Below are 55,587 nucleotides of genomic sequence, written 5' to 3' on the forward strand. Positions count from 1 at the left end.
CTGCAGCCGGGTATTCATTTCCATGAAATAGAACCGGTCGGACCTGAGGCCTTCGGAAACGTCGGCGATGAACTCGATAGTGCCGGCGCCGGAATAGTCGATGGCCTTGGCCGCGGTCACGGCGGCTTCCCCCATGGCGCGGCGCATTTCCTCCGGCATGCCGGGGGCAGGGGCTTCCTCGATCACCTTCTGGTGGCGGCGTTGCAGCGAGCAGTCGCGCTCGAACAGATGCACGGCATTGCCGTGGCTGTCGCCGAAAACCTGAATCTCGATATGGCGCGGCTTGGTCAGGTATTTCTCGATCAGCACGCGGCCGTCGCCAAAACTGGCTTCGCCTTCGCGCTGCGCACCTTTCAGGGCGTCTGCGAAATCCTTCGGGTCATCGACCCGGCGCATGCCTTTGCCACCACCGCCGGCACGCGCCTTGATCAGCACCGGATAGCCGATGCGGTCGGCCTGCTCCTTCAGGAAGTCCGCGTCCTGGTTCTCGCCGTGATATCCGGGCACCACCGGCACGCCGGCCTTTTCCATCAGCGCCTTGGCGGCATCCTTCAGGCCCATTGCGCGGATGGAAGAGGCGCTCGGGCCGATGAAGGCTATGCCGGCCCTGTCGAGGGCGTCGACGAAATCCGGATTTTCCGACAGGAAGCCGTAGCCCGGATGCACGGCTTCGGCGCCACTCAGCTTGCAGGCTTCGATGATCTTGTCAGCCTTCAGATAGCTTTCCGAGACCGGTGCCGGTCCAATACGGAAAGCCTCGTCGGCCATGGCAACGTGCTTGGCCCTGGCGTCCGCATCGGAATAGACCGCAACGGTCTTGATGCCGAGCTTCTTGGCCGTTGCCATCACCCGGCAGGCAATCTCGCCGCGGTTGGCAATGAGGATCTTCTTGAACATTTCTCAGTTCTCCTCCCAGGGAGTGACTAGTGCGCCGGGGGTATCGGCAGTTCGGTCCGGAGCAAGATCCGGCATATGTTGTATGGGCAGCTCGCTGAACACCGTGATGGAGTTCCGGCTCCCGTCGGCAAGGAGCGCGCTTCGTCCGGTTGCCAGCACGCTCACCTTCAGGCCGCCGACGGAGAGGGTGTCGCCCTTGTCGATATTGCCTTCGTCGAGCGCAACCAGAATGGCGGTCAGGGGCTGCGTCAGCTGTATGTCGGGATGCTGGTCACGGAACGCTGCTTCGATATCCGGGCCGCATTCCACCATCGAGCGGACTTCACCCTTCATGAGGTTTCCTCCCGAGTGCGGCCAGAAGATGGGCATGGCTTGCCTCGTCGAAGGCAACCAGTGTGACGGTTTCGATTTCCGGCAGGTCCTCCAGAACCCGTTTGACAGTTTCCACCGCGATCGACGCGGCGCTGCCGGCCGGATAGCCGTAAATGCCGGTGGAAATGGCCGGGAAGGCTATGCTTCTGCAGCCGGTTTCTGCCGCAAGACGCAGGCTGGTTTCATAACAGGAGGCAAGAAGGTCCGCTTCGCCCGACGTGCCGCCTTTCCAGACGGGGCCGACCGTGTGGATGACGTGACGGGCGGGCAGGCGGTAGCCACTGGTGATCTTTGCGTTGCCTGTTTCACAGCCGTTAAGCGTCCTGCATTCGGCCAGGAGCTCCGGACCTGCCGCACGGTGGATCGCCCCGTCGACACCACCGCCGCCGAGCAGCGACGAGTTGGCCGCGTTGAGGATGGCATCCACGTCGAGCCGGGTGATGTCGCCTATGTGTGTCTCGATCCTGCTCACGGCTTGAGCTCCGGCTGCAGATCTTCAACAACCTTGAAGCGCTCGCAGACAAGGTCCATTTCCGGGTCAAATCCGCCGTTGCGTTCAAAGAAGACCTGATGGTCCCTGCGCCAGCCGGCGAGGTCATCATTCTCGCCTTCCGCCAGGGCGAAGTCTTCCCCGACATCGCAGAAGCGCACGACGGACACTTCCAGTGTTTCGATCACCAGCGCGGGGGTGTCGTCCCAGTTCAGTGCAATGTCCCGCCGTCCATGAACGGGCAGGACCTCACCACCGTCCTCATAGCTCTGCAAGGCACCGCATGTGGCGGTTTTCCTGCCGGCGCGCACAAGGGCGATGAGCTGGGCACACAGGTCCGCATTGTCGCCGAACTTGAAGGTTTCGGCGCCGGGGTATCTTGCTTTCAGCTCGTCGATGGACATCGGATCACATCCTGAAGAGACCGAAGCGCGTGTCTTCGATCGGGGCGTTGAGGGCTGCCGACAGGGAAAGGCCCAGAATGTCCCGGGTCTTGCGCGGGTCGACAATGCCATCGTCCCAGAGCCGGGCAGTCGCGTAAAGCGGGTGACCCTGCTGTTCGAACTGATCGATGATCGGTTGCTTGAAGGTTTTTTCCTCATCCGCCGACCAGCTGCCACCCTTGCGCTCGATACCGTCCCGGCGGACGGTGGCAAGCACGCCGGCGGCCTGTTCGCCGCCCATGACCGAAATGCGGGAATTGGGCCAGGTCCACAGGAAGCGCGGCGAATAGGCCCGGCCGCACATGCCGTAGTTGCCGGCACCGAAGGAGCCGCCAACCAGCATGGTGATCTTCGGGACCGAGGTGGTGGCGACCGCCGTCACCAGCTTGGCACCGTCCTTGGCAATGCCGCCGCTTTCATATTTGCGGCCGACCATGAAGCCGGTGATGTTCTGCAGGAACACCAGCGGAACCTTGCGCTGGGAGCAGAGCTCGACGAAGTGGGCCCCTTTCACCGCACTTTCGGAAAACAGAACGCCGTTGTTGGCGATAATGCCGACCGGCATGCCATGGATATGGGCGAAGCCGCAGACCAGTGTGGTGCCGTACCGGGCCTTGAATTCATCGAAGCGCGATCCGTCGACGGTGCGGGCGATCACTTCGCGGATGTCGTAGGGCGTTTTCAGATCGGCCGGAACGACACCGAGGATTTCGTCCGGATCGTAGAGCGGGTCTTCCGGGGTCTGCAGCGCGACGGATGGTGTCTTTGTGCGGTTGAGGCTGGCGATGGCGCGGCGGGCGAGCGCCAGTGCGTGGGCATCGTCGCGGGCAAGATGATCGGCAACACCGGACAGGCGCGTGTGAACATCGCCGCCGCCGAGATCTTCCGCAGATACTTCCTCGCCGGTGGCGGCCTTCACCAAAGGCGGACCGGCCAGGAAGATGGTGCCCTGGTTCTTGACGATGATGGTCTCGTCCGACATGGCCGGCACATAAGCGCCGCCCGCGGTGCAGGAGCCCATGACGACCGCGATCTGGGCGATGCCTTTTGCCGACATGTTGGCCTGGTTGAAGAAGATGCGGCCAAAGTGGTCGCGGTCCGGGAAGACCTCGTCCTGGTTGGGCAGGTTGGCGCCGCCGCTGTCGACCAGATAGATACAGGGTAGATTGTTTTCCGAGGCAATTTCCTGAGCGCGCAGGTGTTTCTTGACCGACATCGGATAATAGGTGCCGCCTTTGACGGTGGCGTCATTGGCAAGGATCATCACCTCGCGGCCTTCAACCCGGCCGATGCCCGCGATCATGCCGGCGGCGGGAGCCGCGCCCTCGTACATCTCGTGGGCGGCCAGCATGCCGACTTCCAGGAAGGGTGAGCCGGGATCGAGCAGGCGGGAGACGCGTTCGCGCGGCAGGATCTTGCCACGGGACACATGACGCTGGCGGGCGGTCTCGCCACCACCGTCCAGGGCTGTCTGGGCTGCTGCCTTGACGGTGTCCATGGCCGCTTCGTGGGCGGCGCGGTTTGCTGCAAACTGTTCGCTTCTCGGCGATAGGCTCGATTTCAGGATGCTCATGTCACCCGGTCTCCCTTGGATCAACCTTGTGGACGGTCGATTGAGTTCAGTTGCTTGCTCCCCACGCGTCCGGTTTCACGCCTGAGGGGCCGGAATGTCCCGGTTCTCCGGCGCAACGGCCTTGCGCGCCAGGTCCAGGTAAATCTCTTCGATATCCAGTTTCGACAGGCGACCGCCTTGGCGGTACCAGCTCGGAATGCCAGTAAGCATGGCAATGATCGCGCGGGTGGCGACCCTCGGTTCGCGGACGCTGTAGCGGCCTTCAGCGGAGCCGGTTTCCAGAATACCCGTCAGGATGCCCTCGTAGCGACGGCGCTCCGCTTCGACGATGTCGAAGTTGTCCGGTTCGAGATTGCGCAGTTCCATGTAGGAAATGAACACCTCGTCCGCCCGTTCCAGGTGATAGCGGATGTGAAAGCGGACAAAACGCTCCAGCGGGTCCATGTCAGCCGGAAAAGCCGCTTCGTCCCAGGCAGCAAGGAGTTCGCCCATGTGGGCGAGCATCAGGTCCTTCAGGATGTCCTGCTTGGTCGGAAAATGGTTGTAGAGCGCGCCTGGCTGAACGCCGACATCGGCGGCGATTTCGCGCATGGAGACAGCGGCATAACCGTTGGCGGCAAAGCGTTTCAGGGCTGCCTTGCGCACACGTGCGGCAGTCTCCTGGCCTTTCGCTCCCGTTCTGGATCGGCTTTGCGGTCTTGCGGCTGCACTTGCCATCTTGTTTCTCCCTATTGCAAAAAATAAATGAACGTTCGTTCATTTGCAAGGGTAATTTGAGTGCGAAAGCGTTGCTGCTAGAAAGAATGACAGGGGAACAGGCGCGACTGTCAAAAAACTTTCATGGATAACCTGTTCACAGTCCTTGGGCATTCTGCGTCCGGTTGAATGCGCTGACGAACCTGGGCGTACCTCCGGGATGTATTTCAAAGGAACCGATTGATGACCGAAGAAAGTGCAAAAACCTGGGTTGAAGCGGAATGGGCAGACAGCCTGGATGAAGAGCTGGAGATGGAGATCGACGATTTTCTCGTCGCCAAGGATCTCGCCTTCATCTCCGCGAAGAAGCACAAGTCGACCATCGACCGGAACACCTATTTCCATGAGCTGCTGCGTCTTCAGGCCGAACTGGTGAAGCTGCAGGACTGGGTGCAGCATACCGGTGAGAAGATCGTGATCATCTTCGAGGGGCGCGACGCCGCCGGCAAGGGCGGGGTCATCAAGCGCATCGCGCAAAGGCTCAATCCGCGTGTCGCCCGTGTCGTGGCGCTGCCGGCACCAACCGACCGTGAAAAGACCCAGTGGTACTTCCAGCGCTACGTGCCGCATCTGCCGGCCGCCGGCGAAATGGTGCTGTTCGATCGCTCCTGGTACAACCGCTCCGGTGTTGAGCGCGTCATGGGCTTTGCCAGCGATAGCCAGGTGGAGGAGTTCTTCCACGATGTGCCGGAATTCGAACGCATGATCGTGCGCTCCGGCGTGCGGCTGATCAAATACTGGTTCTCCATTACGGATGAAGAACAGCAGCTGCGCTTCCTGATGCGCATCCACGATCCGCTGAAGCAGTGGAAATTGTCGCCGATGGACCTGGAATCCCGCGTGCGCTGGGAGGATTACACCAAGGCCAAGGAAGAAACCTTCGAGCGGACCAATATTCCCGAAGCACCCTGGTTCATCGTGGAAGGCAACGACAAGAAGCAGGCGCGCCTCAACTGCATCAGCCACCTCCTGTCGATGATCCCTTACGAAGATATCCCGCACGACCCGATCAAGCTGCCGGAACGGGTCTACAATTCCGATTATGAGCGCAAGGTCCTGCCGGAACATCTCTACGTGCCGGAGAAATTCTGAGCCGGGACAGTGCTCCCTTCACGGGCGCGGCGCTGCTGTGTGAAATCGCGGTGAAAGACCTTCGATGTCTCCCCGGATCTCCGCTACGCTTGTCCAGGGGGGGCGAGATTGATGTGACTGCCGCCCGCGTCCAGCCGATGAGGCCGGTTTCAAATCAGCTTTTCACCAGCGAGCAGGCCTTTCTCCGGCCTTTCTGCCCTTGCGGAGTTAAATCGTTTTATGTCATCTGGCGTGCGTACCTCAAAATCATGGGAAGGATGCCGGCATGACGGAAAAGACTATCAGGTGGGGGATCGTTTCGACCGCGAAAATCGGTCTTGATAAGGTCATTCCGGGCATCCAGCGGTCGAAGACCGGCACCGCCTATGCGATTGCTTCGCGAGATCTCGACCGGGCAAAGGAAGCAGCGAAGGGTCTCGGCATCGAGAAGGCCTACGGATCATACGAGGAGCTGCTCGCAGATCCGGAGATCGACGCGATCTACAATCCGCTGCCCAACCACATGCATGTGCCCGTGACGATCCAGGCGGTGAACGCGGGCAAGCACGTGCTTTGCGAAAAACCGGTCGCGCTGAATGCCGAAGAGGCAAAGCAGCTTCTGGACCTGCCGAAGGACAAGCTGGTTGCCGAAGGCTTCATGGTTCGGGCGCACCCGCAATGGATCAAGGCGCGCGAGATCGTGCGGTCCGGTGATCTGGGAGAGCTGAAAGCGATCCAGACCTTCTTCAGCTACTACAACGATGACCCGGGCAACATCCGCAACAAGGCGGATATCGGCGGGGGTGCGCTGCTCGACATCGGTTGCTACACGATGCTGGCCGGCCGGTATTTCTTCGATGCCGAACCGCAGCGGGTCGTTTCACTGATCGACCGGGATCCCGCCTTCGGCACCGACCGCATGACCAGTGCCCTGCTCGACTTCGGCAACAACCGGCATCTCAACTTCACCGTCTCGACCCAGCTGACGCCTTATCAGCGCATTCATCTGGTCGGTACGAAGAAGCGGCTGGAAATCGTCATCCCGTTCAACGCGCCGCAGGGCGAAGCTGTTCAGATCCGGCTTGACGACGGTTCGCTGCTCGGCGATGCGGCGATGCAGTCGGATATCATCGCGCCTTGCGATCAATATGCCGAACTGGCGGATGTGTTTGGCCGGGCGATCACCGGTGAAGCGCCACTTCCTTATGGCGCGGAAGATGCCGTCCAGAACATGAAGATCCTCGACGCTATCTTCGCGTCGGCCGAAAAGGATGGCTGGGTCAGCATCGGTTAAGCCGTTCGCACACCCTGCCTCCCGCAAAGCCAGGTCCCGGCCTCGAGCCGGGACCTGTTTTTTGAGGAGACCGCGGCGCAAAGGCCTGCGCAGCCACGAAAGGACTTGGCGTGGTTGAAAAGTCGCCTTGTGTTCAAATCTCCACAAAAGCGAACCCGTTGTCGCGTGTTTCCAGGCATCCGAACCTGTCGGTAGACAGGTGCGTCGCGGCGAAAGGGATCCTGTCTGCCGACAGCCTGTCGAACAGAGCCCTTCTTGTTTTCACGGCCAGATCCGGGTCGCTGTCGAGCGCATAACGGACATCCGGATTGGCAAATTGCAGCACATCGGACACCACGACATCCGCGAGCAGAATGGCTTCCTTGCTGCCTGAAGAAAGGTGCAAGGCCTGATGGCCAGGGGTGTGGCCGGGCGCTGAAAGCAGGGTGATGCCATCGCCGAGGTCGGTATCGCCGCGATGAAGCCGGAGCTGATTGCCGACCGGTTTCGCAAGCGCCTGAATGAGACCCACCAGTGGCCGTTTGTCTTCCGGTACAGAGGTCAGCAAGGCCTCGTCGGTCCAGAAGTCCCACTCGGCGGCCTGAACGTGGATCTCTGCATTCGGGAAGAGGCAGCTGCCGTTCAGTGACAGTCCGCCGATATGATCGGCATGCATGTGGGTAATGACGATATCGGTCACCGCTGCGCGCTCTTCGGTCTTTTCCGGAGCCTGCCAGGTCAGCGTGCCGCTGGCCGGAAATCGTTCCTTCAGATATTCGCCCGAACCGGCGTCGACCAGGATCTTGCGGGTGCCGGCCTCAATCAACCAGGTATTGGCGCCAAAGCGTGTGCTTGGGCTGACAGCGTCCTGTTCGGTCTGTGTCACGTTGGAAAAATAGGCTGCGGGAATATCGAGATAGCCGTCCGACAGGGCCGTGACGGTCAGGTCGCCGAGTGCAATACGCGAAGCGGATTTTTCGAGAGTGCCGAGCATAGGGGTCTCCATGTGTTTGTGCTTTGGAGAAACCTAGCTTCGAGCATCTTTCGGGGCGATTGGCGCAAATGACAAAGAATGTGCTAAATCAGCCAAATGGACCAATCGCTTTCGATCGCCATTCTCGCTTATCCGGGATCCTTGAAATCCGCTGTCTACGGGCTCCAGGATATACTGGGCCATGCTGCACAGATCAGCGATACCGAGTTGAAACTGGATCTGTTGGAGGATTTTTCTGCGGCAATGGACCGATATGACGCGGTAGTCCTGCCGCCCTCGGCAGGAACTGTCCGTCTGGAAGATGTTCCGGCTCTTCCTGCTTTTCTGCAGCATTTGCACGGTCGCGGCGCTGTTGTTTGTTCGGCTTGTACCGGGCTGACGTTCGTGGCGGCGGCCGGTCTGGCGGAGGGGCGCAAGGTTACGACCCATTGGGGACTGGAACAGCGTTTGTCAGCAGCCTATCCGGACCTCAGGCTCGATACGGACAGGCTGCTGATCGAATATTCCGACCTGATCACGGCCGGAGGCCTCATGGCCTGGGTCGATCTTGCGCTGGCGCTCATCGAGCGGTTTCTGGGGTACCCGGTGGCCGTTGCCACGGCGCGGCATTTCATTGTCGACTTTCGCCGCCGCGACCAGCGCCGGTTCAGGCGCTTCCTGCCTGAACTTCGGCACGGCGATGCTTCCATCTTGAAAGTGCAGCATTTCCTGGAAACCCGGTCGGGTGACGACGTGAGCGTTGCCGATATGGTGCGCACCAGCGGGCTGCCGGCGCGGACCTTTCAAAGGCGCTTCAAGCTGGCAACGGGACTTGCCCCGAAACAGTATCTCCAGGAGCTTCGCATTGAACGTGCCAGGGATCTCCTGATCGAAACGGATCGTCCCGTCTCGGATATCTGCTTTGCCATCGGCTACAATGACCCGCCATCCTTCGTTCGCCTGTTTTCACGTCTTTCCGGCCTGACGCCGGGCGCGTTCCGCGAGCAGTATCGACGGCAGTCAGATATGGCAGGGTAACCGGCTTGATCGACCCTCTTGTTGGTGCGACCTTTCCCGCTGCCGGCGAGCGCATATGAATATGAGAGAGGGACACGCGATAGGTATCTTCGCAAGAACTTTGGGACTTCTGGCCGTGGTGGGCCCCTGCCTTCTCGCGGGAGGCGCCGCTGCGGACACGTTGCCTTCCCCCATCACGGGTGCGGTCGAGTTCGGCGGTCTTCAGATGAAGCTGTCAGAGGGCGACGGTCAAAGACGTTTGATCTTGGCAAACGGTGACCGTCTGCCTTTTCCGAAAGGTGGCAACATCGTTCTGGCTGTCGATCGGGTCCTGGTCTTTGATGCAGAGGGAAACACCGCCGGGAGTTTTCTTCATGACGGTCGGATTTCTTCTGAATTGCTGCAGCGGATGGCCGTTCTGGAGAGCTTTTCCGCAATAGGTGCAAACCAGACACGTGAAGACGCTGCGCAGCATCTTGCTGCCTTTGGTCTGCCTCGGACGTCTGCAGAACTGCTGGCGGCAATAAACCGGGATGTGCCGGAGTTTGCCCGCGCCAGTGGAGAAGAGTGTGGCGGCAATTGCGATTGGGTCGCGCTCAACGCCATCGAGCGTATTGCAGAAGACCTGGAACGCAAGGATGTCCGTATCTTCGAAAACGCCACTCGCTATCTTGTCGGCTTCGGGCCGCCGGAAGTAGAGACGAACCCTGATTACATGATAGCGGCAAACTCCGCTGCGCCGCTTTACCTGTCTGCGGACAAGACGGCTGCGGCGACGGATGCACTCGGCCTGAAGTTCTTGCTGCTGAATGCGGACGAGCAAACGGACAGCCCTGGGCGCCGGGCCGTCTGCGTTCCACTTTCAGGCTGTGGTTGGGCGGAAATCGATGTTCTGACAGAGGTTCGCCCGGAATGGCTCGAGTTTGAAAAATCGACCGGAAAATTGCTGCGCGTGATGTTTTGAGGTCGTTCAAAAGGTCCTGAATGAAAAGAAGGCGTACCTCTTCCGAGACACGCCTTTGGAGATGTTTGCAGGATTTCCCTGAAACGTCAGCTTTTCAGGAAACGCTCGCACTCCGTTGCCAGAGCTGACAGATCCTCAAACGTTCCCGGACCGGCCGCGAGAACCGGACCACCGTCCAGGATGGCATCCCCCGCCACCGGGAAGGGGCGGTAGCTGCCGCCGGCTTCGGCGACCAGGCAATAGCCGGCAAGGCAATCCCAGGCATGCATGGACGGTTCGTAGAACCCGGCGAGCCTGCCCGCGGCCACGGAGGCCAGCATCTGCGCGCCCGATCCGGTGCGGATGTAGTTGCCGCCACGCGCCATCAGACCGGCGATAAGCGCGCCGATCATTTCCGCTGGCACGGCGTGGTTGGCGCCGATCCCGGTCAGGCTGTTTTGCAGGGTTCTGGATGAATCAAGCCGGAGGGGTTCGCCGTTAAGTGTTGCGCCGCCGCCCTTGACGGCTGCGAAGCTCTCCTCGTCGCAAGGCACGCGGATAACACCCATGACCAGATCCGTGCCGTTGAGAAGGGCGATCGAAACACACCAGCTCGGCAGACCGTGAACGAAGGCGGAGGTGCCGTCGATCGGATCAACCACCCAGGTGAACCCGCTGCTGCCCTGTTCGACGCCGTGTTCCTCACCCAGGATGCCGTCTTCGGGAAAAGACGTGTGCAGCCTGTCGCGGATGAGGGTTTCAACGTTCTTGTCGGCGATCGAAACGACATCCTGCAGGCCGCCCTTGATCTCTATGGTGAGGTCCTTGCGCCGCCGAAAATAGTCCAGTGCCAGGGAACCGGCTTCTTCGGCGATTTCCCGAGCTGCGGCGAACCTTGCTTTCAGCGCATCGGTCGATGGGGACATGTCTTCAGTAACCAGTGTCATCTCATGCCTCGATCAGGGCGAGGCCGCGGTTGCGGAAGCCGAGGGAAACGGCTGTGTGGGGGGCAAACGACCTTTCCACCGAATGATCAATGACGAAGAAGTTTCCGACCTGGGTCTCGATCTCGTATTCGACATGATCGCCGAGATAGGCTGCGGTCAGGATCTCTCCGCCAAGTCCGGAAGCACCTTCCGGGTTCAGCACGACCGAGCCGGGCCGTACCGCCAGCTTGGCCTTGCCGTTGGCGGTCTGGCGGGCGCGCAGCCGGTGCTGCAGGCCACCGACATCGATCAGTGTTTCGTCGCCTTCACGCCCGACGACTTCACAGCTGACGACATTCGCCTCGCCCATGAAGTCTGCGATGAACTCTGAAACGGGTTCTTCGTAGAGTTCACGCGGAGCGCCCTCCTGGGCGATCTTGCCGTCTTTCATGACCACGATACGGTCGGACACCGCAAGTGCTTCGTCCTGGTCGTGGGTGACGTAGACGGCGGTGAAACCGAGCCGCTGCTGCAGCTCGCGGATTTCCGTCCTGACGCGCCGGCGCAGCCGGGCATCAAGGTTGGACAGGGGTTCGTCCAGCAGAAGCACCTGTGGGTTCAGCACCAGAGCACGAGCGACCGCGACGCGCTGCTGCTGACCACCGGAAAGCTCTGCCGGCAGGCGGTGACCCATGCCGCCAAGACCGACCTGGGCAAGGCCTTCTTCCGCCCGCTCGCGCGCTTCGCGTTTTTTGTACCCGGAGGATTCCAGGCCGTAGGCAACATTGTCGAGCGCGTTCATGTGCGGGAAAAGGGCATAGGACTGGAACACCATGGAGACGTCGCGTTCATGTGCCGGAACCATGGTCACGTCCCGTCCGCCGATCAGGATCCTGCCCGCGCTCGGGTGTTCGAGACCTGCCAGCATGCGCAAGGTGGTCGTCTTGCCGCAGCCGGAAGGGCCGAGCAGGGTCACCAGAGTGCCGGGTTCGATGGTGATCGACAGGTCCGGAATGGCGGTGAAGGTGCCGAAGTCCTTGCGGACGTTTTCAAAAACGACGGAGCCGGGTTTGAGGTCAGTCATGCAGTTTTCTCCTGCGCGATACGGATTTTATTGGATTTGGCCATGCCGGAGACGCGGTTTTCCCGGCGCAGGCGGCGTTCGCCGACCAGCAGCTGGAAGCCCGCAATGACCGTGATCATCACGAAGATCAGCATGGAGGAATAGGCGATGGCGATGCCGTATTCGCCGTTTTCGACGAGGCCGACGATGTAGGAGGTCGCCATGTTGTATTCCGCGCTGACCAGGAAGATGACCGCACTGATGGATGTGATTGCCCGGACGAAGGAATAGACCAGCGCAGCGGTGATGGCCGGCCGCAACAGCGGCAGGATCACCTTGCGCAGGGTCCGGGCGCTGTTGGCCCGAAGCGTCAGCGAAGCTTCGTCCAGGCTCTTGTCGAGCTGGCTCATGGCGGCAATGCCGCCGCGCACGCCAACGGGCATGTTCCGGAAGACGAAGCAGGCAACCAGGATCAGGGCAGAGCCGGTCATCTCGATGGGCGGCAGGTTGAAGGCCATGATGTAGCTGATGCCGATGACGGTGCCGGGAATGGCGAAGCTCATCATGAGGGCAAATTCGAAGGCGTTCTTGCCGGCGAATTTCTGCCGCACGATGATATAGGCCGTCAGCAAGCCGACTGCCGCCGTCAGGGGCGCGGAGATCAGGGCGATTTCCATGGTCGTCCAGAAGGAGTTCCAGGCAACACCGGTCCACACGAGAGCACCGTCCTGGAAGGTGACCGAGAACGCCCTGGCGTAGTGTTCCAGCGTCAGGGAATTGTCGAGGCCCCAGGTCTTCACGAAGCCGCCGAACAGGATCATGCCATAGACGACGATGGTGAAGCCCATCCAGGGAAGAACGATGCCATAGACGGTGACGGAGAGGCTCTTCGGCAGGCCTGCGTGGGCACCGCTGTCGCCCTTGCCGGTGACGGTTGCGAAGTTCTTGCCCGACACCCACAGACGCTGCGCAAGGAAGGCGGTCAGTGTGAAGCTGAGCAGGATGATCGCGAGCACGGCGGCGCGGGACGGGTCGACCTGCGAGCCGACGACGGCAAAGAAGATTTCGGTCGAGAGCACGCCATGGCTGCCACCAAGCACCAGCGGATTGCCGAAATCGGCCATGCTTTCGATGAAGCCGATGAGGAACGCGTTGGCAAGGCCGGGTTTCATCAACGGCAGAGAGACGCGCCAGAACGTGCGCCAGCGGTCGGCCCTCAACGTTTGCGATGCTTCTTCCATCGATGGGCTGACACCTTCGACAACACCGATCAGAACGAGGAAGGAGATTGGCGTGAAGGACAGGACCTGCGCAATCCAGATGCCCGTCAGCCCGTAGAGCCAACGGCTTGGTTCAATGCCGAACAGCGTGTCGAGCGCTTCGGTAACAACGCCGGAGCGGCCGAACAACAAGGTGAGTGCCAGGCCGATTACGAAGGGCGGGGTGATGATCGGCAGGACGGTCAGAAGCCGCAGGCCCTTCTTGAAGGGAAAGCGCGTGCGTGTGGCGACCAGTGCGAAGGCGAGGCCGAGAATGGTCGAGCCGAGGCCGGTCATCACCGCAAGGAACAGCGTACGCCATGCGACGCCGCAGCGATTGCCACCAATGACACAATCAAGGCTCCAGATCGCGGGATCCTGCATGTTGCGGATGAAGCCGTCCGGCTTGAACGATCCGTCGAAATCCTGCACCGAGCCGGCGAACATCGAGCCAATGGGATAGAAGATGAATACCGTCACCAGGAAGATCAGGATGGAGATCGATCCGACGACAAAGGCATCGCCCTTCATGAAGCCCCGCTCGGCAAGACCGAAGGCGATGAAGAGAACGAAGATCAGCGAGGTGAGGATGGCACCTGCCCCCATGGCGGGCTGGCCAAGCGGCAAGGCTCCGAAGGCGGTTTCGGGAAAGGTCCAGGCCCAGCCGGTGAAGCTGATCGCAAGGCCCTGAAGTGCCATATACAGAATGCCGATGGTACCGGTGACGACGAGCAATCGGCCGCGCTTGTTGGCATCGGCCATGAAGCGCGCGCTGCCGCCGATCAGGAAGAGGGCCAGTGCCAGCACAAGCCACACGCGACCTTCCGCGAAGATCTGCAGAAGACCGGGCGCGAGATCGGATGAGAACGGAAAGTCCGATGGCCACTCAAAGGAAAAGAAGCCGCGTTCGACCCTGTACCAGGGTACGATCAGAAAGGCGCCGATCCCCAGCCCGAGTAGAGCGTTCAGCCGTTTGTTGCCACTCAGCATGGCCACCCCTGTATTTATGGTTTTTCAATAACGGACGTGCCCCGCCGCATGCCTATTGCGATGCGCTGGCGAAGCCGGCCGGAAGTGCGGACGTGCCGCGGCACTGCCATCGATGTGCAGATGCTTGTGGCGGCAGCTTTCAGCGAACATACGTCCGCCTTGCTGCGCAGTCTGTCCGGGCGAAGCCCGCACCCGGCTTTTAGGCAGCCGTGTGCGGACTTCTTCGGGTGTTGGGGTCAGTTGGCGATAGCGCCAATCTCACGGTCCCAACGCTCCAGGAGGCTCTTGCGGGTATCCGGGTTGCCGTAGGTGGTGAAGTCGTAGTCGATCAGCTTGATGTCTTCGAACTTCGGTGCTTCCGGCGGAACTTCGGCAGCCTTGTTGGACGGCAGCTGGAAGGACTTTGCCTCTTTCATACGGGACTGAACTTCCGGAGACAGGGCCCAGTCGTACCAGACCTTCGCATTGTCGAGGTTGCGGGCACCCTTGACGATGGACATGGAGCCGATTTCATAACCGGTACCTTCGCACGGTGCGATTGCCTTGACCGGGAAGCCGGAAGCAGCCTGTGCAATGGCGTCATGCATGAAGACGATACCGAGGCCGGTTTCGCCGCGGGCAGCGGCCTTCACCGGTGCAGAACCCGACTTGGTGTACTGGGACACGTTGTTGTTGAGTTCCTTCAGATAGTCGAAGGCCTCGTCTTCGCCCATGATCTGAACCAGGGAAGCAAGTGCTGTATAGGCAGTGCCGGAAGAATTCGGGTTGGCGACCTGGATTTCAGCTTTCAGCTCAGGTTTCAGGAGGTCTGCCCAGCAGGCGGGTTCGGCAAGGCCCTTGTCCTTGAAAATTTCGGTGTTGTAACCCCAGCCGAGAGCGCCGGCATAAACGCCAACGGTCTTGAAGCCGGAGCTTTCCGCCTGCTTCTGAGCCCACTCATGAAGGTCTGTGAGCTTTTCCGACTTGTATTCCTGGGTCAGGTTTTCAGAAGCTGCCTGAAGATGCGGGTCGCCGGTGCCGCCCCACCAGATATCGGTCTTCGGATTGCGGGATTCGGCGCGGATCTTTGCGTAGCTTTCGCCTGACGACAGGCGCACCATGTTGACCTTGATGTCATGCTTGGCTTCGAAGTCGCCCTGCAGCTGTTCGCAGATCACGACATCCGCCGAACAAATGACATTGAGGTCGCCCGCTGCCATGGCCGGAGCAACCGAGTAGGTTGCTGCCGTTGCAAGCAGTGCGACGGAAAGTGATTTCAAAGACATGGTTTCCTCCACTTTTGGCTTTCAGCCTGTTACCTGCCCGGACGGGCAGGCGTTTGTTTCAGCCCGGGGGCTGATGTGTTGACCGGCATGAGGCAAAGCTTGCCCGTTCGGATCCGCCTCCACGGGTCCGTTGCCGGTCGAATTTCAAATGACGAACTCCGGATTTTTCCTTCGCTGGCGAAGGGGCAATCTCGTCCTTTACTGGGTGGCTACAGGGGTTGCCGTCTGCAGCACCTCCTTGTCGAAACGGTCGAGCAGTCTTCGCCTCTGGTCAGGTGAACCGAAGGTGGCGAAGTCGTAGTCGACCATGCGAATGAGTGAAATATCGGGGGCTGCCGGTGGCAGCGACGCTTTCGCGTTTGCGGGTATCTGGTTCTGTCCTGACGCCGCGCAGGTTTCCTGTCCTTCCGGGCTCAGCGCAAAATCGACGAACAGGCGGGCAGCCTCGGGGTTCCTGGCGCCCTTGACGATGCTGACGGCGCCGATCTCGTAGCCGGTGCCTTCGCAAGGTGCGACGATGACCATGGGCGCGCCGGCAAGTTTCTGCGTCACCGCGTCGTGGATGAAGGAGATGCCGATGCCTGTCTCACCACGGGCGGCTGCCTGAACCGGTGCTGCGCCCGAAGTGGTGAACCGGTCGATGTTTTTCGCAAGCGCCGCCAGATATTCGAAAGCCTCGTCTTCCCCCAGCAGCTGAACGAGCGTTGCCAGCATCGTATAGGCGGTTCCCGAGGAATTCGGATTGGGCATCTGAACAAGGCCCTTGTACCGCGGTGCGGTCAGGTCTTTCCAGCAGGACGGAGCGGCAACGCCATGCGCAGCCAGAAAGTCGGAATTGTAGCCAAATCCAAGTGCGCCCGCGTAAATGCCGGCGGCCTTGCCGCCTGACATCAGAAAGAAATTCTGCGCCCAGGGCAGCGTGTCCTCGAAGTTTTTCGGCTGGTAGGGTTCAAGCAGGTCTTCGCCTGCTGCTTGCAAGTGGGTGTCACCGGTGCCGCCCCACCAAACGTCGATCTTTGGTGCGGCGCGCTCGGCCCGGACCCTGTCGAGGATCTCGCCGGTGCTTCTGCGTTCCATGGAAACATCAAGGCCGGTCTTTTCCTCGAAGACAGCCTCCATCATCTGGCACCACTCGACCTGCACGGCACACAGGACATTCAGGTCCTGCGCCGAAGCAGCGTTGAGCGACAGCGACAGCCATACGGCCGCACCCGCTCCGAGTGACGCGATGAATTTCATGTTTCCTCCCAGTCCGGAACCAGGCCCCGGACAGCTATTACCATGGCAGAAGAGGCAGTGTTCGCAACAGGAGATTGGTTACTGTTGTTTCGCTGGCAAAAGAAAAGAGTTACAAATATTACAAGCCTTACAAATGTGACAAGCAATTGAAAAACCAAGGCTTTGCATAATACGGCTCTATGCATATGATGTCACTCGGGAGGACATAGGTTTGCTGAACGAAGGCATCAAGATCCTGATCGTGGAGGACGATCAGGATATGGCGGAATTGATATCGGATCTTCTGGAAGCCGAAGGCTGGTCGCCGGTTGCCGCGCGTTCGGCGGAAGAGGCTGCGCGGATCCTGCCGGAGCATGCCTTTCATCTGGTTCTGGTCGATCATAACCTGCCGGGCATGTCCGGCCGGGTGTTTGCGCAGAAGCTGCGGTCGCAGACCGATATCGGCATTGTCATGGTGACGGCCGCCGGTAGCGCTGCAGAGCGTGTGCTTGGCCTTGAAACCGCCGCCGACGATTATGTGGTCAAGCCGTTCGAGCCGATTGAACTCACCGCCCGGATCAAGGCGGTGCTCCGGCGGATGCATCCGTCCCTGCGCGGCAGCGACAAGGACACCATCAGCGTTCAGCACGAGCCGACCGCGCTGCTTCTGGGCGACTGGGTGATCGATCTCGTCAATCGCAAGGCCGTCTGCACGTCTCACCCGACCCGGACGCTGACGTCGTCGGAATTTTCCCTGCTGGAGATCCTGGCATCGACGCCGAACGAACCGGTGAGCCGGACCAAGATCCTGGAACAGCTGGGTGCGGAAACAGACCGGCTGATCGATCGCAACGTCGATGTTCTGGTCCTGCGGCTTCGCCGCAAGATCGAGCGAAACCCGGACCTGCCGCAACATATCAAGACCCGCCGGGGGAAGGGCTACATCCTGCATCAGGATCCCGCCCATGCACCTTAGATGATCAGCCGGCCGGTTCTTTCTTCCATTGCCTTCAGGCTGCCTGCCGCCATCGCGCTGATCTGCGCCGTCGCCTTCACGCTGTCGGCCATCGCGATCTACGGGCTTTTGAAGGCGCGTGAGGAAACCGCCGCTTACGGGCTGCAGGCCTTCACCAGTCTGGCTGATGCCGCGCTGGTCTCCAGGCAGGTGTCTGACCTCGTCTCCAGTGCGCCTTTCCTGATGAATGCGACCTCGCCCTACACCGTCTCTGGCAAGAGCCGGCTGCTGGTGGAGCAGGTCGACCAGTTGTTGAGTTCACTTCCTGACTATCCGCCAGGCAAGGAGACCTACCGGGCTGCCAACACACGGATCTTCGAACTGCTCGGGCAGATCCGTGCGCAGACGCTCGCTCTGTCTGCCAAGGCCGAAACCGCCCAGCACTACAAGGAAGAAGTCTCCTCCGCGCTCGGCATGATCGCCGTTGCCGACACCGCCAGCCAGAAGGAACCTCGTCAGCGCCTCAATGCCATCGTGCATTCCGTGTCGAGTGCGGGCAGCCTGTTTCAGCTGGGTGAATTGAAGCGGCGTTACGTGGCGGAGCCTGCCGCGGCCTCATTGCCGCCGTCGGACCTCAGGCCCTATGAGCGGGTTTTCGAGGCGCAGACCAGCTATCTCCTGGAAATGTTCGCCGTGCGCAGCGCAATTGCCAGGCTGCACACGGTGGCGCGGGAGCTGTCCCTTGCGACGGAAACCCAGTCGGGCATCGTGACGGAAACCCTCAACCGGGATTTCCAGTCGACTTCGGCCACCCTGCAGCAGCTTCTGGTGATCGTTGCCGTGGCTTCACTGCTGGTGCTGACCATGGCGGTGATGTCGATCCGTTCGGTCATCCGGGTCTCGAAAGGCATCGTTTCGCTGTCCAGCGGCATGAACGCCCTTGCCAAGGGGCAGAAGGATGTCGGTCCACCGGTCTATCAGGGCGATGAAACCGAGCTCCTGAACCTGCAACAGGCCTTTCTCGCCTTCAAGGAAAGCGTTGACCGGGTCACACGTCTGCGGCGCACGGCGGAGGCCGCTGCCAGGACAATCCGTTCCACCTTCCGCAGCATGAATGAGGGTATTGCCATCTTCGATGCTGCCGGCAAACCGGTCACCATGAACCGGCGGGTCATCGAATTGCTGGGTCACAAGGGTGCTGCCCGCAAGCTGCCTCTTGTCCAGTTTCTGGAACCGGTCCCGGAAATCCGGACCGAACTGCTTCCGGGTGCGCCCGACGGCAGACCCCTGAGCGCCCCCTTTTCCGTACGTCATCGTTCCGAGAACGGGTCGGTGACGGAAATCTCGCTGTCGCGGCAAAGCGATGATGGTGTCGTGCTGCTCGCCCGGGATGTGACCTTGCTGGACCGGCAGGAAGCGGAGGCAGCCAAGGCCCAGCGGCTTGACGGCATCATGCGCCTGACGCACCAGCTCAGCCACGAGGTCGGCAACACCATCGGCATCATTACCGGAAGCCTCGGACTGCTGGAGCGGGACGGCGGCTTCAGCGATCGTCAGGCCCGCAACATTGCCCGCATTCGCAAGGCGGCGGATCGGGGCCGATCGCTTGCCAGCAGCATGTTGACCATCGGCCGTCAGCAGCCTGCCAATCTCAGTCGCATCGGTATGTCCTCGTTGCTGCGCGGCATGGCGGACATTCTGGAAATCGCCATCGGCGAGAAATGCAGTCTGAAACTGGATCTGGACGACAGCTTGCCACCGCTGGTGCTGGATCCGGAACTGTTCGAGCAATCGGTACTCAATCTCTGCCTGAATTCGGCAGCGGCGATGCCCGACGGCGGCGAAGTGCAGGTTGCCACATTTTCAAACGGGGACGCGGTTGTGGTTGCCGTCCGGGACACAGGCATCGGCATGAGCCGGGAAGAGGTCGACAAGGCCTTCGAACCCTATTTCACCACCAAGACCAGCGAGGGCGGCGCGGGGCTGGGCCTCGCTGTCGTCTATGGCTTCGTTCGCCAAAGCGGCGGCACGGCAAATATCTTCTCCGAGCCGGGCAAGGGCACGACCGTCGAATTGCGGTTTCCGCAAGACGTGGAAGAAGCCGGGGAAGTCACTCCGCGCATCGAGGTCGTTTCCTGAGGTGCTGACCATCCACCTGCGGAACGTTTCCAAGTTCATCGTATTCGGAACCACCTCACCACCTGAGTCACCCCGGACAAGCGAAGCGCAGATCCGGGGCCTACTCGCGAAGCCGCTTGCTGAAGCCGATGTCATCGTCTTGATGGTTGCTGCACCTTGCAAACGCTCTGGAAATGAGTGGGCCCCGGGTCTCGCGATGCTCGCCCGGGGTGACGCAGGGGGGGTGAAGTGGGGGCAATTTCTGATGCAGTGCTGAGCCGGCGAGAGCCTAGCTGCCTTAAGCCGTTGATAATGCGGAGATGTCTGGAGACTTTGAGCAATGCGAACGTGTTGCTGATTGTTGTCTAACCCGATCATCGATCTCGTCTGTCTCTCCAATTTCACGTCCTTGCAAAATTCCACTCTTGACTCATTTGGAACGTTCCAGTAATGGTTCCGATCAAGAAATTGGAACGTTCCAAAATTAAGAGTTATTCGGGAGGAATGGATGCGTTGGGCCCTTATCGGTGCAAGCCGAATTGCGTCGAGTTACATGATCGATGCCATCCGCTCGCAGAATGCCGACATCCAGTCCGTCCTGAGTTCGGATGCGGCCCGCGGCGTGGCGTATGCCCGTGAGCATGGTGTTGCCGACAGCTTCACGGATCTGGATGCGCTCCTTGCGGATGACAGTGTCGACGCGGTCTATATTTCCACCACCAACGAAAAGCACCATGCGCAGGCGCTGGCCGCGATCGCTGCCGGAAAGCATGTGCTTTGCGAAAAACCGCTGGCCATGACCCTGGATGAGGCCGGTGAAATGGTTCGCACTGCCGCCGGCAAGGGTGTGGTCTTTGCGACCAATCATCATTTGCGCAATGCCGGGTCTCATCTGGCCATCCGCGAGCTGATCGCTTCAGGCCGCATCGGCAAGGTGTTGAGCGCACGCGTCTTCCACGCGGTCAACCTGCCGGACGCGTTGCGCGGCTGGCGCATCAACGATGCGGCTGCCGGTGGCGGCGTCATTCCCGATATCACCGTGCATGACGCGGACACCATCCGCTTCCACCTGGGTGAAGATCCGCAGGAAGTCGTTGCCAAGGCTGCAGCTTCAGGCCTCGGAGAAGGGGTCGAGGACAGCGTGATGTCCGTCTGGTCGATGCCGTCGGGTGCCATGGTGCAGTCGCATGAAAGCTTCACGCATAAATTCGCGGGAACCGGCATCGAGTTTCACGGCACGGATGGGTCGATCTTCGCCCGCAACGTCATGACCCAGGAACCTGTCGGAGCGGTTCGTCTGGTCGATGCGGATGGCGAACACGAGATCTCCTACGACAAGCATAACCTCTACCACCGCGCGCTCGGCCTCTTTGCCGATGCGGTCAACGGCAAGGGGCGTCCTTCTGCCGATGGTGTCGACGGGGTCAAGTCGCTGGCGGTCGCCCTTGCCGTGCGTGAGGCCGCGCAGTCCGGCAAGGCTGTTGCCGTCAACTATGGAGGCTTCTGAACATGACCTCCAAGATCGTTTCCATGGCGGATGCCGCCGCCCGCATTCAGGACGGCGCGGTCATCACCGTTTCCTCTTCCTCCGGTCTCGGGTGCCCGGACAAGATACTTGAGGCCATTGGCACAAGGTTCGATAGTGAAGGGCACCCGAGAAACCTCACGACGCTCCATCCCATTGCCGCCGGCGACATGTACGGCATCAAGGGGATCGACCACCTTGCCAAGGATGGTCTGCTGTCGACCATCATTGCAGGGTCCTACCCATCCGGTCCGTCCAACCTGCCGATGCCGGCGATCTGGCAGATGCTGGTGGAGAACCGGGTAGCTGCCTACAACGTGCCTTCCGGCATCCTGTTCGACATGCACAGGGATGTTGCGGCCCGCCGCCCGGGCGTCATGACCAAGGTCGGGCTGGACACCTTCGTCGACCCGATCCGTCAGGGCTGTGCCATGAACGATGTCGCAGCAGACCGGCCCATCGTGTCCCGGCTGGAGCTTGGCGGCGAAACCTGGCTGCATTTTCCGAACATCGTACCGGATGTCGCGATCATTCGGGCAACGACTGCGGATGAACGCGGCAACCTCACCTACGAACACGAAGGCGCCTATCTCGGCGGCCTGGAGCAGGCGATTGCCGTGCGCAATCACGGCGGCCTTGTGATTGCGCAGGTGAAGCGTGTGACGGCCTCGGGCTCGCTGCGTCCGCACGATGTCCGTGTGCCCGGTCATCTGGTCGATCTCATCGTTGTCGATCCGGACCAGCGCCAGACCACTGAAACCGGTTACGACCCGGCGATCTCCGGCGAGATCATGCGGCCGTGGTCCAGCTTCTCGCTTGCCGAGCACGGCATCGAGAAGGTTGTCGCCCGCCGGGCAGCAATGGAACTCAAGTCCGGCCAGACGGCAAACCTCGGCTTCGGCATTTCGGCGATGGTGCCACGCGTGCTGCTGGAAGCCGGTCAGGAACAGGCCGTCACCTGGGCGATCGAGCAAGGTGCGACCGGCGGCATGCCGCTGACGGGTTTTGCCTTCGGCTGCGCTTCCAACGCCGATGCTTACATGCCATCGCCGCAGCAGTTTACCTACTTCCAGGGCGGCGGTTTCGATGTCTCCTTCCTGTCCTTCCTGGAGATCGATCTGGATGGCAACGTCAATGTCTCCAAGCTCGGCAAGAAGCCCTATCTGACCGCAGGTTGCGGCGGGTTTGTCGACATCACTGCGAATGCGCGCAAGATCGTGTTCTCGGGTCTTTTCGAGGCGGGTGCCGATCTGGAGTTGACGGAAGACGCGCTGAAGGTGCGGACGCCGGGCAAGTTCACCAAGATGGTGGACGAGGTCGAGCATGTCACTTTCTCCGGCCGCAGGGCAAAGGAACTTGGCCAGGACGTCATCTATGTGACCGAGCGCTGCGTTATCCACCTGACCGATGCAGGTCTGGTGGCGACTGAGATCATGCCGGGCATCGATCCGGCACGTGACATCGTCGATGCTTCCAAGGGCCGGGTCCGGCTCGCAAACGATCTGGTCGAGATGCCGAAAGCGCTTCTGTCCAGGGGTGCGATGGAGCTGAGCCTGTGAGCGCGCTGCATCTCATCCGTCATGGGGCAATTGCCGAGCTGAAGCTGGACAATCCGGCCAAGCTGAATGCGTTCACGCTCGACATGCTGAAGGCGGTTGAGCCCTTTTGCGATGAGCTGGAGCGCGATGCGTCGATCCTTGCGGTGGTGATTACAGCGGAGGAGAGCAAGGCCTTTTGTGCCGGCGCGGACATTCTCGAATGGTCCGAGCTGTCGCCTTACGACTTTGCCCGTCACTGGGTGCGCGAAGGCCACCGGGTTTTTGACCGGCTGGCGCGGCTTTCCAAGCCGACGGTGGCTGCGCTTGGCGCGCACGCCTTTGGTGGTGGACTGGAGTTTGCAGCGACCGCCGATATCCGCGTGATGGCGCCAAGGGCGACGCTGGCGCTGCCGGAAGCATCCGTCGGCATCGTACCGGGCTGGTCCGGCACGCAGCGGCTGATCCGTTTGCTGGGTGAGCCGATGGTGAAGGAAATGGCCCTGTTCGGCCGGCGCATCTCCGCAGAACGTGCCTATGCGGCGGGCTTTGCAGCCGAGATATCCGACGATCCGGCTTCAGCTGCGTTCGAGATGGCCGAGAAGCTGGCCGACAAATCGTCCCGGGCCGTGGAAGTGGCCAAATACATGATCCATGCCGCCGTGGGTGAAGATCGCAGTGCCATGATCGAGGCGCTCGGCTCCGGCATGATCAGTCCGACAGAAGATCGCAACGAGGGCGTTACCGCCTTCCGTGAAAAGCGCAAACCGAATTTCCTGGAAGTTAAGTCATGAGTGACCTGAACGTCGTTTCCATCAGCGAAGCAAAACTCCCGGCCGAACCCTTCGTCGCCCGTCACCTGATCGATGGCGACTGGCGTCAGGGCGCTGACGGCTCAACCTTCGATCGTGTGTCTCCGTCCCATGGCAGCGTTGTCACGAAGGCGGCGAAGGGCGGTGCCCGTGATGTTGATGCGGCGGTTTCCGCCGCGCGGCTTGCTTTCGACAAGGGACGCTGGTCGCGCACCAGCGGCAAGGAGCGGGCAACGCTTCTCTTGAAGATCGCCGATCTGATCGACCGGGAACGGGAGCGGATCGCCTATTGGGAAACGCTGGAATCCGGCAAGCCGATCAGCCAGGCCATGGCGGAAATCGAAGGCGCGTCCGATATCTGGCGCTTTGCGGCTTCGCTGGCGCGCACCATGCACGGCGAAAGCTACAACTCCCTTGGCAGCGACATGCTCGGCCTGGTTCTCAAGGAGCCGGTCGGTGTCGTCTCGATCATCACGCCGTGGAACTTTCCGTTCCTGATCGTGTCGCAGAAACTGCCCTTCGCGCTGGCCGCCGGCTGCACCGCGGTTATCAAACCTTCCGAAATGACCCCGGCAACGACGGTCATTCTGGGTGAACTGTGCATCGAAGCCGGTATTCCGGCCGGGGTCGTCAACATCGTCCTTGGCTATGGCGATCCGGTTGGAACGGCGATGACCGCCGACAAGCGTGTCGACATGGTCACCTTCACCGGCTCGACCGGCGTCGGCAAGGCCATCGTCAAGGCGGCGGCCGGAACCTTGAAGAAGGTCTCGCTGGAACTTGGTGGCAAGAACCCGCAGGTCATCTTCCCCGATGCCGACCTCGAAAGCGCCGTCGATGCGGTTGTCTTCGGCGTCTATTTCAATGCAGGCGAATGCTGCAACTCCGGATCCCGGATCATTGTGCACGAAGACATCGCCGAGGCGTTCCTGAAGGCGACAGTGGACCTGTCGCGGAAGGTGCCCTTCGGCGATCCTCTGGACCCATCGACCAAGGTCGGCGCGATCATCACGCCCGACCACCAGAGCAAGATCGACAAATATGTGCGCGATGCCGCGGACGCCGGAGCGACTGTCCACCTGGGTGGGGAAGCCCTGACGGTTCCCGGCCTTGCCGGACAGTTCTATCAGCCGACGATCGTTGCGGATGTAAAAAGCGACATGCCGATCGCCCGCGAAGAAGTGTTCGGGCCGGTGCTTTCGGTGCTGACTTTCAAGACGCTGGATGAGGCGATCGAACTCGTCAACGATGCCGACTACGGTCTGTCCGCCGGTGTGTGGAGCGAGAATGTTCACACCTGTCTGGAATTCGCCCGCCGGGCGCATGCAGGCACGGTGTGGACCAACACCTGGATGGATGGTTTTGCGGAACTGCCCTTCGGCGGCGTGAAGGAAAGCGGCCAGGGCAGGGAACTTGGCAAATACGGACTGGACGAGTTCCTGGAAGCCAAGACCGTGACCATGCGCATCGGCAAGACCCGGGCACCCTGGGTGGCGTGATGAGCAGGCTAGTCCGAAATCGAGAAGGCGCCTTCGGGCTTCAGGAGGATCTGCATATCCTCCATGGGGGCGCCGTCGATCCTCGCGAGAAGAACCTTGGCCATGGCTCTGCCGGTGGCGCGCAGGTCCTCGTCGATGGTCTCGATTCTCGGGCGGAAATGATTGGAAATGGGCGAGGCGCGCTTGGCGACGACGTCGATTTCCATACCGGGTGTCAGACCGATGTCGTTGAGATAGGCCAGGGTCACCAGGGCCATGACCTCACCGACGCAGACATAACCGTCGGGCGCGTTGGGGCCGGCATGGAGCGAGCGCAGGGTCGCAGCGATCTCGTCGGGCTCGCTGTCGAGGTCAACGCCATCGGGAACCGTCAATTGAACGCCATGGGAAATGGCTGCCTGGCGGGCGCCGAACCGCAGGTGCTGACCGAAGGTGTAGCGTTCGTTCGGCATGACCATGCAAATGTGTTTGCGCCCCTTTGCAACCAGTCGCTCCACGGCCATGCGAGCGAAAACCTCGTTGTCGAAGTCGACGTAAGGGTGGGGCGTGGTGAAGTCCGTCCGGCCATGGGTGGCAAAGGGGAAGTCGTGCTCCAGCAGGTAGCGGACCCGCTCGTCAAAGCACTCGGTGCGGGTAAAGACAATGGCATCTGCCAGCGAGTGCCTGCGGATGTTGCGGATTGCCTCAAGCCGGTCGTCGGCAAGACCGTCTGCTGTAATGGTGATCGCGTAGCCGGTTCCGGCAAGGCCTTCGGACATGCCGCCGAGAAACTCGGATGTGAAGCTGAGAAACTCGTGCCGTGTGTTCAGGAGAAGGCTGATGACCTTGGTACGGCCGGTGCGCAGGCGCTGTGCCGCGCGATTGGGAACGTAGCCGAGACGGCGGGCAACTTCGGAAACGCGTTCGCGCGTCGTCTCCGCGATCCTGGGGTCTCCGGCAAGGGCGCGGGAAACCGTGGTCACCGCGAAGCCTGCCTCCTGCGCCACCGTGCGCAAGGTGGGACGCGGCAGCTTTTCGGCGGCGCGACCGCTGTTGGGTTCAAAGGTTTTTCGCGTCATGCCCGTTCACTTCAGCCGAAGCCTTCTAGCTCAAAAAGCAAGCCAAGTCTAATCAGGGCTTTTGTAACGTTACAACACAATAATGTGCTGCACTGCAGCACCGAAACATCCGCCTTAATAGTATGTAAGACAAACGAAACTCTTTGTTTTTCGGGAGTGATGAAAATCGTTGACACCACTCCGGTTTGCAACGTTACAATAAACGTTGCGTGACACTCGATTGCCGGGCTCCGGCACTCGAAACGCCTTTAGGCACCTTATGGGAGGAATATCGATGTCTTTGAAATCACTGAAGCTGGGCCTCGCCGCCCTTGCAATGAGCACAAGCCTGGCGTCCGCCGCCGATGTTGAAGTTCTGCACTGGTGGACTTCCGGCGGTGAAGCTGCTGCTCTGAACGTTCTGAAGCAGGACCTGGAAAGCCAGGGCATCGGCTGGCAGGATATGCCGGTTGCAGGTGGCGGCGGTACCCAGGCCATGACCGTGCTGCGCGCACGCGTTACCTCCGGCAACCCGCCCACTGCCGTACAGATGCTCGGCTTCGACATTACCGACTGGGCCAAGGAAGGCGCACTTGCCGACCTGAACATCCTGGCCGGCATGGAAGGCTGGGACGACGTGGTTCCGGAAGCCCTGCAGAAATTCTCCAAGTATGACGGCAAGTGGGTCTCCGCTCCGGTGAACGTCCACTCCACCAACTGGGTCTGGGCGAACAAGGCCATCCTCGACGAGCTTGGTATCGAGCCGCCGCAGAACTGGGACGAATTCGTTGCCGCTCTGGAAAAGGTCAAGGCATCCGGCAAGACCGCGATCGCGCACGGCGGTCAGGCCTGGCAGGACGCGACCATCTTCGACGCAGTCGTGATGGCGACCGGTGGACCCGAGTTCTACCAGAAAGCCTTCATCGACCTGGACGAGGAAGCGCTCGGCTCCGACACCATGAAGGAATCGTTCGACCGCATGGCCGTGATCCGCTCCTATGTGGATGACAACTTCTCCGGCCGTGACTGGAACCTTGCGACCGCCATGGTCATCAATGGCGATGCAGCCTTCCAGATGATGGGCGACTGGGCGAAGGGTGAATTCCTGAATGCCGGCAAGAAGCCGGATGAAGACTTCCTCTGCTTCCGCTTCCCGGGCACCCAGGACCAGGTGACCTTCAACGCCGACCAGTTCGCGATGTTCGCGCAGGGTCCGGAAGTCGGCAAGGAGCAGGCTGCCCTGGCAACCGCTATCCTGTCACCGAGCTTCCAGTCCGCGTTCAACGTCGTCAAAGGCTCCGTTCCGGCCCGGACCGACGTGCCGAACGATGACTTTGACGCCTGCGGCAAAAAGGGCATGGTGGATCTGAAAAAGGCTGCCGACAGCGGCAACCTCTACGGCTCCATGGCGCATGGTCACGCCAACCCGGCTGCCGTCAAGAACGCCATGTATGACGTGATCACGGCGCATTTCAACGGGGAATACGACAGCGAAACCGCTGTTGCAGAACTCGTTACCGCCGTTCAGATCAACAAGTAACGACCGCGCGGAGAGCGGTGATCCGTCACCGCTCTCCCACCGGTTCGGCGGACCGTCTCGCGGTTGCAAGCAACCGCCTGAAGCCGGCCGGAACCAAAGTCTCAGAGCTGCCGCGCGCGTTCGCTGGAACGCCGGCAAAAGTGCTCTAGGTCGGGGAACTCAAGATGTCTCTCTCTGAAACGGCGAACCCGCGCGGTTCCGTTGTTGACAGACTGCGTGATGCTTTGCCCAAACTCGTGCTCAGCCCGACGATCGCCATCGTGGCAATCTTCGTTTACGGCTTCATCGCCTTCACGCTTTACCTGTCTTTCACGGACAGCCGTATTCTGCCCACCTTCGGCTGGGTCGGCTGGCAGAATTATGAAAACCTCTTCAAGATCCGTGCGTGGGATACGGCCGTTTGGAACCTTGTGGTTTTCGGCGTTCTCTACATCACCATCTGCTGCGTCCTGGGTCTGCTGCTGGCGATCCTTCTCGATCAGAAGATCCGCGCAGAAGGCTTCATCCGCACAATCTACCTCTATCCGATGGCGCTCAGCTTCATCGTGACCGGAATTGCCTGGAAATGGTTCCTCGACCCGGGCATCGGTATCGAGGCCGTCGTGCGCGGCTGGGGCTGGGAAACCTTTACCTTCAACTGGATCAAGGACCGGGATTTCGCGATCTACACCATCGTGATCGCGGCGGTCTGGCAGACCTCGGGCTTCGTCATGGCGATGTTCCTTGCGGGCCTGCGCGGTATCGACAGCGAGATGATGAAAGCTGCCCAGATCGACGGTGCTTCCACGTTCGCGCTTTATCGCCGGATCGTGATCCCGCAGCTTCGTCCTGCCTTCATGTCGGCCTTCGTGGTGCTCGCCCATATGGCGATCAAGTCCTACGACCTGGTGATCGCCCTGACAGGCGGCGGACCGGGCACCGCAACCGAAGTGCCGGCAACCTTCATGTATTCCTACACATTCACCCGAAACCAGATGGGCATCGGTGCGTCTTCCGCCGTGATCATGCTGATGACGATCGCCGCGATCATCGTGCCCTACCTCTGGTCAGAACTCAGGGAGAAAAAGTGATGTCGACGATGTCCAAGTCTTCCTCCCTGCGTCCGGCCCGGGTGATCCTGTACCTGCTGCTCGCGCTGTTCTGCATCTACTACCTGCTGCCGCTGTACGTGATGGTGGTCAACTCGCTGAAGCCGCTGACCGAAATCACTTCGGGCGGGATGATGGCGTTGCCGCAGGAGTGGACCATCGCTCCCTGGCAAAGCGCCTGGTCGAGTGCCCAGGTGGGCGTTGAGGCAACGGGTCTGCGGCCCTATTTCCTCAACTCCATCATCATGGTCGTTCCGGCGGTCGCCCTGTCGACGCTGGTCGGCGCGCTGAACGGTTACGTTCTCACCAAATGGACGTTCCGCGGTGCGACCATCCTGTTCGGCCTGCTGCTGTTCGGCTGCTTCATTCCCTTTCAGATGGTGCTGATCCCGATGGCTCGCATGCTGGGTCTGATGGGCATCGCCGGCACGGTGCCGGGTCTGATCTTCGTACACTTCGTCTACGGGATCGGCTTCTCGACGCTCTATTTCCGCAACTACTATGCGGCCTTTCCGACAGAGCTTGTCCGGGCGGCGCAGATCGACGGTGCCGGTTTCTTCCGGATCTTCTGGCGCATCCTGCTGCCATCGTCCGGTCCGATCGCGGTTGTCTGCATCATCTGGCAGTTCACCAACATCTGGAACGACTTCCTGTTCGGTGCGTCCTTCTCCGATTTCGACAGCCAGCCGATGACCGTTGCCCTCAACAACCTGGTGCAATCCTCCACCGGGGTGAAGGAATACAACGTGCATTTCGCCGGCGCGATCATGGCCGCGCTGCCAACCCTTCTCGTCTACATCGTCGCGGGCCGCTACTTCGTGCGTGGTCTGATGGCAGGCTCAGTAAAAGGATAAGACAATGGGCTTTCTCGACATCAAGCAGGCGACCAAGTCTTATGGATCCTTGCGGGTCCTGCATGAAACCGACATCTCCATCGAAGAGGGCGAGTTCCTCGTGCTCGTCGGCCCGTCCGGCTGCGGCAAGTCCACCCTGCTCAACATGATTGCTGGCCTGGAGGACATCACCTCCGGCGAGATCGCGATCAAGGGCAAGAGCATGAACGGCGTCAAGCCGGCGGACCGCAACATCGCGATGGTGTTCCAGTCCTACGCGCTTTACCCGAACATGACCGTTGCCGGGAACATCTCCTTCGGCATGGAAATGCACGGCATTGCGAAGCCGGAACGCGAAAAGCGGATTGGCCAGGTGGCCGATCTCCTTCAGATCAGCCATCTGCTCGACCGCAAGCCGGGCCAGCTTTCCGGTGGTCAGCGCCAGCGTGTCGCCATGGGGCGTGCACTGGTGCGCGAGCCGGACGTGTTCCTGTTCGACGAGCCGCTGTCCAACCTGGACGCAAAGCTGCGCGTCGACATGCGCACGGAAATCAAGAAGCTGCACCAGAAGCTCGGCACGACAATCGTCTATGTGACCCATGACCAGATCGAGGCACTGACGCTGTCGACCCGGATCGCTGTCATGTTCGGTGGCTATGTCCAGCAGCTGGGCACACCGAAAGAGATCTACGACAATCCGGCCAACATGTTCGTGGCGGGCTTCATGGGATCGCCTTCCATGAACCTGTTCCCGGCCAAGGTGGTCTCGGCGGACGGCAGGCCGGCTGCGGAAGTCTCGCTGGCAGACGGCAAGACGGCGGCCATTCCGTTTGCCTCCGACGCGCTCTCTTCCAGCATCGGCAAGGACATCATCCTCGGCATTCGGCCGGAAGCCATTACCGACAAGGATGGTGCCGACCGCAATTCCAAGGCGGTTCACATCGTCGATGCTCCGGTGGAAGTCACCGAGCCGGCAGGTTCCGACACGTTCGTCGTCAGCCAGATCGGCGGCAAGGACGTGACCGGCCGCTTCCGTGCCGACGTTGCCGTGAAGGCGGGAGAAGTGTTCCCGTTTGCCTTCAACATGGAAAAGGCGGTCGCTTTCGACCCGAAGACCGAAAAGCGGATCGCCTGACCCATGAATACGGCGCCCGACATTGTGATCATCGGCAGCGGCATGGGAGGAGCTTCCCTTGCCGCAGGCCTTGCTCCGACCGGGGCCAAGATCACGATTCTGGAACGGGGATACCGGATACCGGACGATGCTCCGGCCCGGGACCCCTGGCGCATCTATACCAACAGCGCCTTCCGGGCACCGGAAATCTGGCTCGACGGACAGGGTAATCCGTTCGAGCCCGGCAACTACTACAATGTCGGTGGCAACTCGAAGCTCTACGGCGCGGTGCTGATCCGTTACCGGGAAGAGGACTTCAGCGCGCTGGAGCATTATGACGGTGTTTCACCTGCCTGGCCGATTGCCTATGACGAGCTGTCGCCCTGGTATGACGCCGCCGAACAGCTTTTCCAGGTTCGGGGCGATACCGCCTCCGATCCGACTGAACCGCCGCATGGCAGGCCTTATCCGTTTCCGCCCATCCCGGACGAGGAAGCCATCCGGATTGCCCGGCGGCGCCTTGAGCAGGCGGGCGTTCGCCCGTTCAGCCTGCCGCTGGGGGTTGATATCGACCGCTGGCTGGATGCCGGGCACACCGGCTGGGACGGTTACCCCGACCTCAGATGCGGCAAGATGGATGCGGAAACCTGTGCGCTGGAAGCCGCAATGGCTCATGACAACGTTACCCTTGTCACCGGTGCCGAAGTCACCGCGCTCCGGACGGGCTACAAGTCCGGCCGTATCGATGAAGTCCACTACAGCAAGGACGGTGAAGAGATCTGCCTGACGCCGGGGGTCGTTGCCCTGTGTGCGGGTGCCGTCCAGTCCGCGGCGCTCTTGTTGCGGTCCGGCGTTGCCAACCTCTCGGACTATGTCGGCCGTTGTTTCATGAACCACAATGCGACGGCGATGATCGCCATCGATCCGCGGTTCCGGAATACTTCCGTCTATCAGAAGACCTTCGGCCTGAATGACTGGTATCTCGATGACGGCGAAGACGGCAAGCCTTTGGGCAACGTCCAGCTGCTGGGTCGGGTAACGCCGGATATCCTGAAGATCCAGGTGCCGCAGCTGCCGAAATTCGCTGCCCGCTGGATTTCCGGGCATGCCCTTGATCTCTATCTGATTTCCGAGGATCTGCCCGATCCTGAAAGCCGGGTTGTCCTGAAGGACGGCAAGATCCAGCTCATCTGGCAGCGGTCCAACATGACGGCGCACAGGAAGCTGGTCGAGAAGACCCGCAAGACCCTGCGCGAGGCCGGTTTCCCGCTGGTGCTGTCGCGGCTGTTCGACGGCAGGGTGCCCTCGCATCAGTGCGGCACGGTGCGCATGGGCGATGATCCGGCTAACTCCGTGCTCAATCCGGACTGCCGGTCCTGGGATCATCCGAATCTGTTTGTGGCCGATGCGGGAGCGCTGCCTACCTCGGCTGCCGTCAATCCGGCCCTCACGGTCGCGGCATTGGCACTGCGCGCCGCCGAAACGATCAAGAAGGACCTGGCGGCATGAACAGGATCGCACTTGTTACCGGCGGCCAGCGCGGCATCGGTCTCGGCATTTCGAAGGCTCTTGCGGAGGCCGGTTACACGGTTGCCATCGCCGCTCAGGAAGAAGCCAACGCGCCGGAGGTAACCGAAGCCTTGAACAGCCTGGGTGGCAAGGGCCGCTATTTCCGGCATGACCTTCTGGACATCGACCATTGCAAGACGCTGCTCGACCGGGTGGAGGCGGATCTCGGGCCGGTAACGGCTTTTGTTTCCAACGCGGGCGTTCCGGCCAGGATCCGGGGCGACATGCTGGATCTGGCGCCCGACAGTTTCGACTTCGTCATGGGTGTCAACCTGCGCGGGGCCTTCTTCCTGGCGCAGGAAGTGGCGAGACGCATGCTGGATCAGCCGTCAGACAGCTATCGCTCGATGAGTTTCATAACCTCCGTAAGCGCGGAGATGGTGTCGATCGAAAGGGCGGAATACTGCCTGTCGAAAGCAGGCGCCGCCATGATGGCGGAGCTTTTCGCCGTCCGGCTTGCGCCGCATGGCATCGGTGTCTTCGAGCTACGGCCAGGCATTATCGAAACCGGCATGACCGCCGGAGTGAAAGACAAATACACGGCCCGGATCGAAGGCGGTCTGGTGCCTGCTGCCAGGTGGGGGCAGCCCGCCGATATCGGCTCAATCATCGTGCCGATTGCCGATGGCCAAATGGCCTTTGCAACCGGTTCGACTTTCGCGGTGGACGGCGGACTGTCGATCCCCCGGCTTTAGAGCGAGTTGTTCTGAGAGACTTCAGATGAATACAGGCTACGACTTCATCATCATCGGTGGTGGCAGCGCCGGCTCGGTTGTTGCCGCGCGTTTAACCGAGAACCCGGACGTTTCCGTGCTGCTGCTGGAAGCAGGCGGGCGCGACTGGCATCCGTTCTATCACCTGCCTGCCGGCTTTGCGAAAATGACCAAGGGGATCGGCTCCTGGGGCTGGCACACGGTGCCGCAAAAACACATGCAGAACCGCGTGTTCCGGTATACCCAGGCCAAGGTGATTGGCGGCGGTTCGGCCATAAATGCGCAGATCTATACCCGCGGCAATGCGCTCGATTATGACGAGTGGCGTCAGATGGGCTGCGAGGGCTGGGGCTATGAAGACGTTCTGCCCTACTACCGCAAGGCCGAGGACAACGACACCTACGACAACCGCTACCACGGCAAGGGCGGCCCGCTTGGCGTTTCCAGGCCCTGTGCCCCGCTGCCGATCTGCGAAGCCTATTTCGAAGCCGCTGCTGCGCTCGGCATTCCGAAAAACGAGGATGTGACAGGCGAGAAGCAGGACGGTGTTGCCTACTACCAGCTGACACAGCGCAATGCCCGCCGGTCTTCCTCCGCCATGGCGTATCTGGCGCCCAACAAGGGCAGGCCCAATCTCCACATCAAGACCGGTGCCCAGGTGCGCCGTATCGTGGTGGAAGGCGGCAAGGCGACCGGTGTCGAACTCATCGACGGCACCCGGCTGACGGCGGGCTCTGAAGTCATTCTGTCGTCCGGCTCCATTGGCTCGCCCCGTCTGCTTCAGCTTTCCGGCATCGGTCCCGCCGACGAACTCAGAAAGCTCGGTATCGATATCGCCTATGACCAGCCTGAGGTCGGTTCCAACCTGCAGGACCATCTGGATCTCTACTGCATTTGCGAAGTCAGCGGCCCGCATACCTACGACCGCTATGCCAAGCCGCATCTCTCTGTGCTGGCCGGCCTTCAATATCTGCTCACCCGGCGTGGGCCGGTGTCCTCCAGCCTGTTCGAGACGGGCGGGTTCTGGTACGCGAACCCCGATGCGCGTTCGCCGGACCTTCAGTTCCATCTGGGTCTGGGGACGGGGATCGAATCCGGCGTTGCCGCCATGCCGGACGGCGGCGTGACGCTCAACTCCTGTTATCTTCGCCCGCGCTCAAGGGGTAGCGTGCGCCTGAAGAGCTCCAATCCTGCGGATGCGCCGTTGATCGACCCGAATTACCTGCAGGACAGCCAGGACCGGGAAATGTCGATCCGGGGCCTGAAGCTGACGCAGGAAATTCTGGCGCAGGCGCCGCTGAAGCCCTTCATCAAGGCCGAGCACTTGCCGGGGCCAGGAGTGAAGACCGACGAAGACTACTTCCGCTTCATCTGCGAACACTCCAAGACCTCCCATCACCCGGCCGGCACCTGCCGCATGGGCTCCGACGACAAGGCCGTGGTCGATCCGCGCCTGAGGTTCAACGGTGTGGAGCGGCTTCGCGTGGTCGATGCTTCCATCATGCCGACGGTCGTTTCCTCCAACACCAATGCCGCGGCCATCATGATCGGCGAGAAAGCCTCCGACATGATCCGCCAAGATCACGGGGCGCTGTCATGATCCGCCATATCGTTCTCATCAAGTTTCAGCCGGATGTTGCCGAAGAACTGATCGAAAGCCTGTTTCAGGAACTCAGAAGTATCCGCAATCAGGTGTCCGGCATCGGCGAGATCGTTTCGGGCCGCAGCGAAAGCCCGGAACAGATCGAACGGGGCTACCTGCACGGATTCACCGTCGATTTCGAAAGCTGGGAGGCACTGGAAGCCTACCAGACCCATCCGGACCACAAGGCGCTCGGCGCCAAGCTGGTCGCCAATGCCATCGGCGGGATCGACGGCATTCTCGTCCTCGATATTCCCGTCTCGGCCTGACCGGCCGCCAAGTTTCCGGAGCGTATCATGCTGACCCTGCCCACTTACGAAAACCGTCTGGAACCCTACAGCCTCATCGGAGAAGCCCTGACGCCGCGTGCCCCGCGCGTGCCGCTAACCCGCACCGCTTTTGCCGCAGCGCATGTGGTGTCCGATCCGCTGCGCGAGCGCGATCCATGGGTTGGTTCTCCGGCTGTCGATTGGGAAAATACGCTGAAATTCCGGCACTGGCTGTGGGATCAGGGGCTGGGACTGGCCGAGGCCATGGACACCGCGCAGCGCGGCATGGGCGTTGACTGGGCAACGGCGAAGGAACTGATTGAACGCACCATGAAAGAGGCGAAGACGCATCCGCTGAAGCCGCGTGTTGCCTGCGGGGCAGGCACCGATCAGGTGCCGCTGGAAAATCTCAAGACGAAGGACGACATCGTTGCGGCCTATACGGTCCAGCTGGAGGCCATCGAGGCGGCAGGCGGGCAGGCGATCCTGATGGCATCGCGGGCTCTTCCCGCCATCGGGGCCGGGCCGGACGATTACGCCGATGTCTATGGCCGGCTGATCCGTCAGGCACGGGAGCCGATCATCCTGCACTGGCTGGGCGACATGTTCGATCCGGAATTGACCGGCTATTGGGGGTCTAAGGATGTCTCGGCGGCGTCCGACGCCGTCCTCGCCATCATCGAAGGCCATGCAGCGAAGGTCGACGGCATCAAGATCTCCTTGCTCGACCAGGCACACGAAGAAGCCTTCCGTGCGCGCTTGCCTGAAGGCGTGCGGCTTTATACAGGCGATGACTTCAACTATGCGGATCTGATCGCCGGCGACGGCAAGCACTATTCGCATGCGCTGCTGGGGGCCTTTGCGGCTATTGCCCCCGTGGCGAGCCAGGCGCTTGAGGCATTGGCGGAAGGGGATATGGATACCTATCACCAGCTCTTCGCGCCAACCGTTCCGCTGAGCCGGGAAATCTTCAAGGCGCCGACCCGCTTCTACAAGGCCGGAATCGCGTTTCTTGCCTGGCTGAACGATGCCCAGAGCCACTTCATCATGCCGGCCGGTTTTCAGTCTTCGCGTGAGATTGCCCATTATGCAGAGGTCTTCCGGCTTGCGGATCAGGCGCGTTTGTTGTCAAAGCCGGAGATCGCCGAGGAGCGCATGGGGCTGCTCCTGAAACTGCACGGGATCGGATAGACCTTTCATGAAGAAGCGGCCGACAATTCTGGATGTTGCAAGGCAGGCGGGCGTTTCCAAATCGACCGTCTCGTTGGTGCTCCAGAATTCGTCGCTGGTGAAACAGTCAACCCGGGAAGAGGTGGCCAGGGCAATTGATGAGCTTGGTTATGTCTACAACCGGTCGGCTGCCGGCTTGCGGGGCGCTGCATCCGGCCTCATCGGCCTGATCATCAACGACCTGCGCAACCCCTTCTTCACCGAATTTGCCGCCAGTGCGCAAATGACCTTTGCCAGCAAGGGATACTCGACCGTCATCGCCAACACGGATGAGGACCCGGAAATCCAGGCCCAGGTGATCGACAGCATGATCGAGCATGGCGTGTCGGCCTTCGTCATCTCGCCGACCTATGGCGGCGACGAAAGCCCGTTCGAGCGGATCGAGCGGGCCGGAATTCCCACCATGCAGGTGCTGCGTCAGCTGGACGAGCGCACGGACCTGTTTCCCTTCGCTTCGCATGACTACGCCTTTGGAGGCGAAGCTGCGACACGGCACCTGATCGATACGGGATGTCAGAAGATCGCCTTTGCCGGTGGTCTGGCGGATCGTCCGATCACCTTGGAGCGCATGTCCGGCTATCGAAGCGTGATGCAGGCGAACGGCCTTGCGCCGACCATTTTTCACGGACGGCCATCGAGGCAGTTCGGCCGTGAAATCGCGCTTAAGATCCTTCAGGAACACGAAGGCCTGGAAGCGGCGATCTGTTTCAGCGACCTGGTTGCGCTTGGCATGCTGAGCGGCTTTGCCGAGCTTGGCATCAAGGTTGGTCAAGATTTCAGGATCATCGGCTTCGATGATATCGAGGAATGCTCACTGGCCTTTCCCAGGCTCAGCTCGGTGCGCTGCGATACCGCGCTGTTCGGCCGCAATGCCGCTGAAGCGATGCTGACCTGGATTGTCGACGGCGTCAGGCCACCCGACACGAAACATTATCCGGTCGAGCTGATCAAACGGCAATCGACCCTGGGACTTAATGCATGACAGATTGTTCGCGTGAGGCCCTGTTGCGGCGTCTGTTCGAGACGGCCGTTGCAGCGGCCGACCCGATGAAGTGCGTTCCCGCATTCCTGCCGGAACGGATTAATGGCCGGACGCTCGTGATCGGTGCCGGCAAGGCGTCGGCACGCATGGCCGAAGCGGTTGAAGCAGCCTGGGGGGCTTCAGAGGGACTGGTCATCACCCGCGACGGCTACTCCAGGCCTTGCCGGGGGATCGAAATTGTCGAGGCATCACATCCGGTGCCGGACGGGCGTGGGCTTCAGGCAACACAGCGCCTTCTCGGTCTGTTGTCCTCGCTTGAAGAAGCGGATCACGTGATTGCGCTGATTTCAGGCGGGGCGTCGGCGCTGCTGGAGGCACCGGCCGGAGATATTTCGCTGGCTGACCTGCAGGCCTTGAATGAAGCCCTGCTGGCGTCAGGTGCGCCAATCACCGACATGAACACGGTCCGCAAGCATGTCAGCCTGGTCAAGGGTGGCCAGCTTGCAGCGGCAGCCTATCCTGCCCGGATGACGGCGTTGATCATTTCCGATGTTGCCGGTGACGATCCGGCCTTCATTGCCTCGGGCCCGACGGTTGGCGATCGGACGACGCCAGCGGACGCGCGTGCGGTTATCGAACGCTTTGGCATGTCTGTGCCGGCATCTGTTCTCACTGTGCTGGACAGCGCCACCGGAGTGCTGCCGCAGGAAGATAAAAGAGTGTCGAGGGTGGAAAACCGCATCATCGCGGCACCATCGCTTTCGCTGGAAGCAGCGGCAAGCCTGGCTGCCGACGAAGGTATGGAAGTCGAGATCCTGGGCGACGCCATTGAAGGCGAGGCGCGCGATATGGCTGCACAGCAGGCGAGACTTGCGATCGAACGCCAGCAGGCGATGAAACCGGGTGGGCGGCCCGTCCTGCTTCTGTCCGGCGGTGAATGCACGGTGACGCGGCGCGGCAAGGGCTGTGGTGGTCCGAATGCGGAATTTGCCCTTGCGCTCGCGATCGCTCTCAAGGGGGCAAACGGTCTTTACGGGATTGCCTGTGACACAGACGGTGTCGACGGGGCGGCGGATGTTGCAGGGGCGGTTGTTGGCCCAAGCACTCTTGAGCGTGCAGAGGCGCTTGGCCTCGACCCGGTCGCCATGCTCGGCGACAATGACAGCCACAGTTTCTTCGCGGCTCTTGGCGATCAGGTGGTGCCAGGGCCAACCCTCACCAACGTCAACGACTTCCGTGCAATTCTCATCGAAAGCCCAATGACATGAATGAGCTGGAGACGCTTCTCCAACGGGCGCAAGCCCTGATTTTCGATTGTGATGGCACGCTGGTGCAAACACCAACGCTCTATGCCGGTGCCTGGCAAGACGCGTTCAGGGCCGTCGGTCATCATATGGAACCGGACTGGTACCACGCCCGGGCGGGAATGTCGGAACATGTGCTGCTTGATGACTACGAAGCCGAGCACGGCGTTACGGTGGATCGCCCACTGGCCGTTCGGGAGATGCGCACGGCAGTATTGGCCCGGATCGGTGAAGTCGGCGAGATCGAGGTAATAAGCGCCATTGCACGCAGGTTTCACGGCAAGTTGCCGATGGCGGTCGCCTCTGGTGGACCGCAGGAAGTGGTGCTGGCGTCGTTGAAGGAGACGGGACTGCTGCCGTTGTTCGATACGGTTGTCACGATTGATGACGTTGCCCATGCCAAACCGGCGCCGGATCTCTTCCTGGAAGCCGCTTCCCGGCTCGGTGTCGCAGCCGAACAATGCCTCGTGTTCGAGGACAGTCATCAGGGGCTTGAGGCAGCGCACAACGCAGGAATGCCGGTTGTTGATGTGAACCGGCTGATCGGATAACGCCGCGAAGCTGATTTCCACTCGTGCTGATCAGTTCAGGTCAATTGGCGGACGTTTCGTGTCCTCCTGATCTGCGCCAAGATGCCTGAGCTTTTCCGGGTTGCGGGTCACATAGACGGCGATGATCCTGCCGTCCCGGATCTGCAGTGCGGTTGTCTGGACAATGCCGCCATCTTCCTCGGTTACAAAACCGGGCAGTCCGTCAATGTCAGCAAACCGGATCAGGCGTGACGGAGCTTTTCTGAAATAGCGGGCGAGTGCCGCAAAGAGGCTCATCGACCGTTCGTGCCCGAATGTCGGAGCTGACGTGGCGGGCACCTTGCCGCCGCCGTCGGCGTAGACGACGATGTCTTCGGCCAGCAGGGATTGGAGTTTCTTCATGTCGCCGCTGCGCGATGCTTCGTAGAAGGCAGTCGCCAGCTTCCGGCCCTGTTCCGGCGTGGCGGAAAAGCGTGGTCTTGCTTCCAGCAGCCTTGCTCTGGCCCGGCTGGCGAGCTTGCGGCAGGCAGCCGGTTCCCGGTTGATGGCGGTCGAAATTTCCTCGAAACCCATGCTGAAAACGTCATGCAGCAGAAAGGCGGCCCTTTCGAGCGGTGACAGCCGCTCCAGAGCCACCATCACGGGCAACGTGATGTCGTCGGCGACTTCGGCATCTGATGTCGTCAGCAGGGGCTCTGGAAGCCAGGGGCCAACGTAAGACATGCGGCGACGGCGTGCGGATTTCAATTCATTGAGGCAAAGCCGTGTGACGATGGTCTTCAGGAAGGCGACAGGCTCGCGCACCTTTTCCCGGTCGGCGGCAAGCCAGCGCAGCCAGGCTTCCTGAACCACGTCTTCCGCGTCGGAGACTGATCCCAGCATGCGGTAGGCGATGCGGGTCAGTCGCCTGCGCAAAGCGGTGTCGTCTTCAAGGGCCGGTGTGTCCGTCATGATCACGACAGCCTATCACGTCAACGCCGGTTCGGGCCGTGCTTGCACCCGTCCGGCTGCAAACTGCAAGGCCGTTTTCGCCACACGCCTGCCAAGATGGCGGGCGGTTGCCAGATCCGCGGCCGGGGGAGCTGTCTGCGGCCCTTCGTCGGTGTTCGACTGTGCCGCGGCCCCGAGCCAGAAACCGAGCCGGTTGAGATCGTCTTCCGATCCTTGCGAGGAACAATTGGCTGGCGGCAGGTCCAGGCTGACCCAGTGCATGCCGTGCTGGGCTGCAAACAGGGCCAACTGGATGAGCACCGCCAGCTTGTCGCCGGAGCGCGAACCGGAATTGGTGAAGCCGGCCGCAATCTTGTCTCGCCAGAGATAGCCCTTCGACATGATTTCCTGCGAGCTGGCTTCCTGAAAGGTCTTGAAGGCGGCGGAGGCTGCGCCGACGTAGGTTGGCGTGCCGAAGATAATTGCGCTGGCCGCATTGAGTTCGTTCCAGCGGGTGCTGGCTTCATCGGCCGTCAGAAGCAGTGCGCGTGCACCGTCGACATCCTCTATGCCCTGCCTGACAGCCGCTGCCTGACGTTCTGTGTGACCATACCCGCTGTGAAAAACGACGGCGACGTCAATCAATTGCCGGTAATTCGCAAGCTTGGTCTGAAGCCCTGCTGCTGCATTCCCATTGTCCATCATCATTTTCGTCTCCTGCGCACACCTGGTGTTCGCAGTTATGACAAGACAGCGGCGCTGGATGTGACATGCCGGACGGGATTTTTGAGGAAATGAGTTGTTCTGCCGCCTGAAAACGAGAAAACCCCGCCGGAGCGGGGTTTTCGGACATTCAAAACGCGATGAAGCTTACTTGATCGGAGCCAGAACCATAACCATCTGGCGGCCTTCAAGCTTCGGCGCGGATTCAACCTTGGCGATTTCGTTGGTTTCCTCACGGACCTTGTTGAGCAAGTTCATGCCCAGGTCCTGGTGGGCCATTTCGCGGCCCCGGAAACGGAGTGTGACCTTCACCTTGTCGCCTTCGCCAAAGAACCGCAACATGCTCTTCATCTTCACCTCGTAGTCGTGGGTGTCGATGTTCGGACGCATCTTGATCTCCTTGATCTCGACGGTCTTCTGTTTCTTGCGGGCTTCTGCTGCTTTCTTCTGAGCCTGGTACTTGTACCGGCCATAGTCCAGGATCTTGCAGACAGGCGGATTTGCGTTCGGCTGGATTTCAACAAGATCCAACCCGGCATCCATGGCGATGCCCATCGCCTCTTCTGTCGGGATGACGCCACGGTTGGCGCCTTCATGATCAATCAACTGGACTTCGCGAACGCGAATTTCGTGGTTTGTGCGCGGGCCTTCCTTCGTAGGAGGCGGGGCGCGGAACGGACGGCGAATGGTCGCAAACTCCTCTTTCGTTTCAACGTGGCGCTAGGGCTTTGATATGCTCCATGCACAAAAATCCTCGGAACGCTGGTACCAAGGTGCTGAGATGGATATGGCCTAACGCCATCCCCCAACGTCTTGCGAAACCGGCAAAAAGTCAAGCGAAAACACCGTTTTCGACATGCCGGGTCACATTTTCAGGGGCTAAGGCTCCGGCTGGCCTGATCATGGCCAGTCGGGCAACTGCCGGTTCTGGAAGGTTGCAATCCGACCGGCAGATGGTCAAGTAAGCAGTCAGCTCGCGCATATCAAGGAAGGACAGCGGTTTGGACGGCGGGAAATTCGTGTTGCAGCTTCTCAGGATCGCGTTCGGTTTCATCTTCGCGGTGCTGGCGTGCGGCCTGTTCCTTGCCTGGGGCTTTTTCCGGGCCGGGCATCCCGAAGCCGATCCGATTGCCTTTGCAACCATGGTCGGAAGCGGTCTCGTGGGTGCAAGTGTGGTCGGTGCCACGGCCCTGGCCCCGGCTGCCGTGGCAATCGTTCTGGCCGAAGCTGCACGGCTGCGCAGTTTCCTGTTTCACGTCGGTGCCGCCGGGGTGATCGCCTTTGCGGTCTGGACACTTGGAGCCGAAGCCGCGGACAGTACCTTCCGGCCGGGAAGCGCGGTTGCGCTGGCGGCCGGATTTATCGGCGGTGGAATTTACTGGCTGATTGCCGGGAGAACGTCAGGCTGCTGGCACGGAACCAAAGCGGCCGGTCAAGTGACGCACAAGCCGGCACAAGACGATCAGCCCGGACGCGACCACCCCTAGAAAGGCGGTCAGAGTTCACCGTCCTTCAAGGCATCCTTTGCAGCCTGATAGTGATCCGGCCGCATGTGGCTGCGGATCATCGCGAGGGCGGCCAGAAGCACGGTCGCGTCATCGCCGAAGCCGATGCCGATCAGAAAGTCTGGAATTACATCCAAAGGCAACACGAAATACGCCAGCGATGCAAGCACGGTGGCCCGCACCTTGCTGGGTGTCGAGGGGTCGAGCGCGCAGAAATAGCCGGCGACGACATCTTCCATGAACGGCACCTGACGCGCGGCCTTGCGGACCGTCGTCATCAATTTCTGACGGATCGTCTTCTTCTGCTCTTCCTCCGGACCGAGGATCTCGGGGTCAAAGCCAAGGTCTTCAAAGGTGGTGTTCATGAGGCCGCCTGTGCTTGTGTTCGCCTTTAGAGATAGGTTTTCTTGCCGGCAGCTTCAACGTTTCGCCCTTCCAGGCCGGGCTGGAAGGGCCGCGCAGGGTCGCCGGTCAAAGGGTTGCGGCGCTGTTTTCCTCAGCCTCGGTCAGGTCGCTATGGCCGAGGCGCTCCAGTGCCCTGTCGATGTCCCGAAGGCCCGAAGAATCCGGGGTTTCGTTACCCATCGGGCTTTCCGTCGCCGCCCGTTGCAGGGCACGTGCGTCCTCTCGCATCCGCAGAAGCTCGTCTACGCGATCAGCCTTGCTGCGCGTGTTGTCTTTCAGAATACGGGCGATCTCGTCCCTGGTCCTGTCAGTCATGTCGGATCCTCCTGTAAGTGGCAGCCGGGAAATCCTCTGCTGGATCTCCGGCTGCCCGATACCGGGCAAACGTTCGAGGCTGACAGAAGTTCCTCCGCACGACGGATCTCTGCGTTGGTCTTGGCGGCAGTTTCCCATCTTTTTCTGGAACATTTCCGCTGCTCCCCCGTTCTGCCTAATGCAACACGAAGGGAGTTGATCATGTGGAAAATCATGCTGGTTGCGGTCGCTTTGACTGGTCTGACCGCTTGCAATAACACGCAAAAGGGCGCGGTGATCGGTGGTGCCTCAGGCGCGGCGATCGGTGCTGCAACGACCGGTAAGGCAGGCGGAGCGCTTGTTGGTGGCGCTGTCGGCGCGGCTGCCGGTGCGCTTGTCGGAAGGGCAACGGAACCGGGCAAGTGTATCTACCGCGATTCCTATGGCCGCGAATATGTGGCGGCTTGCCGTTAATCGGTCTGCCCGGCGATCTGCCGGGTCACCTTCCGTGAGCGAGAGTTGAGCCTCTCGCCTGAAAAACAAAAGGGACGTCCTTTTCAAGGTTCGTCCCTTTTGTTTGGTCCTTCGAAGGGCTCTACCCTTCCGGACTGGTGAACTCAAAGCAGGATGTAGCCGACAACCGCCAGTGCGATTACCGCGCCTGCGGTGCCGATCGCCAAGACGTAACGCATCTCGTGAAGCTCGAGGCCCTGCTTGGCTTCCTTTTCTCCCAGAACGACTTCCTTGTCCTGTTCGTTGGTCTGCCTTTGATAAGTCATCTCTACCTCGCTGGATTGTGCGTCGTTGCAAGCGTTGAGGGCGGTTTGGCCTCATCACTCTTCAGAACAACGTTCGAGCGGCAGTAGTGTTCCTGAAAACGTCCAGGCTGGCCTGGGCGTGCGGTCAATAGCTGAGCAGGAATATCAGGGCGATCAGCGAAAAAATGATGCCGCTGAATCCGAAGCCAAGAGCAAGGTGCTTCCAACTGGAGGCTTCCTTGTCTCTGATCCTTTCACGCAGGATGGCAAGGTGCCGGTCCGCATCGTCGTTAAAGCCGTGATAGATCATCTTCACTACCTCGCGATGTTGCCACTTGGCAGCCAGGCTCGACTGCTCTTCAGCGGTTAACGCGCAAGATCCTTATTCGTTCCCCTCCGGGGGTTCCAGGGGAGAACGTTCAGGTGGGAACTTCCTGATGGGGTGGCCGTTTTCCCTTTGAAGTCCGGACAACTTCCGCAAATGCCAAGAGGGGACAAGGTCACTATGGGTTTCGACAGCCTGCCGCTGTGGGTCTTGCTTGCGCTTTTTGCAGGTGCCGGTGGAGTTATACTGGTTTGCGGCGTTCATCTGACCGGTCAGGCTGACCGTATCGCCGACCGGACAGGGCTGGGCGAGGCCTTGGTTGGCGGTGTCCTGCTGGGGGCGGCCACGTCGCTCTCGGGCACCGTGGTGTCCGTAACTGCTGCGCTGGACGGCCGCGCGTCGCTGGCCTTTTCAAATGGCGTTGGTGGTATCGCTGCGCAGACTGCCTTTCTGGCCATCGCTGACATCGTTTACCGGCGCGGCAACCTGGAGCATGTGGCGGCTGACGTTTCCAGTCTTTTTCAATGCGCCCTGCTGATGCTTTTGCTGGCCATTCCCCTGGTCGCCTACACCACCCCGGAAATCACGTTGCTGGGCGTTCATCCAGCCTCCTACGCCCTGGTTATCGTTTATGGCAGCGGTTTGCTGGCTCAGCGGCACGTGCGGGAGCAGCCCATGTGGCGTGTTGTGAATACGTCCGAAACCCACGAGGACAGCCCGGATGAGGAACAGCACGACCTGCGCGGTAACTTGCGGCTTATCGCAGGGTTTTCAGCGCTGATGCTTATCCTTGCCTCGATGGGCTGGGTGCTGGCGGAAGTGGCTGGCGCGCTGACGGACCGTTTCAATCTCAACGCCTCGCTTGTCGGCGCGCTGATGACAGCCGTTGTCACCTCGCTGCCCGAACTGGTGACGACGCTGGCAGCCGTGCATCGTGGTGCCCTGCAGCTCGCCATCGGCGGCATTGTTGGCGGCAACACCTTCGACACTCTGTTCCTGACGCTTTCCGATGTCGCCTATCGCGACGGCTCGCTGTATCAAGCCGTCTCCCCTCAGGACTATTTCTGGCTGGCGATCGGGCTGGTGATGACAGCGGTTCTGCTTCTGGGGTTGCTGGTACGGCAGAAGTCAGGCCCCGGCGGGATCGGTTTTGAGAGTGTCAGTCTGCTTGGCATCTATGGCGGTGCCATCGCGCTTCAGGCGCTCGGTTGATCCTGCGAACCTGTTCGGGAGGCCTTCTTCAGAACAAGGCCGTCAGTGCCCAGACAACGATGGCCAAAGGTAAAAGCGCGGCTAGGGCAAAGAGACCGTCCCGGGTGAGGAGAGAGAAGGCAATCAGGCAAACAGATGCGCCAAGAAGCGATGACGAGAATGGCACCAGTTCGAGAAAGGGCATCAAGGCGCCGAACAGGAGGCATGAGAGCGGCAACAAGGCCCGAAGAGGTTGCCGAAACAGGAACCGTGCTCTCGCGCGGGAATGTTTGTCCAGCCAGCGTGCGGCGGGCCGCAGCTTGTTCATCGCCACCCGCACCTTGTCGCCCTCAAGACTTTGCTGACCCAGCCAGTGGGGAAGCCAGACCCGGTCGCGTTTCATCAGCCATTGTGCCGCGATCAGGCAAATGGTCACTCCACAAAGGCTTGAAAACAGGGGAATGCCGCTCAGCGGTGTCACGACGGCGGCCGCGGGCACGATCAGCATCGTCGCAAATCCGGTTTTCTCGAAAGCGCCGACCACGCGGTCAAGCGAGACCTGTCCTTCTTTCGTGATGTCTCCGACCCTGTCGACAATGGACGTCAGGGGCCGGTCCAAGTCCGGATCAACGGTCATGGTCCTGCCTGTTTCAGCGGCCGCAATTGGCGGCCACTGTGTTCTAGGGTGAAAAAATTCCGAGCCTGCTCTTGCAAGGCACATCGTGGCAGGGGTGTTCGGACGGTGGCGGCCGAATGCCCTCAGCGTCTGCGCAAGAAGATGATTATCTTCCGAAGACAAGTTTCTCGATGCGATCGACAGGATGATTGGTGAGATCCTTGTCGATCTCCGCGACGACACGGTCACTGACTTCCTTGTGCAGGCGCTTGCGGACCTGGCCGAGAACCGACGGGGCTGCGACCAGTACGATCTCGTCGAACTTGCCCTTGTGGGCGCGCTTGTAGAGCATCTGGGCAAGGTCCGCGGCGAAATCGTCTTCAGCCAGCGCATGCCAGTCGGCTTCCTGAACTGCACTTCGATGCCCCTGCGGACCGTCACTCAAACGACCGGGACGGTCAGCGGTCTGCTCGCGGTTGGGAGGGTTGTCCTGGGTTTCTTTCCGAAAGACCTTGAGGTCCGGCACGTGTTCCGTGCCCGCGTTGGTCAGGAACAAAGCCTTGGTTCCGTCGGCAACGACTACCCAACCATCATGTTTCAGTCGGATCGCATCCTTCATGTCGCACTCCTGCAGTTTTGGGTCCGTCTGGAGTGAACGCCGGACCACCGGAAGCGTTCCTGAGGATATCTGTGACAATTTCGACAGTTCGCAAGCCTACCAGTACGGGAAACGGATTGCAGGGCCTACCGGAAGAGAGCGCGGCGCCCTAAGTGAAGAGTGGTCGTGAGGAACAATGCAGAATTCCGTCCTTGAAAGGGAGAAGATCATGAAGAGACTTGCAATCGGGCTCGGTGCTGCCGTGCTGGCCCTCACAGGTGCCGTCGCCCAGGCTGGAGAAACTCCGGCACCGGACGGCGTGAAGCTCTACTTCGTAAACCTGAAGGATGGCGACACCGTCAAAAGTCCAGTGACCATCCAGTTCGGCCTTTCCGGAATGGGCGTTGCCCCCGCCGGCACGGAAAAGGAAAACACCGGACACCATCACCTGATCATCGATGAGAGTATCGAGGGCGAGGAGCTGAACGAAGCTATTCCGGCGGATGACAATCACAAGCATTTCGGTGGTGGGCAAACCGAAACCACGATTGAACTGCCAGCCGGTTCACACACGCTGCAACTGGTGCTGGGTGACTGGTCGCACATTCCGCACAATCCGCCGGTCATGTCGGAAAAGATCACGGTTACCGTGGAGTAGGCGGCAGCCAGCACCGGTCACCTTCCGGAACGAAAGACTTGTTGCGGCGTTGCTCTCTTATGCTGACCGACCCGCAACAAGGAACGACCATGGTAGACCGGCTTGCCGCAGAGATGGACCTCGGCTTCGGTGCGGTTCCGCTGGACGTTCTGGTTCTGCGGATGATTGCGGCCATCGTTCTGGGCGGTATAATCGGGTTCGAGCGGGAAGAGCGTGGCAAGGATGCCGGGCTCAGGACGCATATGCTTATCGCATTCGCCTCGTGTCTGTTTCTCCTGATTAGTCAGGCGCTTGCCGATCTGCCCTTTTCCGGGGCGAGCAACGTCAATGTGGATCCGCTCCGTCTGGTCGAGGCCGTGACAGCGGGCGTGGCGTTCCTCTCCGCCGGTCTGATCTTCTCCCGCAACGGCTCGGTGCAGAACGTCACCACAGGTGCATCAATGTGGCTGGCAGGTGCCATCGGCACGGCCTGCGGCGTCGGTCAGATCGGATTGGCGGGTCTTGCAACACTCATGGTGGTGATTGTCCTGGCCGTCATCGGCCGCCTCCAAAGCAAGCTTGGCCCCCAGGCCCGGGACAGCGCCCCGGACGAGGGAATGAGCGAGAGATCTGACAAGCTTCGCCACGTGCAGGCACACGGCCATCGCGACAAAGGGGCGATCTGATGACGATCAGGCGTTGCCGCGCGTCTCGAGCAAGCGGCGCGCGATGACCTGAGCCTGAATTTCCGCCGCACCTTCGAAGATGTTCAGGATGCGGGCGTCGCACAGGACTCGGGAAATTGCATATTCCAGAGCAAAGCCATTGCCGCCGTGGATCTGCAACGCATTGTCCGCCGCGGCCCATGCAACGCGGGCACCAAGCAGTTTCGCCATGCCTGCTTCCAGATCGCAGCGTTTGCCGGAATCCTTCTGCCAGGACGAGAAATAGGTCAGCTGGCGGGCGATCATCAGTTCGGCAGTCATCATGGCCAACTTGTCGGCAACACGCGGGAAGTTGACCAGTTCCTTGCCGAACTGGACGCGTTCTTCGGCGTACCTCAGGCCCAGGTCCAGTGCAGACTGGGCGACGCCCAAGGCGCGGGCAGCGGTCTGGATGCGGGCGCCTTCAAAGGTCTGCATCAGTTGCTTGAAACCTTCGCCCTCGACCTGGCCGAGAAGGTTCTCGCCCTTCACCTCGAAGCCGTCGAAAGCGATTTCATATTCCTTCATGCCCCGGTAGCCGAGAACTTCGATCTCGCCGCCGCTCATGCCGTCCGCCGGGAAGGGCTCCTCGTCGGTGCCGCGTGGCTTTTCCGCGATGAACATGGACAAGCCCTTGTAGCCGGGTTCATCCGGGTTGGTGCGGGCCAGCAAGGTCATGATATCGGCACGGACCGGATGGGTAATCCAGGTCTTGTTGCCGGACACCTTCCAGACGTCGCCGTCCTTCACGGCGCGGGTCTTCAGCGAGGCAAGGTCCGAGCCAGTATTGGGTTCGGTGAAGACGGCAGTCGGCAGGATCTCGCCGGATGCGATTTTCGGTAGCCAGTGCTGCTTCTGCTCTTCCGTTCCGCCACACAGAATGAGTTCCGCCGCGATTTCGGACCGGGTGCCGAGCGAGCCGACACCGATATAGGCGCGGGACAGTTCTTCGGAGACGACGCACATGGCCTCCTTGCCAAGTCCGAGGCCTCCATATTCTTCCGGTATGGTGAGGCCAAAGACGCCGAGCTCGGACATCTGCTCGATAATCTCAAGCGGAATATATTCGTTTTTCAGATGCCAGTCGTGCGCGTTGGGCACGACGTTGTCTTCCGCAAAGCGGCGCATCTCGTTGCGGATCTGCTCCATGGTCTCGTCCAGACCTGGGTCGCCGAAGGTGGAATGACCCGCCTGGTCGCGGATCAGGCGGGTGATCTCGCTGCGGATTTCCGGACGGCTTCCGGTATCGATCAGCGACAGGATTTCGGCTGTCTGGAAGCCAAGAGCTTCTTCGGAAGAAACGCCAAGATCCGCCAGGCGAACGATTTCACCCTGGTTCATCGGAATGCCGCCGAAGATCTGCGCAAGGTACTCCGCAAATCCGAGCTGGACGATGTAGTCCTCAAGAGCGCCGTAGCGGCCTTCCGCGGTCAGGCGTTTCGCGTAGGCATCCAATTGACGCAGAGACTCCACATAGGTTGCGAACCAGGCCAGTCCGTGGGTTGCCCTTTGCTCTTCTTCCATCAGGCGGGAGGAGATGCGCCCATCCTCGCTCACGCGGTCGCGCACCCGCTGCGCTGCAAGATTGAGCAGATGATCGAGCGTGGCGACGGCAGCTTCCGTTCGCTCGGTAAGGCTTGCGGGTGTTTCTGCGGCCGGCAGGGCTGCGGTGGACATGGCGATCTCCGTTTTCATTTGTTGCGCAGCAGCGCTTCTTGTTGAAGCTATGTTGCGTTGCACACCCTCATTTGTCGAGCGTGAATTTATAGACCTTTTGGCGGATGCGGTTTTCACTACCCAGGCTTGACGAATTGTGTCAGCGCAGGCCACATCTTGGGTCATGAGCGCCAGACAGACAGTTCTCGTGATCTACGCCGTCCTGAAAGACGCCATAGGTCACTTCGCCCGGGATGACGGCTTTGCAATGGCCAGTCACGTGGCACTGTCGGGGTTGCTGGCGATATTTCCCCTGCTGATCTTCATCGCCTCGCTCGCGGCCTTTCTCGGCATGACCGGTGCTGCCGACACGGTGTCGGAACTGCTGTTCGATGCCTGGCCGGCAAGCGTTGCATCGCCTGTCGTGCGGGAAATCCAGAATGTCCTGACCATTCGCCGCGGCGACCTTGTGACCTTCGGCGCCGTTGCCGCTCTGTGGTTTTCCTCCAACGGGGTGGAGGCGCTGCGCACCGCGCTCAACCGGGCCTACCGGCAGCATGAAAACCGCTCCATCGTGCTGTTGCGGCTGCAATCGATCGGGCTTGTGCTGCTGGGTGCCGGCATTCTGCTTGCCTACACGTTTCTGGTGGTTCTGGCGCCGCTCGCCCTCGAGGGGCTGAAGGTCTTCGTGCCGCAGGTCGAGACTTTCCTGCTGTCAATCAACGTTGCCCGATACACACTGGCCGGATCGCTGCTGATCATCGGCCTTTTCATCACCCACTGGCTGCTTCCGGCGGGGCATCGCACTTTCCGCGACCTGTGGCCCGGAGTGCTCGCCACACTGTTCATGTGGATCATTGCCGGCAGTGCCTTCGGCGCTTATCTCGCCAGCTTCGCCAATTACGTCTCCACTTATGGCGGTCTGGCCGGGATCATGACCGCGCTGATCTTTCTTTATATCTGCGCGCTCGTGTTCATTCTGGGTGGTGAACTCAACGCGGCAATCTCCCGTCAACGGCGCTACTGGCGCCGCCGTCAGGAACAGCTTGCGCTGGCGCTGGATACAGAAGCCTGACCGGATTTTCCGCAAGACGGCTTCCGGGGACCACTCCTAGCTCCTTGCTGGCTTCTTGCGGATGGTCAAGACGGCGCTGATGACCAGCACCATGCCGCCGATCTGAACCGGTGTCAGGGATTCACCGAACAGGAAATAGCTTTCCACCGCTGTTGCCACCGGCACCAGATAAAAAAGGCTGGCGACCTGGGAGACCGCGCCCTCGCGGATCAGCAGCATCAGGAGCAGGATCGCACCGACGGACAAGACCAGCACGAGCCAGGCCATCGCAAAGATCAGCTCACCTGACCAGGTGATCTGCCAGCTTTCGGTCAGGCTCAGCGGAATTGTGACAAGCAAAGCGCCGACGTACTGCCAGACAGTTGCCGCCATGAGGTCGGTCTGCTGTACGAAACGCTTCTGATAGACTGTTCCCAGGCTGATGGCCGCAACGGAGATGATGACCACGAATATCGTCACCGGCGTGATGCCCGATCCGGCAAGGTCGAGTTTCGGACCAAGAACGAATGCAAGACCAATCGCTCCGATGGCCATGGCGAGCCAGTGTCTGCGGGAAATGGTTTCGCCAAGTAAAGCCACCGCGATGAGGGCGGTCAGCACGGGTTGAAGACCGACAATGATCGAGGACGCTCCAGCCGGCATGCCCTGTTTGATTGCCCAGAACACACCACCGAGATAGTTGCCGTGAACCAGCATGCCGGTGAAGATGCAATGGGCAATGGCAGCGGGATCTTTCGGCCAGGACTTCGACAAGAACATCGCCAGCAGAATCAGCACCGGCAAAACCGCAACGAAGCGGACCGTCAAAAACACCATCGGATCGATGTAGGGTGCGCCGAGTTTAGAACCGACGAAGCCCGTAGACCACAGCAAAACAAAAATGGCCGGTGCGGCTCTGGCGAGGAGATTCAATTGCAGCCTCAATGACAAAGTCGAAGATGACGCAAGGTTAGATTGCGTCGAGTCGGTGGGGTTACACGCATGTTAACCGTAAGTTGGCATTTATAGTCAAATATACGGCGCAAACATGAGTGTTCGAACGTTCTGTCGTGAAAGAAACACAGGCCAGAAGCACGAACACTTCCAGATCGATCAACTCATGGATGTAAACATCGACCCCGATGGCACATCCGTTGATCCAGGGGACATACGCTGGTGGCCTTCAGATCTCAATCACCTTTTCGGATCTTCGCGAATTTGTCAGTCAAAGCCAGAATTCTGGCCTTGAGCCTTTTCACCATTGTTGGGCTCCTTGCGATTGGCGGTGTCTTCTTCTGGAGCCAGGGTGAACTCAATTCGGCCTTTGCGCGCATGAGCAGCAGTTCGACACTGGCCGGACAGGTCAGCACACTTTCGGAAAGCGCCGCGGCGCTGCGCTCGATTGAAGAGCGTTACCACAGCATGCCATCCGTCGAGACGTTCCAGAGTTTCAACGCCAAGCTTGAAGAAGCCAGCGCAGTTCTGGAGACGATCGCAACCAACCCGGCAGCAGCGGCCTACGCTTCGGAAATAGCCGACGTCAAGGATACGCTGGAAGGCACAAGAGGTGCCTTCGAGATGCTGGACACTGCCCAGCAGAAGATCGGGTATGACTCTACGCAGGGCTATCTGGCGGGGCTCAATGAATATGCAGGGGCGGTCAAGCATCGCCTGTCGGAAGAGATGAAATTCGGCGGCGGGCCGGATTTCGAAAAGCTGGCCCGCGCGATCCTGGCCGTTCAGCTGGCGGAACGGGAGTTCACGCTCAACAATACCGAGGCGGCGCTGGAGGTTTTCCAGGGCGAGTTCAACGATTTCGAAAAGCTCTTGAAGAAAGTCTACATCTCCGACGCCATCAAGGCGGAGCTGGCCGACAACATGGCCAAATACAAGACGACTTTCGACGATTACACAGTCGCCAAGACAGAGCGGGGCGAGCATTCGGAACTGCTGGAAAACCTGTTTGAACTTGTTCCACCGCACATCGCGTCCCTCAGCGAAGCCGCCAACACCACTCAAGGTGAAGCCGCCGGTCAGCTTGAGATGGCCCGGTCGATCGCAACCTATGCAATCGGCGGGGCTATCGTGGTTCTGCTTCTGCTGCTTCCGGCCATCGCGCTTGTGATCGGCCAATCGGTGGCGCGCCCGCTGGCACGTCTGCAGTCGGCCATGGAAGCTCTTGCCAGCGGCCAGACCGACCTCGACCTGCCGGACGACAGTGGCAGCACCGAGCTTGCTTCCATGAGCCGCACGGTTCAGGTCTTCCGTGACAATGCGGTCGAGCGGGCTGAACTTGCGGCCTCGCAGGATCAGGAAAACCGGCGGCGCGAAGAACGCGTTGCCCGTCTCGATACTCTGATCGGCCGGTTCGAGGGGACCGTGTCCGCAGCACTCGACAGTCTTGACCGAGCCAATGGCGAACTGCGGCAGACGTCCCAGTCTATGGAACAGTCGGCCGACGATGTCGCCAACCAGTCCGGGGAAGCAGCCGAAGCGGTGCGCACGGCGGCGGAAAACGTCACTTCCGCAGCTCATTCCGCGGAAGAGCTTGCCGCGTCCATCGCCGAGATCGCCGGCCAGGCCAACAAGTCGACGGAAGTGGCCCAGCAGGCGGTGCGGAGTGCGTCTTCAACGGTTGCCACCATGCAGGAACTTTCCAGTGCGGCAGACCGGATCGGCGAAGTCATGGGGCTGATCCGCGACATTGCCAACCAGACCAATCTGCTGGCGCTGAACGCGACCATCGAGGCTGCCCGCGCGGGCGAAGCAGGCAAGGGGTTTGCGGTGGTTGCTGCCGAAGTGAAGCAGCTTGCCGACCAGACCTCGAAAGCCACCGAGGATATCGCGACCCAGATCGAGGCCATCCAGGGGTCTTCCGGTCAGGCGGTCCAGGCGATCGAGGACGTCAACCGGATCATCTCCGACATGGAAGGCCTTGCCTCGGCTGTGGCATCGGCCGTGCAGCAGCAGGACGAAGCCGTTCAGGCGATCTCGCACAACGTTTCCAGTGCCTCGGCGCGGTCCGAACAAGGGGTGTCGAGCATGGAGGCCGTCGGTTCGGCTGCCGAGCTTGCACGGTCCAACGGTTCTGAAGTGGAGCACCTCGCAGAATCGCTTGGCGAGCAGGGCGCGTTGATCCGGCAGGAAGTTGCCGAATTCCTGCAAGGCGTGCGCAGCGCCTGATCCCGAACCGGAACGCTTGAAACAAAGAAAATCGAAAAAACGCCGTGTCCGCACCGACGCGGCGTTTCGCCATTCTGGCGGCCTGCGTTTCTTCGTGCTAGCCATGCACTCAAACGATCGGCCGGCACACCATCCGCCGGACCGGCCAAGCGCAAAGAGGGCGAAGCGGAATGCAGGAAGACATCGTCATCATCGGAGCAGGACAAGCCGGAGCCCAGGTCGCCCAATCCCTGCGGCAGGGCGGATTTGAAGGCCCGCTGCGGCTGATCGGCGACGAACCGCATCCTCCCTATCAAAGACCGCCGCTTTCCAAGAAGTTCCTGGCCGGCGAGATTGGCGCCGAAGGCTTGTGGCTGCGCCCGCCGGCGTTCTTCACCACCAACAATATCGACCACATTCCCAATACCAGAGTGGTTGCGATCGACCGTGGCGCGAAGCGCCTGACACTGGCAAACGGCGATACGCTGCCGTATGGCAAGCTGGTTCTGGCAACGGGCACCAATGCCCGGCTGCTGACGCTGGAGGGTGCCGACAAGAAGGGCGTGGTCACGCTGCGCTCGATTGCCGATGTCAACGTGATCCGGGACATTCTGCAAAAAAGCAGCAATGTCGCCATCATCGGAGCCGGGTACATCGGTCTTGAAGTCGCTGCCGTCGCCAAAAGCCTGGGCAAGTCGGTCACCGTCATCGAGGCGCAGGATCGTCCGATGAAGCGCGTGGTCAGCCAGGCGGTCTCCGACTATTTCTCCGGCCTGCACAAGGCCCGCGGCATCGAATTGCGCCTGAATACGGGCATCGAGGCAATCGAGGGTGGTGACAGTGTCACCGGTGTCCGGTTGTCGACAGGCGAGACGGTTCCGGCGGAGCTGGTTCTGGTTGCCGTCGGTGCAGAGCCCAATGATCACCTGGCCGCAGAGGCGGGCCTGGAGGTCGACAACGGGATCCTGGTGGATGGATGCGGCCAGACCAGCGATCCTGACATCTTCGCTGCGGGTGACTGTACACGTTTCTATTCCAACCGCTACCAGCGGTCCGTGCGCATGGAAAGCGTCCAGAACGCCATCGACCAGGCAAAGGCGGTTGCCCAGGCGCTGCTGGGCCAGGAAGTCGATTACGACCCGTTGCCGTGGTTCTGGTCCGATCAGTACGACATCAAGCTGCAGATCGCCGGTCTGTCGGAGGGGTATGACGACACAAAGGTCGTGGGTTCGACCCAGGACAACAAGTTCTATGTCGCCTACCTGCACGATGGCCGGCTAATCGCCGTCGACAGCATCAATTCACCGCGCTCGCACATGATGGCCCGCCGGGTGATCGGTGAGCCGTGGCGTGATGATCTGCTGCCGGAAGCCTGAACAACAGGTTCCGAAAGGATAGGTGCCGGCGGGCAACAGGAGGGCGAAGCGCTTCCATTGTCCGCGGTTCGCGCCTGCTGTTATTCGACCTTGCCGAATTTCTCCATGAAATAGGCGGTCATTTCCTTGTTGCGGTCGTACTGGTGCACGATGGCGTAGGGCTGCTTGTCGAAGGTTTTGACCAGCCCGTCCTCGAACACCGGCACGGTTTCCCGAGGCATGCAGAACCCCGGCGCGTCCGGACCGACATTCGCACTGACCGCGTGCAGCAGCCAGGGAACCTGCCAGTTCACCTTCTCGGCCTTTTCCTTCCAGCCGCAAAAGGTCAGCAGCTGGTTGAAGGCGGCCTGATCACCGCTGCGTTTGGTCTGGTCGAAGTAATAGACCGCCAGCATGAAATCCATCATCGCCTCATAGCGGCCGGCGAAATAGCCAGCGCAGCACACGGGAACCTTGGCCACACGGTCATAGGCATGGCGGCCGTAGGTTTTCAGGACGTTCCGGCGGTTCCAAGGGTCTTCATGGGTGATGCTTTCCTCACCGATGAGGAGATCCTTGCCCGGAGCAAGGTTCTCTTCCATCCAGGCGAACGGGTCAGACTGGAAGATGACGTCCCGGGCATCCGAGAACGCGACGAAGCGCACAGGTTCGCCAAGCGCATCGAGATGCTGTTTCACCAGGTGACTGGCATGGAAGAAGCGCCGGTCGTAGATTTTGTCCTTGAAACGCAGGATGCGCTTGTTCCAGGTCCAGCGCCTGTCGGTGTAAAGTTTGCCGCCATCGGTATGGTCGGCGATTTCTTCCCGAAGCTGCGAGTAGGAGTAGCGCT

The 55,587-nt window shown here is 60.6% G+C and carries 55 protein-coding genes (2 of these 55 only partly in view); 30 read left to right on the forward strand and 25 right to left on the reverse strand.

Going from position 1 to position 55,587, the window contains the following annotated elements; genetic code table 11:
• The 6 genes from HCG46_RS23055 to HCG46_RS23080 form a co-directional block, all read right to left on the reverse strand.
• A protein-coding gene (locus HCG46_RS23055) for an acetyl/propionyl/methylcrotonyl-CoA carboxylase subunit alpha (RefSeq protein WP_168687488.1) crosses the window boundary here: on the reverse strand, positions 1 to 897 show its 5' end (the start). 1,098 nt of this gene lie to the left of the window's left edge; 897 of the gene's 1,995 nt are visible here — the first part of the coding sequence; its start codon is at positions 895 to 897; its stop codon lies beyond the left edge, outside the window.
• A gap of 3 nt (positions 898 to 900) precedes the next feature.
• Positions 901 to 1,230, reverse strand: a complete 330-nt coding sequence (locus HCG46_RS23060; RefSeq protein ID WP_023002913.1) for a hypothetical protein — start codon at positions 1,228 to 1,230, stop codon at positions 901 to 903.
• Positions 1,220 to 1,741 (reverse strand): O-acetyl-ADP-ribose deacetylase, encoded by a 522-nt coding sequence (locus HCG46_RS23065; protein WP_168687490.1) that lies wholly within the window; start codon positions 1,739 to 1,741, stop codon positions 1,220 to 1,222. The genes HCG46_RS23060 and HCG46_RS23065 overlap by 11 nt, the downstream gene beginning before the upstream one ends.
• Positions 1,738 to 2,163, reverse strand: a complete 426-nt coding sequence (locus HCG46_RS23070; RefSeq protein ID WP_023002915.1) for an ASCH domain-containing protein — start codon at positions 2,161 to 2,163, stop codon at positions 1,738 to 1,740. Before HCG46_RS23070 ends, HCG46_RS23065 begins: the two co-directional genes overlap by 4 nt.
• A 4-nt stretch (positions 2,164 to 2,167) precedes the next feature.
• Entirely contained in the window at positions 2,168 to 3,775 is a 1,608-nt protein-coding gene (locus HCG46_RS23075) for a carboxyl transferase domain-containing protein (RefSeq protein WP_055659680.1), read from the reverse strand.
• 75 nt (positions 3,776 to 3,850) lie between these two features.
• Complete coding sequence (locus tag HCG46_RS23080; protein WP_152505366.1) at positions 3,851 to 4,492, reverse strand: TetR/AcrR family transcriptional regulator; 642 nt, start codon at positions 4,490 to 4,492, stop codon at positions 3,851 to 3,853.
• A 222-nt stretch (positions 4,493 to 4,714) separates the two neighbouring features.
• Here HCG46_RS23080 and ppk2 point away from each other — a divergent pair, with 222 nt between their 5' ends.
• Together ppk2 and HCG46_RS23090 are read left to right on the forward strand one after the other, a co-directional pair.
• Positions 4,715 to 5,623 (forward strand): polyphosphate kinase 2, encoded by a 909-nt coding sequence (gene ppk2 / locus HCG46_RS23085; RefSeq protein ID WP_055659675.1) that lies wholly within the window; start codon positions 4,715 to 4,717, stop codon positions 5,621 to 5,623.
• Between the two features lie 265 nt (positions 5,624 to 5,888).
• Positions 5,889 to 6,896, forward strand: a complete 1,008-nt coding sequence (locus HCG46_RS23090; protein ID WP_075283366.1) for a Gfo/Idh/MocA family oxidoreductase — start codon at positions 5,889 to 5,891, stop codon at positions 6,894 to 6,896.
• A 133-nt stretch (positions 6,897 to 7,029) separates the two neighbouring features.
• Here the strand turns inward: HCG46_RS23090 and HCG46_RS23095 are convergent, their stop codons facing one another.
• The gene (locus HCG46_RS23095; protein WP_209009589.1) at positions 7,030 to 7,869 is read right to left on the reverse strand and encodes an MBL fold metallo-hydrolase; all 840 of its coding nucleotides are present in this window, start codon (positions 7,867 to 7,869) and stop codon (positions 7,030 to 7,032) included.
• Positions 7,870 to 7,965: 96 nt separating this feature from the next.
• Here HCG46_RS23095 and HCG46_RS23100 point away from each other — a divergent pair, with 96 nt between their 5' ends.
• Together HCG46_RS23100 and HCG46_RS23105 are read left to right on the forward strand one after the other, a co-directional pair.
• Positions 7,966 to 8,886, forward strand: a complete 921-nt coding sequence (locus HCG46_RS23100; protein ID WP_168687493.1) for a helix-turn-helix domain-containing protein — start codon at positions 7,966 to 7,968, stop codon at positions 8,884 to 8,886.
• A 55-nt stretch (positions 8,887 to 8,941) separates the two neighbouring features.
• Positions 8,942 to 9,829: a hypothetical protein gene (locus HCG46_RS23105; RefSeq protein WP_168687495.1), complete on the forward strand. Its 888-nt coding sequence runs from the start codon at positions 8,942 to 8,944 to the stop codon at positions 9,827 to 9,829.
• 86 nt (positions 9,830 to 9,915) lie between these two features.
• On the opposite strand, the gene HCG46_RS23110 is transcribed toward HCG46_RS23105, so the two are convergent.
• The 5 genes from HCG46_RS23110 to HCG46_RS23130 form a co-directional block, all read right to left on the reverse strand.
• Positions 9,916 to 10,755 carry an inositol monophosphatase family protein gene (locus HCG46_RS23110; RefSeq protein ID WP_205838631.1) on the reverse strand — a complete coding sequence of 280 codons (840 nt, stop codon included), beginning with the start codon at positions 10,753 to 10,755 and terminating at the stop codon, positions 9,916 to 9,918.
• Between the two features lies 1 nt (position 10,756).
• Positions 10,757 to 11,818 (reverse strand): ABC transporter ATP-binding protein, encoded by a 1,062-nt coding sequence (locus HCG46_RS23115; protein ID WP_168687497.1) that lies wholly within the window; start codon positions 11,816 to 11,818, stop codon positions 10,757 to 10,759.
• Positions 11,815 to 14,046 carry an iron ABC transporter permease gene (locus HCG46_RS23120; protein ID WP_168687498.1) on the reverse strand — a complete coding sequence of 744 codons (2,232 nt, stop codon included), beginning with the start codon at positions 14,044 to 14,046 and terminating at the stop codon, positions 11,815 to 11,817. Before HCG46_RS23120 ends, HCG46_RS23115 begins: the two co-directional genes overlap by 4 nt.
• A gap of 236 nt (positions 14,047 to 14,282) precedes the next feature.
• A complete protein-coding gene (locus HCG46_RS23125; RefSeq protein WP_168687500.1) occupies positions 14,283 to 15,311 on the reverse strand; it encodes an ABC transporter substrate-binding protein in 1,029 nt (342 codons plus the stop codon).
• A 198-nt stretch (positions 15,312 to 15,509) separates the two neighbouring features.
• Positions 15,510 to 16,550: an ABC transporter substrate-binding protein gene (locus HCG46_RS23130; RefSeq protein ID WP_168687501.1), complete on the reverse strand. Its 1,041-nt coding sequence runs from the start codon at positions 16,548 to 16,550 to the stop codon at positions 15,510 to 15,512.
• A gap of 211 nt (positions 16,551 to 16,761) precedes the next feature.
• Between HCG46_RS23130 and HCG46_RS23135 the strand changes: the two genes are divergently transcribed.
• The 6 genes from HCG46_RS23135 (at position 16,762) to HCG46_RS23160 (ending at position 24,973) form a co-directional block, all read left to right on the forward strand.
• Positions 16,762 to 17,505: a response regulator transcription factor gene (locus HCG46_RS23135; RefSeq protein ID WP_023002928.1), complete on the forward strand. Its 744-nt coding sequence runs from the start codon at positions 16,762 to 16,764 to the stop codon at positions 17,503 to 17,505.
• Positions 17,506 to 19,623, forward strand: coding sequence for an ATP-binding protein (locus HCG46_RS23140; RefSeq protein ID WP_023002929.1), 2,118 nt, complete (start codon positions 17,506 to 17,508; stop codon positions 19,621 to 19,623). It begins immediately after the preceding gene.
• Between the two features lie 487 nt (positions 19,624 to 20,110).
• Positions 20,111 to 21,109 carry a Gfo/Idh/MocA family oxidoreductase gene (locus HCG46_RS23145; protein ID WP_168687503.1) on the forward strand — a complete coding sequence of 333 codons (999 nt, stop codon included), beginning with the start codon at positions 20,111 to 20,113 and terminating at the stop codon, positions 21,107 to 21,109.
• Positions 21,110 to 21,111: 2 nt separating this feature from the next.
• Positions 21,112 to 22,686, forward strand: a complete 1,575-nt coding sequence (locus HCG46_RS23150; RefSeq protein ID WP_023002932.1) for a CoA-transferase — start codon at positions 21,112 to 21,114, stop codon at positions 22,684 to 22,686.
• Positions 22,683 to 23,456 (forward strand): enoyl-CoA hydratase/isomerase family protein, encoded by a 774-nt coding sequence (locus tag HCG46_RS23155; protein WP_077291600.1) that lies wholly within the window; start codon positions 22,683 to 22,685, stop codon positions 23,454 to 23,456. The genes HCG46_RS23150 and HCG46_RS23155 overlap by 4 nt, the downstream gene beginning before the upstream one ends.
• On the forward strand, positions 23,453 to 24,973 hold the full coding sequence (locus HCG46_RS23160) for an aldehyde dehydrogenase family protein (RefSeq protein WP_168687504.1): 1,521 nt from the start codon (positions 23,453 to 23,455) through the stop codon (positions 24,971 to 24,973). Before HCG46_RS23155 ends, HCG46_RS23160 begins: the two co-directional genes overlap by 4 nt.
• Before the next feature lie 8 nt (positions 24,974 to 24,981).
• Here HCG46_RS23160 and HCG46_RS23165 read toward each other — a convergent pair whose 3' ends face one another.
• Positions 24,982 to 26,031, reverse strand: a complete 1,050-nt coding sequence (locus HCG46_RS23165; RefSeq protein ID WP_168687505.1) for a substrate-binding domain-containing protein — start codon at positions 26,029 to 26,031, stop codon at positions 24,982 to 24,984.
• A 316-nt stretch (positions 26,032 to 26,347) separates the two neighbouring features.
• Between HCG46_RS23165 and HCG46_RS23170 the strand changes: the two genes are divergently transcribed.
• From HCG46_RS23170 to HCG46_RS23225, 12 genes are all read left to right on the forward strand, one after another.
• Complete coding sequence (locus HCG46_RS23170; protein ID WP_228148126.1) at positions 26,348 to 27,550, forward strand: ABC transporter substrate-binding protein; 1,203 nt, start codon at positions 26,348 to 26,350, stop codon at positions 27,548 to 27,550.
• A 164-nt stretch (positions 27,551 to 27,714) separates the two neighbouring features.
• Positions 27,715 to 28,620 carry a sugar ABC transporter permease gene (locus HCG46_RS23175; protein WP_023002937.1) on the forward strand — a complete coding sequence of 302 codons (906 nt, stop codon included), beginning with the start codon at positions 27,715 to 27,717 and terminating at the stop codon, positions 28,618 to 28,620.
• Entirely contained in the window at positions 28,620 to 29,492 is an 873-nt protein-coding gene (locus tag HCG46_RS23180; protein WP_023002938.1) for a carbohydrate ABC transporter permease, read from the forward strand. The genes HCG46_RS23175 and HCG46_RS23180 overlap by 1 nt, the downstream gene beginning before the upstream one ends.
• Positions 29,493 to 29,496: 4 nt before the next feature.
• Entirely contained in the window at positions 29,497 to 30,606 is a 1,110-nt protein-coding gene (gene ugpC / locus HCG46_RS23185) for a sn-glycerol-3-phosphate ABC transporter ATP-binding protein UgpC (protein WP_055659653.1), read from the forward strand.
• Positions 30,607 to 30,609: 3 nt separating this feature from the next.
• Complete coding sequence (locus HCG46_RS23190; RefSeq protein ID WP_168687506.1) at positions 30,610 to 32,094, forward strand: GMC family oxidoreductase; 1,485 nt, start codon at positions 30,610 to 30,612, stop codon at positions 32,092 to 32,094.
• Positions 32,091 to 32,849, forward strand: coding sequence for a 3-ketoacyl-ACP reductase (locus HCG46_RS23195; protein ID WP_168687507.1), 759 nt, complete (start codon positions 32,091 to 32,093; stop codon positions 32,847 to 32,849). The genes HCG46_RS23190 and HCG46_RS23195 overlap by 4 nt, the downstream gene beginning before the upstream one ends.
• Before the next feature lie 25 nt (positions 32,850 to 32,874).
• Entirely contained in the window at positions 32,875 to 34,467 is a 1,593-nt protein-coding gene (locus HCG46_RS23200) for a GMC family oxidoreductase N-terminal domain-containing protein (protein WP_168687508.1), read from the forward strand.
• Positions 34,464 to 34,778 (forward strand): Dabb family protein, encoded by a 315-nt coding sequence (locus tag HCG46_RS23205; protein ID WP_168687509.1) that lies wholly within the window; start codon positions 34,464 to 34,466, stop codon positions 34,776 to 34,778. Before HCG46_RS23200 ends, HCG46_RS23205 begins: the two co-directional genes overlap by 4 nt.
• 27 nt (positions 34,779 to 34,805) lie before the next feature.
• Positions 34,806 to 35,969 carry a dihydrodipicolinate synthase family protein gene (locus HCG46_RS23210; RefSeq protein WP_168687510.1) on the forward strand — a complete coding sequence of 388 codons (1,164 nt, stop codon included), beginning with the start codon at positions 34,806 to 34,808 and terminating at the stop codon, positions 35,967 to 35,969.
• Positions 35,970 to 35,976: 7 nt separating this feature from the next.
• Positions 35,977 to 36,990: a LacI family DNA-binding transcriptional regulator gene (locus HCG46_RS23215; protein ID WP_168687511.1), complete on the forward strand. Its 1,014-nt coding sequence runs from the start codon at positions 35,977 to 35,979 to the stop codon at positions 36,988 to 36,990.
• Positions 36,987 to 38,258, forward strand: a complete 1,272-nt coding sequence (locus HCG46_RS23220) for a glycerate kinase (protein ID WP_168687512.1) — start codon at positions 36,987 to 36,989, stop codon at positions 38,256 to 38,258. The genes HCG46_RS23215 and HCG46_RS23220 overlap by 4 nt, the downstream gene beginning before the upstream one ends.
• Positions 38,255 to 38,845: an HAD family phosphatase gene (locus HCG46_RS23225; RefSeq protein WP_168687513.1), complete on the forward strand. Its 591-nt coding sequence runs from the start codon at positions 38,255 to 38,257 to the stop codon at positions 38,843 to 38,845. Before HCG46_RS23220 ends, HCG46_RS23225 begins: the two co-directional genes overlap by 4 nt.
• A 30-nt stretch (positions 38,846 to 38,875) precedes the next feature.
• Here HCG46_RS23225 and HCG46_RS23230 read toward each other — a convergent pair whose 3' ends face one another.
• The 3 genes from HCG46_RS23230 to infC form a co-directional block, all read right to left on the reverse strand.
• A complete protein-coding gene (locus HCG46_RS23230) occupies positions 38,876 to 39,775 on the reverse strand; it encodes a sigma-70 family RNA polymerase sigma factor (RefSeq protein WP_168687514.1) in 900 nt (299 codons plus the stop codon).
• 15 nt (positions 39,776 to 39,790) lie between these two features.
• Positions 39,791 to 40,456, reverse strand: a complete 666-nt coding sequence (locus tag HCG46_RS23235; RefSeq protein ID WP_168687570.1) for a flavodoxin family protein — start codon at positions 40,454 to 40,456, stop codon at positions 39,791 to 39,793.
• A gap of 168 nt (positions 40,457 to 40,624) precedes the next feature.
• Positions 40,625 to 41,164, reverse strand: coding sequence for a translation initiation factor IF-3 (gene infC, locus HCG46_RS23240; protein WP_075283347.1), 540 nt, complete (start codon positions 41,162 to 41,164; stop codon positions 40,625 to 40,627).
• A 314-nt stretch (positions 41,165 to 41,478) separates the two neighbouring features.
• Between infC and HCG46_RS23245 the strand changes: the two genes are divergently transcribed.
• Positions 41,479 to 41,964: a translation initiation factor IF-3 gene (locus HCG46_RS23245; RefSeq protein ID WP_205838632.1), complete on the forward strand. Its 486-nt coding sequence runs from the start codon at positions 41,479 to 41,481 to the stop codon at positions 41,962 to 41,964.
• Positions 41,965 to 41,972: 8 nt separating this feature from the next.
• Here the strand turns inward: HCG46_RS23245 and HCG46_RS23250 are convergent, their stop codons facing one another.
• On the reverse strand, positions 41,973 to 42,347 hold the full coding sequence (locus HCG46_RS23250) for a YkvA family protein (protein ID WP_055659631.1): 375 nt from the start codon (positions 42,345 to 42,347) through the stop codon (positions 41,973 to 41,975).
• Between the two features lie 106 nt (positions 42,348 to 42,453).
• On the reverse strand, positions 42,454 to 42,702 hold the full coding sequence (locus tag HCG46_RS23255; RefSeq protein ID WP_075283357.1) for a hypothetical protein: 249 nt from the start codon (positions 42,700 to 42,702) through the stop codon (positions 42,454 to 42,456).
• A 201-nt stretch (positions 42,703 to 42,903) separates the two neighbouring features.
• Between HCG46_RS23255 and HCG46_RS23260 the strand changes: the two genes are divergently transcribed.
• On the forward strand, positions 42,904 to 43,155 hold the full coding sequence (locus HCG46_RS23260; protein ID WP_023002955.1) for a YMGG-like glycine zipper-containing protein: 252 nt from the start codon (positions 42,904 to 42,906) through the stop codon (positions 43,153 to 43,155).
• A 143-nt stretch (positions 43,156 to 43,298) separates the two neighbouring features.
• Here the strand turns inward: HCG46_RS23260 and HCG46_RS23265 are convergent, their stop codons facing one another.
• Positions 43,299 to 43,460: a hypothetical protein gene (locus HCG46_RS23265; RefSeq protein ID WP_158514155.1), complete on the reverse strand. Its 162-nt coding sequence runs from the start codon at positions 43,458 to 43,460 to the stop codon at positions 43,299 to 43,301.
• A gap of 124 nt (positions 43,461 to 43,584) precedes the next feature.
• Positions 43,585 to 43,749, reverse strand: a complete 165-nt coding sequence (locus HCG46_RS23270; RefSeq protein WP_023002957.1) for a hypothetical protein — start codon at positions 43,747 to 43,749, stop codon at positions 43,585 to 43,587.
• A gap of 195 nt (positions 43,750 to 43,944) precedes the next feature.
• Between HCG46_RS23270 and HCG46_RS23275 the strand changes: the two genes are divergently transcribed.
• Positions 43,945 to 44,976 carry a cation transporter gene (locus tag HCG46_RS23275; RefSeq protein WP_023002958.1) on the forward strand — a complete coding sequence of 344 codons (1,032 nt, stop codon included), beginning with the start codon at positions 43,945 to 43,947 and terminating at the stop codon, positions 44,974 to 44,976.
• A gap of 28 nt (positions 44,977 to 45,004) precedes the next feature.
• Here HCG46_RS23275 and HCG46_RS23280 read toward each other — a convergent pair whose 3' ends face one another.
• Both HCG46_RS23280 and HCG46_RS23285 read right to left on the reverse strand, forming a co-directional pair.
• Entirely contained in the window at positions 45,005 to 45,592 is a 588-nt protein-coding gene (locus tag HCG46_RS23280; protein ID WP_152505390.1) for an exopolysaccharide biosynthesis protein, read from the reverse strand.
• A gap of 145 nt (positions 45,593 to 45,737) precedes the next feature.
• The gene (locus HCG46_RS23285; protein WP_023002960.1) at positions 45,738 to 46,190 is read right to left on the reverse strand and encodes a host attachment family protein; all 453 of its coding nucleotides are present in this window, start codon (positions 46,188 to 46,190) and stop codon (positions 45,738 to 45,740) included.
• Between the two features lie 208 nt (positions 46,191 to 46,398).
• On the opposite strand from HCG46_RS23285, the gene HCG46_RS23290 reads away from it, so the two are divergent.
• Together HCG46_RS23290 and HCG46_RS23295 are read left to right on the forward strand one after the other, a co-directional pair.
• On the forward strand, positions 46,399 to 46,827 hold the full coding sequence (locus HCG46_RS23290) for a DUF4399 domain-containing protein (RefSeq protein WP_062491303.1): 429 nt from the start codon (positions 46,399 to 46,401) through the stop codon (positions 46,825 to 46,827).
• Between the two features lie 89 nt (positions 46,828 to 46,916).
• Entirely contained in the window at positions 46,917 to 47,492 is a 576-nt protein-coding gene (locus tag HCG46_RS23295; RefSeq protein WP_286185490.1) for an MgtC/SapB family protein, read from the forward strand.
• A 6-nt stretch (positions 47,493 to 47,498) separates the two neighbouring features.
• Here the strand turns inward: HCG46_RS23295 and HCG46_RS23300 are convergent, their stop codons facing one another.
• Entirely contained in the window at positions 47,499 to 49,187 is a 1,689-nt protein-coding gene (locus tag HCG46_RS23300) for an acyl-CoA dehydrogenase family protein (protein WP_168687516.1), read from the reverse strand.
• A gap of 163 nt (positions 49,188 to 49,350) precedes the next feature.
• On the opposite strand from HCG46_RS23300, the gene HCG46_RS23305 reads away from it, so the two are divergent.
• On the forward strand, positions 49,351 to 50,241 hold the full coding sequence (locus HCG46_RS23305) for a YihY/virulence factor BrkB family protein (RefSeq protein WP_023002964.1): 891 nt from the start codon (positions 49,351 to 49,353) through the stop codon (positions 50,239 to 50,241).
• A 36-nt stretch (positions 50,242 to 50,277) separates the two neighbouring features.
• On the opposite strand, the gene HCG46_RS23310 is transcribed toward HCG46_RS23305, so the two are convergent.
• Positions 50,278 to 51,153, reverse strand: a complete 876-nt coding sequence (locus HCG46_RS23310) for a DMT family transporter (protein ID WP_205838633.1) — start codon at positions 51,151 to 51,153, stop codon at positions 50,278 to 50,280.
• Positions 51,154 to 51,465: 312 nt separating this feature from the next.
• Here HCG46_RS23310 and HCG46_RS23315 point away from each other — a divergent pair, with 312 nt between their 5' ends.
• Both HCG46_RS23315 and HCG46_RS23320 read left to right on the forward strand, forming a co-directional pair.
• Positions 51,466 to 53,403: a HAMP domain-containing methyl-accepting chemotaxis protein gene (locus tag HCG46_RS23315; protein ID WP_209009592.1), complete on the forward strand. Its 1,938-nt coding sequence runs from the start codon at positions 51,466 to 51,468 to the stop codon at positions 53,401 to 53,403.
• A gap of 170 nt (positions 53,404 to 53,573) precedes the next feature.
• Positions 53,574 to 54,758, forward strand: coding sequence for an FAD-dependent oxidoreductase (locus HCG46_RS23320; protein WP_168687518.1), 1,185 nt, complete (start codon positions 53,574 to 53,576; stop codon positions 54,756 to 54,758).
• A gap of 80 nt (positions 54,759 to 54,838) precedes the next feature.
• Here HCG46_RS23320 and HCG46_RS23325 read toward each other — a convergent pair whose 3' ends face one another.
• A protein-coding gene (locus HCG46_RS23325; protein ID WP_168687519.1) for a hypothetical protein crosses the window boundary here: on the reverse strand, positions 54,839 to 55,587 show its 3' portion. Its footprint extends 214 nt past the window's final position; the window shows 749 of its 963 coding nt (coding positions 215-963); its start codon lies beyond the right edge, outside the window — the gene reads right to left on this strand; it ends in the stop codon at positions 54,839 to 54,841.

Origin of the sequence: Labrenzia sp. PO1 (assembly GCF_012273635.1) — a bacterium.
Taxonomy (GTDB): Bacteria; Pseudomonadota; Alphaproteobacteria; order Rhizobiales; family Stappiaceae; genus Roseibium; species Roseibium algicola.

What these genes read in the sequence shown, in the direction of transcription:
- HCG46_RS23060 (WP_023002913.1), bottom strand. Translation starts at nt 1,230, where the DNA reads ATGAAGGGTGAAGTCCGCTCGATGGTGGAATGCGGCCCGGATATCGAA.
- HCG46_RS23070 (WP_023002915.1), bottom strand. Translation starts at nt 2,163, where the DNA reads ATGTCCATCGACGAGCTGAAAGCAAGATACCCCGGCGCCGAAACCTTC.
- HCG46_RS23075 (WP_055659680.1), bottom strand. Translation starts at nt 3,775, where the DNA reads ATGAGCATCCTGAAATCGAGCCTATCGCCGAGAAGCGAACAGTTTGCA.
- HCG46_RS23080 (WP_152505366.1), bottom strand. Translation starts at nt 4,492, where the DNA reads ATGGCAAGTGCAGCCGCAAGACCGCAAAGCCGATCCAGAACGGGAGCG.
- ppk2 (WP_055659675.1), top strand. Translation starts at nt 4,715, where the DNA reads ATGACCGAAGAAAGTGCAAAAACCTGGGTTGAAGCGGAATGGGCAGAC.
- HCG46_RS23090 (WP_075283366.1), top strand. Translation starts at nt 5,889, where the DNA reads ATGACGGAAAAGACTATCAGGTGGGGGATCGTTTCGACCGCGAAAATC.
- HCG46_RS23095 (WP_209009589.1), bottom strand. Translation starts at nt 7,869, where the DNA reads ATGCTCGGCACTCTCGAAAAATCCGCTTCGCGTATTGCACTCGGCGAC.
- HCG46_RS23100 (WP_168687493.1), top strand. Translation starts at nt 7,966, where the DNA reads ATGGACCAATCGCTTTCGATCGCCATTCTCGCTTATCCGGGATCCTTG.
- HCG46_RS23105 (WP_168687495.1), top strand. Translation starts at nt 8,942, where the DNA reads ATGAATATGAGAGAGGGACACGCGATAGGTATCTTCGCAAGAACTTTG.
- HCG46_RS23110 (WP_205838631.1), bottom strand. Translation starts at nt 10,755, where the DNA reads ATGACACTGGTTACTGAAGACATGTCCCCATCGACCGATGCGCTGAAA.
- HCG46_RS23115 (WP_168687497.1), bottom strand. Translation starts at nt 11,818, where the DNA reads ATGACTGACCTCAAACCCGGCTCCGTCGTTTTTGAAAACGTCCGCAAG.
- HCG46_RS23120 (WP_168687498.1), bottom strand. Translation starts at nt 14,046, where the DNA reads ATGCTGAGTGGCAACAAACGGCTGAACGCTCTACTCGGGCTGGGGATC.
- HCG46_RS23125 (WP_168687500.1), bottom strand. Translation starts at nt 15,311, where the DNA reads ATGTCTTTGAAATCACTTTCCGTCGCACTGCTTGCAACGGCAGCAACC.
- HCG46_RS23130 (WP_168687501.1), bottom strand. Translation starts at nt 16,550, where the DNA reads ATGAAATTCATCGCGTCACTCGGAGCGGGTGCGGCCGTATGGCTGTCG.
- HCG46_RS23140 (WP_023002929.1), top strand. Translation starts at nt 17,506, where the DNA reads ATGATCAGCCGGCCGGTTCTTTCTTCCATTGCCTTCAGGCTGCCTGCC.
- HCG46_RS23145 (WP_168687503.1), top strand. Translation starts at nt 20,111, where the DNA reads ATGCGTTGGGCCCTTATCGGTGCAAGCCGAATTGCGTCGAGTTACATG.
- HCG46_RS23150 (WP_023002932.1), top strand. Translation starts at nt 21,112, where the DNA reads ATGACCTCCAAGATCGTTTCCATGGCGGATGCCGCCGCCCGCATTCAG.
- HCG46_RS23160 (WP_168687504.1), top strand. Translation starts at nt 23,453, where the DNA reads ATGAGTGACCTGAACGTCGTTTCCATCAGCGAAGCAAAACTCCCGGCC.
- HCG46_RS23165 (WP_168687505.1), bottom strand. Translation starts at nt 26,031, where the DNA reads ATGACGCGAAAAACCTTTGAACCCAACAGCGGTCGCGCCGCCGAAAAG.
- HCG46_RS23170 (WP_228148126.1), top strand. Translation starts at nt 26,348, where the DNA reads ATGAGCACAAGCCTGGCGTCCGCCGCCGATGTTGAAGTTCTGCACTGG.
- HCG46_RS23175 (WP_023002937.1), top strand. Translation starts at nt 27,715, where the DNA reads ATGTCTCTCTCTGAAACGGCGAACCCGCGCGGTTCCGTTGTTGACAGA.
- HCG46_RS23180 (WP_023002938.1), top strand. Translation starts at nt 28,620, where the DNA reads ATGTCGACGATGTCCAAGTCTTCCTCCCTGCGTCCGGCCCGGGTGATC.
- ugpC (WP_055659653.1), top strand. Translation starts at nt 29,497, where the DNA reads ATGGGCTTTCTCGACATCAAGCAGGCGACCAAGTCTTATGGATCCTTG.
- HCG46_RS23190 (WP_168687506.1), top strand. Translation starts at nt 30,610, where the DNA reads ATGAATACGGCGCCCGACATTGTGATCATCGGCAGCGGCATGGGAGGA.
- HCG46_RS23195 (WP_168687507.1), top strand. Translation starts at nt 32,091, where the DNA reads ATGAACAGGATCGCACTTGTTACCGGCGGCCAGCGCGGCATCGGTCTC.
- HCG46_RS23200 (WP_168687508.1), top strand. Translation starts at nt 32,875, where the DNA reads ATGAATACAGGCTACGACTTCATCATCATCGGTGGTGGCAGCGCCGGC.
- HCG46_RS23205 (WP_168687509.1), top strand. Translation starts at nt 34,464, where the DNA reads ATGATCCGCCATATCGTTCTCATCAAGTTTCAGCCGGATGTTGCCGAA.
- HCG46_RS23210 (WP_168687510.1), top strand. Translation starts at nt 34,806, where the DNA reads ATGCTGACCCTGCCCACTTACGAAAACCGTCTGGAACCCTACAGCCTC.
- HCG46_RS23215 (WP_168687511.1), top strand. Translation starts at nt 35,977, where the DNA reads ATGAAGAAGCGGCCGACAATTCTGGATGTTGCAAGGCAGGCGGGCGTT.
- HCG46_RS23220 (WP_168687512.1), top strand. Translation starts at nt 36,987, where the DNA reads ATGACAGATTGTTCGCGTGAGGCCCTGTTGCGGCGTCTGTTCGAGACG.
- HCG46_RS23225 (WP_168687513.1), top strand. Translation starts at nt 38,255, where the DNA reads ATGAATGAGCTGGAGACGCTTCTCCAACGGGCGCAAGCCCTGATTTTC.
- HCG46_RS23230 (WP_168687514.1), bottom strand. Translation starts at nt 39,775, where the DNA reads ATGACGGACACACCGGCCCTTGAAGACGACACCGCTTTGCGCAGGCGA.
- HCG46_RS23235 (WP_168687570.1), bottom strand. Translation starts at nt 40,456, where the DNA reads ATGGACAATGGGAATGCAGCAGCAGGGCTTCAGACCAAGCTTGCGAAT.
- HCG46_RS23250 (WP_055659631.1), bottom strand. Translation starts at nt 42,347, where the DNA reads ATGAACACCACCTTTGAAGACCTTGGCTTTGACCCCGAGATCCTCGGT.
- HCG46_RS23255 (WP_075283357.1), bottom strand. Translation starts at nt 42,702, where the DNA reads ATGACTGACAGGACCAGGGACGAGATCGCCCGTATTCTGAAAGACAAC.
- HCG46_RS23260 (WP_023002955.1), top strand. Translation starts at nt 42,904, where the DNA reads ATGTGGAAAATCATGCTGGTTGCGGTCGCTTTGACTGGTCTGACCGCT.
- HCG46_RS23265 (WP_158514155.1), bottom strand. Translation starts at nt 43,460, where the DNA reads ATGACTTATCAAAGGCAGACCAACGAACAGGACAAGGAAGTCGTTCTG.
- HCG46_RS23270 (WP_023002957.1), bottom strand. Translation starts at nt 43,749, where the DNA reads ATGATCTATCACGGCTTTAACGACGATGCGGACCGGCACCTTGCCATC.
- HCG46_RS23275 (WP_023002958.1), top strand. Translation starts at nt 43,945, where the DNA reads ATGGGTTTCGACAGCCTGCCGCTGTGGGTCTTGCTTGCGCTTTTTGCA.
- HCG46_RS23280 (WP_152505390.1), bottom strand. Translation starts at nt 45,592, where the DNA reads ATGACCGTTGATCCGGACTTGGACCGGCCCCTGACGTCCATTGTCGAC.
- HCG46_RS23285 (WP_023002960.1), bottom strand. Translation starts at nt 46,190, where the DNA reads ATGAAGGATGCGATCCGACTGAAACATGATGGTTGGGTAGTCGTTGCC.
- HCG46_RS23290 (WP_062491303.1), top strand. Translation starts at nt 46,399, where the DNA reads ATGAAGAGACTTGCAATCGGGCTCGGTGCTGCCGTGCTGGCCCTCACA.
- HCG46_RS23295 (WP_286185490.1), top strand. Translation starts at nt 46,917, where the DNA reads ATGGTAGACCGGCTTGCCGCAGAGATGGACCTCGGCTTCGGTGCGGTT.
- HCG46_RS23300 (WP_168687516.1), bottom strand. Translation starts at nt 49,187, where the DNA reads ATGTCCACCGCAGCCCTGCCGGCCGCAGAAACACCCGCAAGCCTTACC.
- HCG46_RS23305 (WP_023002964.1), top strand. Translation starts at nt 49,351, where the DNA reads ATGAGCGCCAGACAGACAGTTCTCGTGATCTACGCCGTCCTGAAAGAC.
- HCG46_RS23320 (WP_168687518.1), top strand. Translation starts at nt 53,574, where the DNA reads ATGCAGGAAGACATCGTCATCATCGGAGCAGGACAAGCCGGAGCCCAG.